53 protein-coding genes, 3 tRNA genes and 1 pseudogene (2 of these 57 cut by a window edge) are annotated in these 55,619 nt (G+C 68.7%); 31 read left to right on the top strand and 26 right to left on the bottom strand.

Features of this window, described 5'->3' with window-relative positions; genetic code table 11:
* Positions 1-30, bottom strand: partial view of an EamA family transporter RarD gene (gene rarD, locus ACX80J_RS02115; RefSeq protein WP_459346669.1) — the start only. The gene continues 933 nt to the left of window position 1, outside the view; 30 of the gene's 963 nt are visible here — the first part of the coding sequence; the start codon lies at positions 28-30; the stop codon falls past the left edge of the window.
* A gap of 185 nt (positions 31-215) precedes the next feature.
* Between rarD and ACX80J_RS02110 the strand changes: the two genes are divergently transcribed.
* The 5 genes from ACX80J_RS02110 (at position 216) to ACX80J_RS02090 (ending at position 7,271) form a co-directional block, all read left to right on the top strand.
* A complete protein-coding gene (locus ACX80J_RS02110) occupies positions 216-1,637 on the top strand; it encodes an FAD-dependent oxidoreductase (protein WP_459346668.1) in 1,422 nt (473 codons plus the stop codon).
* Positions 1,638-1,696: 59 nt separating this feature from the next.
* Positions 1,697-3,019, top strand: coding sequence for a GAF domain-containing protein (locus ACX80J_RS02105; protein ID WP_459345494.1), 1,323 nt, complete (start codon positions 1,697-1,699; stop codon positions 3,017-3,019).
* Between the two features lie 81 nt (positions 3,020-3,100).
* On the top strand, positions 3,101-5,167 hold the full coding sequence (locus ACX80J_RS02100) for a M23 family metallopeptidase (RefSeq protein ID WP_459346667.1): 2,067 nt from the start codon (positions 3,101-3,103) through the stop codon (positions 5,165-5,167).
* A gap of 128 nt (positions 5,168-5,295) precedes the next feature.
* Positions 5,296-6,819, top strand: coding sequence for an acetaldehyde dehydrogenase ExaC (gene exaC / locus ACX80J_RS02095; RefSeq protein ID WP_459346666.1), 1,524 nt, complete (start codon positions 5,296-5,298; stop codon positions 6,817-6,819).
* An 8-nt stretch (positions 6,820-6,827) separates the two neighbouring features.
* Complete coding sequence (locus ACX80J_RS02090) at positions 6,828-7,271, top strand: DUF779 domain-containing protein (protein WP_459346665.1); 444 nt, start codon at positions 6,828-6,830, stop codon at positions 7,269-7,271.
* On the opposite strand, the gene ACX80J_RS02085 is transcribed toward ACX80J_RS02090, so the two are convergent.
* A complete protein-coding gene (locus ACX80J_RS02085) occupies positions 7,268-7,669 on the bottom strand; it encodes an ArsR/SmtB family transcription factor (protein ID WP_459346664.1) in 402 nt (133 codons plus the stop codon). The genes ACX80J_RS02090 and ACX80J_RS02085 overlap by 4 nt on opposite strands.
* Positions 7,669-8,586, bottom strand: a complete 918-nt coding sequence (locus ACX80J_RS02080) for a cation diffusion facilitator family transporter (protein WP_459346663.1) — start codon at positions 8,584-8,586, stop codon at positions 7,669-7,671. The genes ACX80J_RS02085 and ACX80J_RS02080 overlap by 1 nt, the downstream gene beginning before the upstream one ends.
* Before the next feature lie 122 nt (positions 8,587-8,708).
* Here ACX80J_RS02080 and ACX80J_RS02075 point away from each other — a divergent pair, with 122 nt between their 5' ends.
* Entirely contained in the window at positions 8,709-9,455 is a 747-nt protein-coding gene (locus tag ACX80J_RS02075; RefSeq protein ID WP_459346662.1) for a GAF and ANTAR domain-containing protein, read from the top strand.
* 69 nt (positions 9,456-9,524) lie between these two features.
* Here ACX80J_RS02075 and ACX80J_RS02070 read toward each other — a convergent pair.
* From ACX80J_RS02070 to ACX80J_RS02060, 3 genes and pseudogenes are all read right to left on the bottom strand, one after another.
* Positions 9,525-10,541, bottom strand: a pseudogene (locus ACX80J_RS02070) (asparagine synthase-related protein).
* 215 nt (positions 10,542-10,756) lie between these two features.
* On the bottom strand, positions 10,757-11,239 hold the full coding sequence (locus ACX80J_RS02065) for a hypothetical protein (RefSeq protein WP_459346661.1): 483 nt from the start codon (positions 11,237-11,239) through the stop codon (positions 10,757-10,759).
* A gap of 67 nt (positions 11,240-11,306) precedes the next feature.
* On the bottom strand, positions 11,307-12,281 hold the full coding sequence (locus ACX80J_RS02060) for an aldo/keto reductase (RefSeq protein WP_459346660.1): 975 nt from the start codon (positions 12,279-12,281) through the stop codon (positions 11,307-11,309).
* A 124-nt stretch (positions 12,282-12,405) separates the two neighbouring features.
* Here ACX80J_RS02060 and ACX80J_RS02055 point away from each other — a divergent pair, with 124 nt between their 5' ends.
* Together ACX80J_RS02055 and ACX80J_RS02050 are read left to right on the top strand one after the other, a co-directional pair.
* Positions 12,406-13,077 (top strand): TetR/AcrR family transcriptional regulator, encoded by a 672-nt coding sequence (locus ACX80J_RS02055; RefSeq protein ID WP_459345488.1) that lies wholly within the window; start codon positions 12,406-12,408, stop codon positions 13,075-13,077.
* 35 nt (positions 13,078-13,112) lie between these two features.
* The gene (locus ACX80J_RS02050) at positions 13,113-15,662 is read left to right on the top strand and encodes an MMPL family transporter (RefSeq protein WP_459346659.1); all 2,550 of its coding nucleotides are present in this window, start codon (positions 13,113-13,115) and stop codon (positions 15,660-15,662) included.
* A gap of 23 nt (positions 15,663-15,685) precedes the next feature.
* Here the strand turns inward: ACX80J_RS02050 and ACX80J_RS02045 are convergent, their stop codons facing one another.
* The 4 genes from ACX80J_RS02045 to ACX80J_RS02030 form a co-directional block, all read right to left on the bottom strand.
* Positions 15,686-16,324, bottom strand: coding sequence for a YitT family protein (locus tag ACX80J_RS02045; protein WP_459346658.1), 639 nt, complete (start codon positions 16,322-16,324; stop codon positions 15,686-15,688).
* 104 nt (positions 16,325-16,428) lie between these two features.
* Positions 16,429-17,436 carry an adenosine deaminase gene (locus ACX80J_RS02040; RefSeq protein WP_459345485.1) on the bottom strand — a complete coding sequence of 336 codons (1,008 nt, stop codon included), beginning with the start codon at positions 17,434-17,436 and terminating at the stop codon, positions 16,429-16,431.
* A gap of 149 nt (positions 17,437-17,585) precedes the next feature.
* Positions 17,586-19,073 (bottom strand): catalase, encoded by a 1,488-nt coding sequence (locus tag ACX80J_RS02035; RefSeq protein ID WP_459345484.1) that lies wholly within the window; start codon positions 19,071-19,073, stop codon positions 17,586-17,588.
* Positions 19,074-19,080: 7 nt separating this feature from the next.
* Positions 19,081-19,560, bottom strand: coding sequence for a Fur family transcriptional regulator (locus ACX80J_RS02030; protein WP_459346657.1), 480 nt, complete (start codon positions 19,558-19,560; stop codon positions 19,081-19,083).
* 92 nt (positions 19,561-19,652) lie between these two features.
* Here ACX80J_RS02030 and ACX80J_RS02025 point away from each other — a divergent pair, with 92 nt between their 5' ends.
* From ACX80J_RS02025 to htpX, 3 genes are all read left to right on the top strand, one after another.
* A complete protein-coding gene (locus tag ACX80J_RS02025) occupies positions 19,653-20,357 on the top strand; it encodes an esterase/lipase family protein (protein WP_459346656.1) in 705 nt (234 codons plus the stop codon).
* A 49-nt stretch (positions 20,358-20,406) separates the two neighbouring features.
* A complete protein-coding gene (locus tag ACX80J_RS02020) occupies positions 20,407-21,693 on the top strand; it encodes an MFS transporter (RefSeq protein ID WP_459345481.1) in 1,287 nt (428 codons plus the stop codon).
* Positions 21,694-21,822: 129 nt separating this feature from the next.
* The gene (gene htpX, locus ACX80J_RS02015) at positions 21,823-22,701 is read left to right on the top strand and encodes a zinc metalloprotease HtpX (RefSeq protein WP_459345480.1); all 879 of its coding nucleotides are present in this window, start codon (positions 21,823-21,825) and stop codon (positions 22,699-22,701) included.
* A gap of 42 nt (positions 22,702-22,743) precedes the next feature.
* Here the strand turns inward: htpX and ACX80J_RS02010 are convergent, their stop codons facing one another.
* The 3 genes from ACX80J_RS02010 to ACX80J_RS02000 all read right to left on the bottom strand — a co-directional run bounded on the left by ACX80J_RS02010 (position 22,744) and on the right by ACX80J_RS02000 (position 25,583).
* Positions 22,744-23,736: a glycosyltransferase family 2 protein gene (locus tag ACX80J_RS02010; RefSeq protein ID WP_459346655.1), complete on the bottom strand. Its 993-nt coding sequence runs from the start codon at positions 23,734-23,736 to the stop codon at positions 22,744-22,746.
* Positions 23,726-24,565: a glycosyltransferase family 2 protein gene (locus ACX80J_RS02005; RefSeq protein WP_459346654.1), complete on the bottom strand. Its 840-nt coding sequence runs from the start codon at positions 24,563-24,565 to the stop codon at positions 23,726-23,728. The genes ACX80J_RS02010 and ACX80J_RS02005 overlap by 11 nt, the downstream gene beginning before the upstream one ends.
* A gap of 529 nt (positions 24,566-25,094) precedes the next feature.
* Positions 25,095-25,583 (bottom strand): YajQ family cyclic di-GMP-binding protein, encoded by a 489-nt coding sequence (locus ACX80J_RS02000; RefSeq protein ID WP_301226008.1) that lies wholly within the window; start codon positions 25,581-25,583, stop codon positions 25,095-25,097.
* A gap of 160 nt (positions 25,584-25,743) precedes the next feature.
* On the opposite strand from ACX80J_RS02000, the gene ACX80J_RS01995 reads away from it, so the two are divergent.
* Both ACX80J_RS01995 and ACX80J_RS01990 read left to right on the top strand, forming a co-directional pair.
* On the top strand, positions 25,744-26,142 hold the full coding sequence (locus tag ACX80J_RS01995) for a hypothetical protein (protein ID WP_459346653.1): 399 nt from the start codon (positions 25,744-25,746) through the stop codon (positions 26,140-26,142).
* A gap of 88 nt (positions 26,143-26,230) precedes the next feature.
* Positions 26,231-26,312: transfer RNA gene (locus tag ACX80J_RS01990), tRNA-Tyr, on the top strand.
* Between the two features lie 57 nt (positions 26,313-26,369).
* Here the strand turns inward: ACX80J_RS01990 and ACX80J_RS01985 are convergent.
* Positions 26,370-27,425 carry an acyltransferase family protein gene (locus ACX80J_RS01985; protein ID WP_459346652.1) on the bottom strand — a complete coding sequence of 352 codons (1,056 nt, stop codon included), beginning with the start codon at positions 27,423-27,425 and terminating at the stop codon, positions 26,370-26,372.
* Between the two features lie 92 nt (positions 27,426-27,517).
* Positions 27,518-27,790 (bottom strand): hypothetical protein, encoded by a 273-nt coding sequence (locus ACX80J_RS01980; RefSeq protein WP_459346651.1) that lies wholly within the window; start codon positions 27,788-27,790, stop codon positions 27,518-27,520.
* A 432-nt stretch (positions 27,791-28,222) separates the two neighbouring features.
* Between ACX80J_RS01980 and ACX80J_RS01975 the strand changes: the two genes are divergently transcribed.
* The gene (locus tag ACX80J_RS01975) at positions 28,223-29,620 is read left to right on the top strand and encodes a glycoside hydrolase family 6 protein (RefSeq protein ID WP_459346650.1); all 1,398 of its coding nucleotides are present in this window, start codon (positions 28,223-28,225) and stop codon (positions 29,618-29,620) included.
* 244 nt (positions 29,621-29,864) lie between these two features.
* Positions 29,865-30,833, top strand: coding sequence for an acyltransferase family protein (locus tag ACX80J_RS01970; RefSeq protein WP_459346649.1), 969 nt, complete (start codon positions 29,865-29,867; stop codon positions 30,831-30,833).
* An 8-nt stretch (positions 30,834-30,841) separates the two neighbouring features.
* On the opposite strand, the gene ACX80J_RS01965 is transcribed toward ACX80J_RS01970, so the two are convergent.
* Positions 30,842-31,282 (bottom strand): DUF6314 family protein, encoded by a 441-nt coding sequence (locus ACX80J_RS01965; protein ID WP_459346648.1) that lies wholly within the window; start codon positions 31,280-31,282, stop codon positions 30,842-30,844.
* A gap of 158 nt (positions 31,283-31,440) precedes the next feature.
* Between ACX80J_RS01965 and ACX80J_RS01960 the strand changes: the two genes are divergently transcribed.
* Entirely contained in the window at positions 31,441-31,878 is a 438-nt protein-coding gene (locus ACX80J_RS01960; protein ID WP_459346647.1) for a MarR family winged helix-turn-helix transcriptional regulator, read from the top strand.
* Positions 31,879-31,888: 10 nt separating this feature from the next.
* The gene (locus ACX80J_RS01955; protein WP_459346646.1) at positions 31,889-33,100 is read left to right on the top strand and encodes an MFS transporter; all 1,212 of its coding nucleotides are present in this window, start codon (positions 31,889-31,891) and stop codon (positions 33,098-33,100) included.
* Positions 33,101-33,117: 17 nt separating this feature from the next.
* On the opposite strand, the gene ACX80J_RS01950 is transcribed toward ACX80J_RS01955, so the two are convergent.
* The gene (locus tag ACX80J_RS01950; RefSeq protein ID WP_459346645.1) at positions 33,118-33,549 is read right to left on the bottom strand and encodes a DUF1810 domain-containing protein; all 432 of its coding nucleotides are present in this window, start codon (positions 33,547-33,549) and stop codon (positions 33,118-33,120) included.
* A 92-nt stretch (positions 33,550-33,641) separates the two neighbouring features.
* Between ACX80J_RS01950 and trxA the strand changes: the two genes are divergently transcribed.
* On the top strand, positions 33,642-34,034 hold the full coding sequence (gene trxA / locus ACX80J_RS01945) for a thioredoxin (protein ID WP_301226026.1): 393 nt from the start codon (positions 33,642-33,644) through the stop codon (positions 34,032-34,034).
* A 59-nt stretch (positions 34,035-34,093) separates the two neighbouring features.
* On the opposite strand, the gene ACX80J_RS01940 is transcribed toward trxA, so the two are convergent.
* Entirely contained in the window at positions 34,094-34,384 is a 291-nt protein-coding gene (locus ACX80J_RS01940) for a putative quinol monooxygenase (protein ID WP_459311751.1), read from the bottom strand.
* A 45-nt stretch (positions 34,385-34,429) separates the two neighbouring features.
* Positions 34,430-35,404 carry a DNA-3-methyladenine glycosylase family protein gene (locus ACX80J_RS01935; protein ID WP_459346644.1) on the bottom strand — a complete coding sequence of 325 codons (975 nt, stop codon included), beginning with the start codon at positions 35,402-35,404 and terminating at the stop codon, positions 34,430-34,432.
* A gap of 106 nt (positions 35,405-35,510) precedes the next feature.
* Between ACX80J_RS01935 and ACX80J_RS01930 the strand changes: the two genes are divergently transcribed.
* Entirely contained in the window at positions 35,511-36,785 is a 1,275-nt protein-coding gene (locus tag ACX80J_RS01930) for a CapA family protein (RefSeq protein WP_459346643.1), read from the top strand.
* Here ACX80J_RS01930 and ACX80J_RS01925 read toward each other — a convergent pair.
* Both ACX80J_RS01925 and ACX80J_RS01920 read right to left on the bottom strand, forming a co-directional pair.
* On the bottom strand, positions 36,782-37,864 hold the full coding sequence (locus tag ACX80J_RS01925; protein WP_459345457.1) for a tartrate dehydrogenase: 1,083 nt from the start codon (positions 37,862-37,864) through the stop codon (positions 36,782-36,784). The genes ACX80J_RS01930 and ACX80J_RS01925 overlap by 4 nt on opposite strands.
* 48 nt (positions 37,865-37,912) lie before the next feature.
* Entirely contained in the window at positions 37,913-39,064 is a 1,152-nt protein-coding gene (locus ACX80J_RS01920; RefSeq protein ID WP_459346642.1) for an SLC13 family permease, read from the bottom strand.
* 135 nt (positions 39,065-39,199) lie between these two features.
* Here ACX80J_RS01920 and ACX80J_RS01915 point away from each other — a divergent pair, with 135 nt between their 5' ends.
* Both ACX80J_RS01915 and ACX80J_RS01910 read left to right on the top strand, forming a co-directional pair.
* Positions 39,200-40,576: a cystathionine beta-synthase gene (locus ACX80J_RS01915; protein ID WP_459346641.1), complete on the top strand. Its 1,377-nt coding sequence runs from the start codon at positions 39,200-39,202 to the stop codon at positions 40,574-40,576.
* Positions 40,577-40,603: 27 nt separating this feature from the next.
* On the top strand, positions 40,604-41,767 hold the full coding sequence (locus tag ACX80J_RS01910) for a cystathionine gamma-synthase (protein WP_459346640.1): 1,164 nt from the start codon (positions 40,604-40,606) through the stop codon (positions 41,765-41,767).
* Between the two features lie 155 nt (positions 41,768-41,922).
* Here ACX80J_RS01910 and ACX80J_RS01905 read toward each other — a convergent pair whose 3' ends face one another.
* Entirely contained in the window at positions 41,923-42,348 is a 426-nt protein-coding gene (locus tag ACX80J_RS01905; protein ID WP_459346639.1) for a hypothetical protein, read from the bottom strand.
* Positions 42,349-42,360: 12 nt separating this feature from the next.
* On the bottom strand, positions 42,361-43,566 hold the full coding sequence (locus ACX80J_RS01900; protein WP_459346638.1) for an amidohydrolase: 1,206 nt from the start codon (positions 43,564-43,566) through the stop codon (positions 42,361-42,363).
* A 141-nt stretch (positions 43,567-43,707) separates the two neighbouring features.
* Here ACX80J_RS01900 and ACX80J_RS01895 point away from each other — a divergent pair, with 141 nt between their 5' ends.
* The 7 genes from ACX80J_RS01895 (at position 43,708) to ACX80J_RS01865 (ending at position 50,651) form a co-directional block, all read left to right on the top strand.
* A complete protein-coding gene (locus tag ACX80J_RS01895; RefSeq protein WP_459346637.1) occupies positions 43,708-45,087 on the top strand; it encodes a glycosyltransferase 87 family protein in 1,380 nt (459 codons plus the stop codon).
* Positions 45,087-46,700, top strand: coding sequence for a sensor histidine kinase (locus ACX80J_RS01890; protein ID WP_459346636.1), 1,614 nt, complete (start codon positions 45,087-45,089; stop codon positions 46,698-46,700). Before ACX80J_RS01895 ends, ACX80J_RS01890 begins: the two co-directional genes overlap by 1 nt.
* Positions 46,697-47,371, top strand: a complete 675-nt coding sequence (locus ACX80J_RS01885; protein ID WP_459346635.1) for a response regulator — start codon at positions 46,697-46,699, stop codon at positions 47,369-47,371. The genes ACX80J_RS01890 and ACX80J_RS01885 overlap by 4 nt, the downstream gene beginning before the upstream one ends.
* A 37-nt stretch (positions 47,372-47,408) precedes the next feature.
* The gene (locus ACX80J_RS01880; RefSeq protein ID WP_459346634.1) at positions 47,409-48,065 is read left to right on the top strand and encodes an MOSC domain-containing protein; all 657 of its coding nucleotides are present in this window, start codon (positions 47,409-47,411) and stop codon (positions 48,063-48,065) included.
* Between the two features lie 335 nt (positions 48,066-48,400).
* Entirely contained in the window at positions 48,401-50,320 is a 1,920-nt protein-coding gene (locus tag ACX80J_RS01875) for a DEAD/DEAH box helicase (protein WP_459346633.1), read from the top strand.
* A gap of 131 nt (positions 50,321-50,451) precedes the next feature.
* A tRNA-Thr gene (locus ACX80J_RS01870) sits at positions 50,452-50,523 on the top strand.
* A 54-nt stretch (positions 50,524-50,577) separates the two neighbouring features.
* Positions 50,578-50,651, top strand: a tRNA-Met gene (locus tag ACX80J_RS01865).
* Between the two features lie 323 nt (positions 50,652-50,974).
* On the opposite strand, the gene ACX80J_RS01860 is transcribed toward ACX80J_RS01865, so the two are convergent.
* The 3 genes from ACX80J_RS01860 to ACX80J_RS01850 form a co-directional block, all read right to left on the bottom strand.
* Positions 50,975-52,144, bottom strand: a complete 1,170-nt coding sequence (locus ACX80J_RS01860; protein WP_459346632.1) for an RtcB family protein — start codon at positions 52,142-52,144, stop codon at positions 50,975-50,977.
* 71 nt (positions 52,145-52,215) lie between these two features.
* On the bottom strand, positions 52,216-52,845 hold the full coding sequence (locus ACX80J_RS01855) for a class I SAM-dependent methyltransferase (protein WP_459346631.1): 630 nt from the start codon (positions 52,843-52,845) through the stop codon (positions 52,216-52,218).
* Entirely contained in the window at positions 52,835-53,968 is a 1,134-nt protein-coding gene (locus tag ACX80J_RS01850) for an NAD(P)/FAD-dependent oxidoreductase (RefSeq protein WP_459346630.1), read from the bottom strand. The genes ACX80J_RS01855 and ACX80J_RS01850 overlap by 11 nt, the downstream gene beginning before the upstream one ends.
* Positions 53,969-54,060: 92 nt before the next feature.
* Between ACX80J_RS01850 and ACX80J_RS01845 the strand changes: the two genes are divergently transcribed.
* From ACX80J_RS01845 to ACX80J_RS01835, 3 genes are all read left to right on the top strand, one after another.
* Positions 54,061-54,645 carry a helix-turn-helix domain-containing protein gene (locus tag ACX80J_RS01845; protein ID WP_459345443.1) on the top strand — a complete coding sequence of 195 codons (585 nt, stop codon included), beginning with the start codon at positions 54,061-54,063 and terminating at the stop codon, positions 54,643-54,645.
* Positions 54,646-54,781: 136 nt separating this feature from the next.
* Positions 54,782-55,348, top strand: a complete 567-nt coding sequence (locus tag ACX80J_RS01840) for a type 1 glutamine amidotransferase domain-containing protein (RefSeq protein ID WP_459346629.1) — start codon at positions 54,782-54,784, stop codon at positions 55,346-55,348.
* Between the two features lie 121 nt (positions 55,349-55,469).
* Positions 55,470-55,619, top strand: partial view of an ATP-dependent DNA ligase gene (locus tag ACX80J_RS01835; protein WP_459346628.1) — the start only. The gene runs 900 nt beyond the window's last position; 150 of the gene's 1,050 nt are visible here — the first part of the coding sequence; the start codon lies at positions 55,470-55,472; its stop codon lies beyond the right edge, outside the window.

Genomic DNA, 55,619 nt, shown 5'->3' with positions numbered 1-55,619 from the left:
CCGCTGAGTCTTGTCGCCTGTTCCAGTCACGAGGGCGGGAACCCGCCCCGATCGGGCTTTATTCCCTCCCGACCTGCGCACGGGAGGCGCGTGCGCCGACGAGATCCCTGCCACTGATTTCGGCGGTGCTGCGTGCAGGCATTTAGAATAGGGAAGCGTGCGCTTATTCTGCGCCGCGCTATCCACCAGGAGCATCCCGGGAAGAAGGCTAATCAGTGTCTACCTCAGCTGCGGCACGACCGCTGCGGGTCGCGATCATCGGCGCCGGTCCGGCAGGCGTCTACGCTGCCGACATCCTGACGAAGTCGAACGAGGTCCAGGGCGGCGATTTCGCCGTCAGCATCGATCTCTTCGACCAGTACCCGGCACCCTATGGCCTGATCCGTTACGGCGTGGCTCCTGACCACCCCCGCATCAAGGGCATCGTGAACGCCCTGCACAAGGTGCTGGACCGCGGGGACATCCGCTTCCTCGGCAACGTCAACTACGGCCGGGACCTCACGCTCTCCGATTTCCGCCGCTTCTACGACGCCGTGATCTTCGCGACGGGCGCCATCCGGGACGCCGACCTGAACATCCCGGGCATCGACCTCGATGGCTCCTTCGGAGGTGCCGACTTCGTCTCCTGGTACGACGGCCACCCCGATGTCAGCCGCGACTGGCCCCTCGAGGCGAAGGAGGTCGCGGTGATCGGCAATGGCAATGTCGCACTCGACGTCGCGCGCATCCTGTCGAAGCACGCCGACGACCTCCTCTCCACCGAGATCCCGGACAACGTCTACCAGGGCCTGAAGTCCTCGCCGGTGACCGACGTCCACGTGTTCGGCCGGCGCGGGCCGGCCCAGGTGAAGTTCACCCCGCTCGAACTCCGCGAACTCTCCCACACCCGCGACGTCGACATCGTCCTCTACCCCGAGGATTTCGACTTCGACGCGGGCTCGGAGGAGCAGATCGCGACGAACAACCAGACCAAGACAATGGTCAAGACCCTCACCAACTGGCTGGTGGAGGATGAGCCGACGGGTGCCTCCCGGCGCCTGCACCTCCACTTCCTGCACTCGCCCGTGGAGATCCACGACTCACCCGAGACGCCCGGCAAGGTCGCAGGCATGAAGTTCGAGCGCACGGAGCTGACCGGGGACGGCAACGTCCGCGGGACGGGCGAGTTCATCGACTACCCCGTCCAGGCCGTCTACCGGGCCATCGGGTACTTCGGCTCGGAACTGCCCGAGGTGGGGTTCGACGACAAGCGCGGCGTCATCCCGAACGAGGGCGGACGCGTCATCGACGAGGACGGCAGGCCCGTCCCGGGGATCTACGCCACGGGATGGATCAAGCGTGGGCCGGTGGGACTCATCGGTCACACGAAGGGTGACGCCCTGGAGACGATCGGCTTCCTCCTCGAGGACCGGCTCAACCTGCCACCCGCCGAGGACCCGTCCGAGGACGCGATCATCAACCTCCTCTCGGAGCGCGGCGTGCGGTACACGACGTGGGAAGGCTGGCTCAAGCTGGACGCCCACGAGCTGAAGCTGGGAGCGAACTTCGTGAACACGTCGGGCAACGCGGAGCTCGTACGCGAGCGCGTGAAGCTCGTGCCGCGTGAGGACATGGTGGCCATTTCTCGCGGCGAGTAGTCCCGCTACACTGTGGCCTGTCCCATCAAGTCACGGGACGATCACGAAGCGGAGTGCCGATGTCGCCGTCCCGTTCCATCCCCGTAGCGGAGCTGTCCTCCGACGTCCTGCAGCGGAAGGCCCTCGCGGCCCATGAGGCACTGGGCCAGGGAGAGGGCGTGGACGGGGACCTGCGCGGCATCGTGCACGACTCCTGGCTGCGGTCACTGGCCCTCCTGCCGGATCCCGGCACGGCGCGCGCCCGGATGTTCTGCTCCGAGGAGGACCTCGAGGCGTACCGCCAGGGGCACCCACTCGCCGCGATCATGCCCGTCATCGACCGCCTGCTCGTGCAGCCGAGCCTCGAGTCGGGGATGCTCGTCGCGGTGGGGGACGAGAACGGCCGGCTGCTCTGGGTCGACGGGGATCGTGACCTGAGGCGCCGTGCCGAAGGCATGCTGTTCATGGCCGGCACGGACTGGTCCGAGGCGAGCGTCGGCACGAGTGCGCCGGGCACCGCACTGGCCCTGCAGCGCAGTGTCCAGATAGCGGGAGCCGAGCACTTCAGCCCCCTGGCCCACCCGTGGAGCTGTACAGCCGTACCCCTCCGTGACCCCGACTCGGGCACGGTGCTCGGCGTCATCGACATCACGGGAACGGCCGACGCCGTCGCCACCTCCACGCTGTCGCTCGTCGAGGCCGCAGTGGCCGCAGCCGAGGCGCACCTGAGCATCCACCGGCTCAGGAGCCGGCTGCCGGGGGCGAAGCGGCGCCGCTCGGCCTGTACCCCGGCGGCCCTCTATCGGAACAGCCTCCAGATCCTCGGCACGGATCACGGCATGGTGCATGCCGGAGGGGCGGCGCTGGAACTCAGTCCCCGCCACGCGGAACTGCTGACACTCCTGGCCCTGCACCCGGAGGGCCTGACCGCGGACCAGCTCGCCATCATGGTCTACCCCGAGGACGCATCGGTCACTACGGTCCGTGCCGAGATGCTGCGGCTGCGCAAGGTCCTGGCGGGGCACGGCGGTGGGATCGTTCCCCAGTCCCGGCCGTACCGCGTACCCACCGAACTGGTCGTGGACGCCGTCCAGGTCCTGAACTACCTCCACCGCGGCGCACACCGCATGGCGCTCGAGATCTACCGCGGGCCGGTGCTACCCCGCTCGCAGGCGCCGTCCATCGTGCGCCTGCGCGGCGAGGTCTCGGCGTTGCTACGGGACGCTGTCCTCAACGACGGGGCGCCGGACACGGTGCTGCAGTACCTTGCCCTTGCCGAGGCGGAGTACGACGCCGAGGCATGGCAGGTCGCGCTGCGGGTCCTGCCCGGGCGGTCCCCGAAGCGGGCTGCGGTCGTCGCGCACGTGGAGTGGCTCGAGGCGGAACTCTCAGCCGCACCGTAGTCCGGCTCAAGTTCTCCGAAATTTTGGTAGCGGATCCCGGTAATTCGTCGCGACCTGGCGGTGATCGGGCTACCGTTGTCCATGGTGACCTTCGATCCGGCGGGCAGAGCAGCCCTGCGGATGGACCACCAGACGCACCACTACAAGGGGAAATTCGTGACGCAGGCTGGCCAGCACCCGGGAACACCCGGGGTGCGTATCGTCCGTACCTCCCGCACGAGAATGAATGCAAGCCTGGCCATGGTGGTCTGCTTCGTCGGATTCCAGGGCATCGTCCCGCAGTCATGGGAAGCGGCGTCGGCCGTGACGACCGACGCACCGCGCCATTCCGCTGTCTCCCAGGGTGATGACGTTCCGACAGGGGTCGTGGGCTCGTCCCTGCTCGCACCGCTCGACAGTCTTGATGCGCTCGACGCGGCAGGTCCGCACAGGACGGCGGCCCCGAAACCCGCAGGAAGCGGAGCCGGCACGAACCCTGGTGCGACGGCCGCAGTCTCTCCGCAGCGACCGCCCGCGGGCAAGCTGTTCGCACCCCTCGACGAGCTCGCCCCGAGTTCCTCCTTCGGGTTCCGCATCAGCCCCATCACCGGGGAGGCGGGGGAATTCCACACGGGCCAGGACTACTCCGCCCCCTGCGGCACGCCGGTCTACGCGGCCGACGCCGGCACGGTGCGTGCCGTCGGGTGGCACCAGTGGGGAGGCGGCAACCGGGTCGAGGTCGATCACGGCAACGGCCTGATCACGAGCTACAACCACCTCCAGGGGATCTCGGTCGTGGAGGGGGACACCGTCAACAGCGGCGATCCCATCGCCGAAGTGGGCTCGACGGGTTCCTCGACCGGCTGCCACCTGCACTTCGAGACCATCCTCGACGGAGAACATGTCGACCCCGCGCGGTGGAAGCTGGTGTCCGCCCGGCATGGGGAGCGTAAGGGCGAGCTGAAGGACTACTCGCCGGTCGGCAGCAGTGCCGCGAACATCCCGGCCTGGGCGCAGTCCTCCACCCGCTCGGACCAGCAGGCACCCCTCACGGAACCCGGTGCGCTCCCCGTGGCATCCGGTCCTTCGGGAATCGTCGGAGCCGGGGGACAGCAGCCCTCCAGGCCCGCGACGCCGAACGTGCCCGGCTCGGCACCCCGAGATCCGAAACCGCCTGCTGTCGCTGGGAGTGGCGCCGCCAAGACCACCCCGAGCGCGCCCACGAAGCCCGGCAAGCCGGCCTCGACCGTTCCACGGGCCTCCAGCCCGTCCGTCCCGGCGACGACGACGAAGCCGACGACCCCGGCGACGACGACCCCGGTGAAGCCGACGACCCCGGTGAAGCCGACGACCCCCGTGAAGCCGACGACCCCCGTGAAGCCGACGACCCCGGTGAAGCCGACGACCCCGGTGAAGCCGACGACCCCGCCGGTCCCGACCAAGTCGGCCCCGCCGAAGTCCAGCCCTTCGACGCCGCCCAAGTCGGACCCTTCCGGCCCGGACGCTACGAAGCCGGTGGATTCGACGCCGGCTCCCACCCCGAAACCGGCTCCCACCCCGGAATCGACGTCCAACCCGTCTCCCACCCCGACGCAGGATCCAAAGCCGGCTCCCACGCCGACCCCGGCTCCCACCCCGACGCCGGATCCGAAACCGGCTCCCACCCCGACGCAGGATCCGAAGCCGGCTCCCACCCCGGATCCCACCCCGACACCGGATCCCACTCCGGATCCGGCCCCGACGACGGACCCCGCACCGGTTCCATCGTGCGATACCGATCCGTCGACTCCGGATCCATCGGCAGATGGTTCGACGACAACGGATCCCGTATCATCGAAGACCCCGACGCCCGCAGCGCCTGAACCCGTATCGGTTCCTTCCGCACCCGGCACGGACCCGACCACGGGAACTCCGGTGCCGGGCACAGATCCAGTACCGGGCACACCTCCGGCCGGGGAGACTGAAACGGTTCCGGGCGAGGAGACCGACCCTGCCGACCCGCCGTGCGGCGACCCCGAGGCCCCCGCTGATCCCTCGACCGGCTCCGGTACCGAACCCGGCACCGAGCCTGGCACCGAATCCGGCACCGAGCCTGAGACAATCTCCCCGGGGACGGACCCGTCCCAGCCGGTCGAGGGCGCGGCAGGCGCCACGCCCGGGCAGGGCTAGGCGCCGCTCGGGGCGCACCGGCCTGCACGACCGGTCCGGGCATGCAACGTGGCTGCAACCATCCGGCTCCTACGCTGTGGATCAGGGACGACGACGTCCCGCATTCACGGAGTTCAAGGAGTTCGACAATGCCTGTTTACGCCCAGCCCGGCCAGGACGGTTCGAAGGTCAGTTTCAAACCGAGGTACGAGAACTGGATCGGCGGTGAATGGGTCGCCCCGATCAAGGGCCAGTATTTCGAGAACATCTCTCCCGTGACGGGCAAGAGCTTCTGCGAGGTTGCGCGCGGCACTGCGGAAGACATCGAGCTCGCACTCGATGCGGCACACAAGGCCGCTCCCGCCTGGGGCAAGACCTCGGTCGCCGAGAGGGCCTCGGTCCTGAACCGCATCGCGGACCGTATCGAGGCGAACCTCGAAATGCTCGCGGTCGCGGAGACCTGGGACAACGGCAAGCCGGTGCGTGAAACCCTCGCCGCCGACATACCGCTCGCGGCCGACCACTTCCGGTATTTCGCCAGCGCCATCCGCGCGCAGGAAGGGCGCCTGTCACAGCTCGACGACGACATGACGGCCTACCACTACCACGAGCCGCTCGGCGTCGTCGGACAGATCATCCCCTGGAACTTCCCGATCCTCATGGCCACCTGGAAGCTGGCCCCCGCCATTGCCGCGGGGAACGCCGTCGTGCTGAAGCCGGCCGAGCAGACGCCGTCGTCCATCCTCGTCCTCATGGAGCTCCTCAGCGACATCCTGCCCGCGGGCGTCGTGAACGTCGTCAACGGGTTCGGTGTCGAGGCGGGCAAGCCGCTGGCCTCGAGCAAGCGCATCCGCAAGATTGCGTTCACCGGTGAGACGACCACGGGCCGCCTGATCAGTCAGTACGCGAGCCAGAACCTGATTCCTGTCACGCTGGAGCTCGGCGGCAAGAGCCCCAACATCTTCTTCTCGGACGTCGCGGACAGCAACGACTCGTTCTACGACAAGGCTCTCGAGGGCTTCGCGCTGTTCGCTTTCAACCAGGGCGAGGTCTGCACGTGCCCGTCCAGAGCCCTCGTGCAGGGCTCCATCTACGACTCGTTCATGTCCGACGCGATCGCCCGCGTGGGGAAGATGGTGCAGGGCAACCCGCTGGACACGGAGACGCAGGTGGGAGCCCAGGCGTCCAACGACCAGCTCGAGAAGATCCTGTCCTACATGGACATCGGCGCACAGGAGGGTGCGAAGGTCCTCATCGGAGGCGAGCGGAACGTGCTCGACGGCGACCTCGCCGAGGGCTACTACGTGAAACCCACGGTCTTCGAGGGCACCAACAGCATGCGGGTGTTCCAGGAGGAGATCTTCGGACCGGTCGTGTCCGTGACGCGCTTCGACGACTACGCCGAGGCCATGGAGATCGCCAATGACACGCTGTACGGCCTCGGTGCCGGAGTCTGGTCGAGGAACGGGAACGTGGCCTATCGTGCCGGCCGGGAGATCCAGGCGGGCAGGGTCTGGGTGAACAACTACCACGCCTACCCCGCCGGAGCAGCGTTCGGCGGCTACAAGTCCTCCGGCATCGGCCGGGAGAACCACTCCATGATGCTCGACCACTACCAGCAGACCAAGAACCTGCTGGTCAGCTACTCGGAATCCAAGCTCGGGTTCTTCTAGGAGATGCGATGACCGTCGAGGCCTCGGTGACCATCCCGGGGGAGGTCAGCTCCCGGGTGGCGCTGACGATGAGCGCCGTCGAACTGCTGGACAAACTGTGGCTCGTCCACGGGCCGCTGATGTTCCACCAGTCCGGCGGGTGTTGCGACGGCTCGTCGCCCATGTGCTATCCGGCGGGAGAGTTCCTCACCGCCGAGGCGGACATCCTCCTCGGCGTCTTCGACCTCACCGCCGAATCGGGGCCTGCGGACGGGGGCGGCGGCGGAGACGCCGCCGGCCCGGCGGACGGCGACGCACCCCGGCTCATCGAGTTCTGGATGTCGCGGGAGCAGTTCGAGTACTGGCGCCACACCCACCTCACCGTCGACGTGGTGCAGGGCCGGGGGAGCGGGTTCTCCGTCGAAGCTCCGGAGGGCAAGCGGTTCCTCATCCGCTCGAGGCTGATGGGCTAGGGACGGGGCCCGGGACCGTTTCCCGGGCCCCTTGCTCCGTCAGGAGTCATCCGGTGCCCGTGATCCTGGTGCTCCGGATCGACCGCCAGCACGATCCCGAGGAGATCGGTGAGGGCGTGGCCGAGCTTCGGATCCACGAGTTCGTAGCGCGAGCGTCTCCCCTCGGGAACGGACACGACGAGACCGCACCCGCGCAGGCACGAGAGGTGGTTGGACAGGCTCTGGCGGCTCACGCCCATGGCCTCGGCCAGTTCACTGGGATACGCCGGTGCGTCCCGCAGGGCCACCAGGACCCGCACGCGGGTCGGGTCCGACAGAGCCGTTCCCACACGCTCCAGCACCGAGGTCGAGGTCACGGTCGTCGAGGGCACGGTCGTCTGGGTCAGGATCGCCGGCATCAGTGGCTCAGCTCCGTCTCGTGGGGCACGTGGCCCAGCGGCTCGATCTGGAACGTGGAATGGTCGATGCTCACGTCGAAGTGCTGGCCGACGCATTCCTGGAGTTGGTCGAGGACGGCGTGGGCCGAGCCGTCCCGGTAGCAGCCGTCGTCGACGACGATGTGCGCCGTGAGGACGGGCAGGCCGGTGGCGATCTGGGTGATGTGCAGGTCATGGACGTCCCGGACCTGAGGGAGGCGGACGATGTGGGCGCGCACCTCCTCGAGGTCGATCCCGACGGGCGTGGACTCGAGGAGGACGTCGATCGTCTCGCGCAGCAGCGTCAGGGTGCGCGGGATGATGAGCGCACCGATGAGGAGGGCGACGACGGCGTCCGCGCGCATCCATCCGGTCAGGGTGATGACGACGGCGGCGGCGATGACGGCCACCGAACCCAGTGCGTCGTTGAGCACCTCGAGGAACGCGGCCCTCAGGTTGAAACTGGCGGCGCGGTGGCGTGCAAGCAGGACGAGGGCGGCGAGATTCCCGGCCAGGCCGACAGCGCCGAAGACGATCATCTCCGGTGCGGCCACGTCCTCGGGCGAGATCAGGCGGCGTACTCCCTCGATGACCACGTAGGTCCCCACCGCCAGCAGGAACGCTGCCTGGAGCAGTGCCGCGATGACCTCCGCGCGACGGAACCCCCACGAACGCCGAGGCGTGGCGGCGCGGACCGAGAGCGAGACGGCCCCGAGAGCCATCGCCAGGCCGGCCGCGTCGGTCAGGACGTGCACCGAATCGAAGAGCAGCGCCAGGCTGCCGGTCCACAGCGCCCCGATGACCTGCAGGACGAAGACGCAGAGCGTGATCACGAGCGCGCCGACCAACGGCCTGCGGCCGGCTGCCGCGCCGGGGGCGTGGTGGTGGTGCGAACCCATGAGGAGATAGTACAGCGGTGGATGAACACCGGCCCCCGCAGTGGACGTCGCTGGTACCGTGATGTTTGCGGCCACCGGGGGCTTCCGCCCCGAGGACGGTGCCGATGGAGCAGGGGGTTGCCATGGCCACGGATGATGCACCTCCGGTCCGCGACGATGCCTGGAGTATGCCGCCGGACGACGTCGCCGGGAAGCTGAGCGAACTCGCCCGGTCCCTCCAGCGGGAGGACAGCGAGGACGCTGTCCTGGAGCACCTGGTGCGGGCCGCGATTACCCTGGTTCCCGGCGCCGACGAGGGTTCGATCACCCTGGTGCTCGGGCGTCGCCGGGTCGAATCCCGTGCTGCGTCAGGGGCCCTCGCACGGACGATCGACGAACTGCAGGAACGCACCGGCGAAGGGCCCTGCATGAGCGCTGTCTATGAGGAACAGACCGTCCGCGTACCCGACATGCGCAACGAGGACCGGTGGCCCGAGTTCTCCGCCGGGGCGGCCGCAGCGGGCGCGGGCAGCATGCTCTCCTTCCAGCTCTTCGTCGAGGGGGACAACCTCGGCGCGCTGAACCTCATCGGCCGCTCGGCGCATGCCTTCAGCGAGGAGTCCGATTACGTGGGGCTGCTCGTCGCCTCCCACGCCGCCGTCGCCTTCGCCGACGCTCAGAAACTCCACCAGTTCAGGGATGCCGTCGCCACCCGGGATCTGATCGGCCAGGCGAAGGGCATCCTGATGGAGCGGTACGGCGTCACGGCAGGACAGGCGTTCATCATGCTCGTGCAGGTGTCCACGGAGACGAACGCCAAACTCCTGGCGGTGGCGGAGGAACTGGCCAGCACGGGCAGCCTTCCCCTGCGCCGCACCGGCCGGCGCTGACCGGATCGGTCGGTACCGGAGCCGGTCACCGACAGGATTCGATGCTGACCGGATCCTGTGGCCGCCGCGTCATCCTGGAATGCCGTGGCGCTGCAGCCAGAGCTCCAGCACGCCCAGCTGCCACAGCATGTTGTTTCCGCCGGGGCTGTAGTGCCCGTTCGGTTCATCCAGCAGGAGGTCCACGTAGTCCGTGCGGAAGAGCCCGCGGTCCTTCGCCTCGGGGGCCCGCAGGGCGTCGCGGACTGTCGAGAGGAGCGGCTCGGCGAGGTACTTGACCGGTGGGACCGGAAAGTAGCCCTTGGGCCGGTCGATCACCTCGGCCGGGATGACCCGGCGCGCGATGTCCTTGAGGATGCCCTTCCCGCCCTGTGTGGCCTTGAGCTCGGGAGGGCACTGTGCCGCGAGGTTGACGAGGTCCTGGTCGAGGAAGGGGACGCGGGCCTCGAGTCCCTACGCCATGGTCATGCTGTCCACGCGCTTCACGGGGTCATCGACCAGCAGCAGGTGCGTGTCGAGCCGCAGGACGGCATCGAGGGCGGTCTCCGCGCCGGGTGCGCCGAGGTGGGCCTCCAGCAGCGCCCTGCTGACCTCGGTGTCGATGTACCACTCCGGTTCGACGACGTCGGCGATCTCTTCGTGCGTGCGATCCAGGAACGCGCCCCGGAACGCATCGAGCGCCGCATCACGCGGGGCGGTGCCCGCGGGCTGGTGGTAGGCGTAGCCCGCGAAGACCTCGTCCGCCCCCTGGCCCGACTGCACCACCTTGATGTGCTCCGAGACGGTCTTGGACAGCAGGTAGAACCCCGTCACATCCTGTGTGCCCATCGGCTCGGTCATGGCGGCGATGACGTCCTCGATGGCCGGCACCAGCTCCCCGCTGTCGATGGAGATCCGGTGGTGCCGGATCCCGTACTTGTCGGCGATCAGGTCGGAGTAGCGGAACTCATCCCCTTCCTCACCGCCCGCACCGTCGAAGCCGATGCTGAAGGTGCTGAGTCCCTCCTGGCCGAGTTCCGCGAGGAGTGCGACGATCAGGCTCGAGTCGACGCCGCCCGAGAGGAGTACGCCGACGGGTACGTCCGACACGAGGCGGCGGCGGACGGCGGTGGTCAGGGACTCCCGGAGCGCATCCTGCCAGTCGGCCGTGCTCCAGTCCGCCTTGTCCGGGTCCCGGACGTAGTCGGGCTTCCAGTACACGCGATCGCGCCGGCTGCCGTCGGCGCGATGACCCGCACCGTCGCGGGGGACCTTCCGCACTCCGCGCAGAATGGTCCGAGGTGCAGGGACGATCGAGTGCCAGCTCAGTAGTGGTGGAGTCCCACCTCGTCGATCGAGGTGTCGATTCCTCCACCGGCCACGAGGGCGGGAAGGGTTGACGCGAAGCGCAGCCGTCCCGGCAGGTCCGCCACGTAGAGGGGTTTGATGCCGAGCCGGTCCCGGGCCATCACCACGCGCTCGCGGCGCTCGTCCACGATGGCGATGGCGAACATGCCCCCGAGGTGGTCCACGAAGTCCTCACCCCAGCGCTCGTAGGCACGCAGGACGACCTCCGTGTCACTCGTGGAGGAGAAGACTCGATCCCCGCCGAGCTCGGCCCTGAGCTCGGGGTAGTTGTAGATGCAGCCGTTGAACACGAGGGAGAGGCCGGAGGCGTCGTCGTACATCGGCTGTGCGCCGGCGTCGGAAAGATCGATGATGGTGAGCCTCCGGTGTCCCAGTGCGACCCACCCGTTGGTCCAGGTCCCATGGCCGTCCGGTCCCCGCGATTCCATCGCGGCGGTCATCTATCACCGGGAAGGACGGTCCTGGGCGGAAAGTTCCCTCTTGCGAACCGCCGGTACTGCCCTCCGGCTAGCGGTTGACGGCCGACATGTCCTCGTAGCGGTCCCCGACGGGAGCCGCGACGGCACCGAGCTGGGCGAGCTGGTCCTCCGTGAGGACCAGGGCGTCGGCCGCGACGTTCTCCTCGAGGTAGCGCACCTGCTTGGTGCCGGGGATCGGGGCGATATCGTCTCCCTGCGCCAGGAGCCAGGCCAGGGCGACCTGCCCGGGGGTGGCGTCGAGTTGGCGTGCGACGTCGTCCACCTGTTCAACGATCCGGATGTTCGCCTGCAGGTTCTCTCCGGCGAAACGGGGATTGTTGCGGCGGAAGTCCGTCTCGTCGAGCTGGTCGACCGAGCGGATGGTCCCGGTCAGGAATCCCCTGCCGAGCGGGGAGTAGGGCACGAAGCCGATACCGAGTTCGCGCACCAGCGGGAGGATCTCGGCTTCGGGATCCCTGCTCCACAGCGAGTACTCCGTCTGCAGTGCTGTCACCGGGTGGACCGCGTGCGCCCTGCGGATGGTCTCCGGCGCTGCCTCGGAGAGGCCGATGTGCCGGATCTTGCCCTCCTGGACCAGTCCGGCCAGGGCGCCCATGGTGTCCTCCACCGGCACGGATGGGTCCATGCGGTGCTGGTAGTAGAGGTCGATGGAATCGACCGCCAGGCGCTTGAGGGATCCTTCGACCGAGAGCCGCACGTTCTCCGGGCTGCCGTCCAGGCCCCGGGCATCGCCGGCCGTGTGGCGGATCGTCCCGAACTTCGTGGCGATCACGGCCTCGTCCCGCCTGCCCCGGAGGGCACGGCCCAACAGTTCCTCGTTCGTGTAGGGGCCGTAGATCTCCGCGGTGTCGAAGAAGGTGACCCCGAGATCGAGGGCCCGGTGGATGGTCCTCGTGGCGCCGGCGTCGTCCTTGCCGCTGCCCGTGTAGAACGCGGACATTCCCATGCAGCCCAGGCCGAGCCGGGAGACGTCGAGGCCGGAGCCGAGGGTGATGGTCTTCATGGGATGCCTCCGGAGTCGAGGGTAGGGTGCCTGGGCAAGAGTACGCCCGGCGGGAACGGAGCACGAGGGAATCCCGCCATCGCATTTGTTGCACGGTGTGCAACTTCGCATCTAGGCTTGGTCCGTGCTGAGTACCACCGACAATGCGGAGCCGCTGGGGCGCCGCGAGCAGAACAAGGCCGACACGCGCCGCGCGATCGCCGACGCGGCCTTCGACCTCGCACGGTCCGTCGGCCCGGGGGCCTTCACCGTCGACCAGATCGCAGGACGCGCCGGGGTCTCGCGCCGGACGTTCTTCAACTACTTCCACAGTGCGGAGGATGCGCTGACCGTCCGCACCGACACGTTCCTCGAGCTGGCGCTCGAGGTCTTCGGGCAGATGCCCTCCGATGAACCGCTGTTCGACTCCATCGTGCGCTCCTTCAGCGAGACGACGCGGATGGAGGGCCTGTCGCTGCACGGCGAACTCTTCCGCATGGCGGACACGAATCCCGACCTCCTGCGCGCCCAGCTCCATTCGTGGGAGCGGGCCGAGACCCGGATCGTCGGGGCACTGCGCCGCCGGCTCGGGGCCGCCGCGCCGGATCTCTACCTCTCGGCCCTCGTAGGGTGCGTGCTGTCCTGCACGAAGGCCGCGATGCGGGACTGGGCGGCGAGTACGCCGGAGTCGGGCGACGACTCCGGCAAGCAGCTCGAGGCGCGTATCCTCGCTTCCCTGGCCATGCTGCGGGACGGCTTCGCTGATCCCGTCGCCGATTCCGTCGCCGTCCCCGGCGGCCCTCCTGCCGGTTCCTGACCCTTCCGCTTCCCGACTCCCCGCAAGGATTCCTCATGGCTTTTCTGCTCTACCGGCTCGGCTCGTTCGCCTTCCGCAGGCGATGGTGGGTCATTTCCGCCTGGCTCGCGATCATGCTCGCGGTGGGGGGCGCCGCCGTCGCCTTCTCCGGCACCCTGACGAACAACTTCACGATTCCCGGCACCGAGTCGCAGCGCATCTCCGACCGGTTGCGTGAGGAACTGCCCGAGGCCGTGGGCGGCACGGGTACGGTCGTCTTCACCACCGACGACGGGACCGCGTTCTCGCCGGAGCAGCGCGAGGGAGTCCAGGCCGCGCTGACAGCCATCTCGGGGCTCGACGGGGTCCGGGGCGTCATCGATCCGTTCGACGTGGCGGACCAGATGGCGGCCGGGGCCAAGGACCTCGAGTCAGGACGCGCCGAGCTGGAGGCGGGCGAGCAGCAGCTGAGCGCGGGCGAGGAGCAGCTCGAGCAGGGGCAGGCCAAGCTCGACCAGCAGCGCGCCCAGTTCGAGCAGGCCCGCCGCCTGCTTCGCCCGGCGCGGGTCGCGGCCATCGAGCAGCAGCTCGAGCAGGGGCAGGCCCAGCTCGACGCCAGCCGGACGGAACTCGACGCCGGACGTGAGCGGCTCGAGGCGAGCAGGACCCAGCTCGACCTCGGGCAGCGGCAGGTGGACGCCACCTCCGGTGTGCGCCTCCTGTCCGAGGACGGCTCCACCGCCGTCGCCAGCGTCCAGTTCGACCAGCAGATCAACAGCGTCTCGCCCGAACTGCGGGAGAGCGTGCAGGAGCAGGCCGCAGAGGCCGAGTCCGCAGGAGTGACCGTCGACTACAGCAAGGAGATCGTCGAGGACGTTTCCGGCATCGTCGGCGCCACGGAGGCCCTCGGCCTGGCCGTCGCCGCCGCCGTCCTCATCGTCATGCTCGGTACGCTGATCGCTGCCGGCCTGCCGCTCCTCATGGCCGTGGTGGGCGTCGGAGTGGGCGTAGGTATCACGTTCGCACTCTCGGGCGTCGTCGAGCTGAATAGCATCTCGCCGGTCCTCGCCCTGATGCTCGGCCTCGCCGTCGGCATCGACTACTCACTGTTCATCGTGAACCGCCACCGGACGCAGCTGCTGCACGGCATGGAGATGCAGGAGTCGATCGCCCGCGCGACCGGAACGGCAGGCAACGCCGTCCTCTTCGCGGGCATCACGGTGATCGTTGCGCTGGCGGCGCTCGCGGTCCCCGGGCTGCCGTTCCTGACCGTGATGGGCCTGTCGGCTGCCGGTACGGTCGCCGTCTCGGTGCTCGTGGCGCTGACCCTGACGCCGGCACTCCTCGCCCTGATGGGGCGGCGGATCATCTCGAAGCGCCGCTGGGACAAGGCACGCGGCCACAAGCATTCGGCGGCGGTGCCCGTGGACAGCGACAGTGGGACGTCCCTCGCGGACCAGCGGGCGGCGAACGGCTCCGGCTGGGGCGGACTCGTGACCCGGAAGCCCGTTCTGACGGTCCTCGCCGGTGTGGTCCTGCTGGGGGTCATCGCGATCCCGGCTGCGCAACTGCGCGTAGGGCTGCCCGACGGCGGCACGGAGCCCGCCGACTCGACGGCGTTCCAGGCCTACAGCACCATCGGTGAGAAGTTCGGAGCAGGAACCAACGGGCCGCTGATCGTCGTCGGGTCCCTGCCCGAGACGGCCGACGAGGCGGAGCTGACGGCCCTGCAGCTGGACGTCAACGACCTGCTGCGCAAGGTCCCCGGCGTGGCCGCCTCCGTGCCCGCGACGGTGAGCGAGGACGGCCGCACGGCGATCTTCCAGGTCATCCCGGAGGAGGGTCCGGCCAGCGAGCCCACGGAGAACCTCGTCCGCGACCTGCGGAACTCGACCGACGAATTCGAGGACCAGACCGGCGTCCACATCGCCGTCACCGGCCAGACCGCCGCCAACATCGACGTCTCGGCCAAACTCATGGAGGCGCTGCCGGTCTACCTCGGCATCGTCGTCGGGCTGTCGCTGATCCTGCTGCTGCTGGTCTTCCGCTCGATCCTCGTGCCCGTCATCGCGACCGCCGGCTTCCTGCTCTCGCTCCTCGCGAGCTTCGGCGCCACGGTCGCCATCTACCAGTGGGGCTGGCTGGGCGACTTCTTCGGCATCACCAATCCGGGGCCGATCCTGAGCTTCCTCCCGATCATCCTGATCGGTGTGCTCTTCGGGCTCGCCATGGACTACCAGATGTTCCTGGTGTCCGGCATGCGCGAGGCGTACGTCCATGGCGGCGACTCCAAGGCGGCGGTGCGCGTCGGCTTCAGCCACGGGGCGCGCGTGGTCACGGCCGCGGCCATCATCATGGTCTCCGTCTTCGCGGGCTTCGTCTTCTCGCACCTCGCCATGGTGCGTCCCATTGGCTTCGGACTCGCCTTCGGGGTGCTGCTGGACGCGTTCGTGGTCCGTATGACGCTGGTCCCGGCCGCGATGTACCTCCTGGGCAGGCATGCATGGTGGCTGCCCGCATGGCTCGGACGGATCCTCCCCGACGTCGACGTCGAGGGCGCGAGGCTCCTGCGCGAGGAGAAGGAGCGGGAGCCGGTCCCGGTGTAGGGCGGTTACGGGGCCCGGGTGGGCTACGCGCCGAGGTAGCGCCCGGGCCGGTGGTTGAGGGCCAGCACGAGGTTGAGCAGCACGGCGCCGATCGCGGACAGCAGGACGGTCGCCGGCTCGACGACGGTGAAGGCGGCGAGGATGATGCCCGTGTCCAGTGCCATCTGCACGTACCCGGCTCGCCAGTTCAGTCGTTCCTGCAGGATCAGCGCGAGGATGTTGAAACCGCCGAGGCTCGCCTTGTGCCGGAAGAGGATGAGGAGTCCGACCCCGGCCAGCAGGTTGCCGCCGAGGGCGGCGTAGAGCGGGTCGAGGGTCAGCCCGCCGAGCGCCAGCGGGTGCAGGTAGGACAGGCCCGAGACGAGGGCGACCGCCGCCATGGTGCGAAGGGTGAAGTCCCAGCCCTTCTTCCACACCGCCAGGGCGAAGAAGGGCACGTTCACGGCGAAGAACAGGACGCTGAAGGGGAGTCCTCCCGCGTAGCTCAGCAGCAGGGCGAGGCCGGCCGTACCGCCGGTGACCGCGCCGCTCGTCTTGAGCAGGAACAGGCCGAGGGACACCGTGAACGTGCCCGTGACCATCCCGAGGACGTCCTCCAGCACGGAGTGCCGGACGATCAGGTCTGCGTCGTCGAGTTCGGGGCGGTGCGTGGTGGTGTCCATGGCCGCAAGGTATCACCGGCCCTTTCCGCGGGACCAATGCATCCCCCCGGATGTGAAGGAAAGCACAGCCGGCGCCTTCCGGCGCAGGACGGTGTCGTCCGGAGTCAGGCGGTACCGGACTGCTCCGCAGCCCGCCAGGCCTCCACCTCGGCCAGCAGTGCCGCACGGCGTCCGTCATCGAGGAACGCGGACCGGAACGAGTTCCCGGCAAGCGTGGCGAGCTGGTCCGCGTCCAGCCCGAAGGCCTTCCCCAGCGCTGTGAAGTTGTCGTCCACGTAGCCGCCGAAGTAGGCAGGATCGTCCGAGTTCACGGACACGTTCAGGCCGCGGGCCAGCATCTCCGGCAGAGGATGGTCCGGCAGGGTGTCGATGGCGCGGAGCCGGACGTTCGAGAGCGGACAGACGGTCAGCGGTACGCGGTCGAGGACGAGCCGCTCCACGAGGGTGTCGTCCTCCATGCAGCGGATGCCGTGGTCCAGCCGGTCCACCCGCAGGACGTCGAGCGCCTCCCAGATGTAGGCGGGAGGGCCCTCCTCGCCAGCGTGCGCGATGCATTTCAGGCCGGCGCTGCGGGCACTCTCGTACACCTCGGAGAAGAGCGACGGCGGGTATCCCACCTCCGCCGAATCGAGACCGATACCGATGATGGGGGCGTCCATGGCGAGAAGGTCCTGCAGCACTCCGAGCGCCTCCGCGGCCGGACGGTCGCGGAGGAACGCGGCGATGAGCGCCGTGCTGACGCCGAACTCGGTCTCGCTCGTGGCGAGGGCCCCCGCCACTCCGTTCACGCACGTCTCGAGGGCGACGCCGCGGGCGAGGTGCGCCTGCGGGTCCATCATGATCTCGGCGTGGCGCACGCCGGCGGCGGATGCGCGGCGGAGGTACGCCCGCGTCATGTCCGCGAAGTCCTCTTCCGTGCGCAGCACGTCCATGTTCGCGTAGTAGAGATCGAGGAAGGACTGAAGGTCCGTGAAGGCGTAGCGGGCCGCGAGGTCCGCGGTGTCGGCGTAGGGGAGGTCGATCCCGTTGCGGGCGGCGAGCGCGAAGATGAGATCGGGCTCGAGGGTCCCCTCGATGTGCAGGTGGAGTTCGGCGCAGGGCAATGACGGCATCGCCCCAGCCTAGGAGAGCGCACCGCCACGTGGCGAACCGCCGGGCCCGGCGGGCGGACGCGGAAGGGCGGACCCGTGCGGGTCCGCCCTTCGTTCGTGCGGTGTTCGTGCAGTTCCTGCAGTGGTTCCTGCCGGCCGGTGCGGTTCCCCTAGTAGAGGGCTGCTTCCGACTCGGTGGCCGGCGTGACGCCGCGCCCGAGGTTTGCGGCAAGCTTCGCGCCGAGTTCGGCATCCACGTTGGCCCAGTACTGGACGGCCCGGGCACGGATTTCGTCGCTCTTCACGCCGCCGACCGCGCCGGTGATCGTCTCGAGGAAGCGGGCACGCTGGGCGTCGTCGAACACCTCGCGGTACAGCGTTCCGGCCTGGCCGAAGTCGTCATCCTCCGGGTGGAGGGAGTGCGCCGCCCGGACGAGGTCGCCGTCGTTCTCCCAGCCGCCGTGCGCACCGTACTGTGCGGGATCCGCGGCGGGTCCGCCCACCGAGTTCGGGGCGTACACCGGGGTGGAAGCGGAGTTGAAGTGGTAGCGGCCGGAGCCGTCCTTCGAGTAGTTCCGCACCTCGTTCTTCGGCATGTTCACCGGCAGCTGCGCGTGGTTGGTACCCACGCGGTAGCGGTGGGCGTCCGCGTAGGAGAAGATGCGGGCCTGCAGCATGCGGTCGGGGCTCGCGGCGATGCCGGGCACGAAGTTCGACGGCGCGAAGGTGGCCTGCTCGATCTGCGCGAAGTAGTTCTCCGGGTTGCGGTTGAGCGTGAGCCGGCCGACCGGGATCAGGGGGTAGTCGGCCTGCGGCCAGACCTTCGTGAGGTCGAACGGGTTGAAGCGGTACGTCTTCGCATCGTCGTAGGGCATGATCTGGACCTTGAGGTCCCAGCTCGGGTGGTTGCCCCTGGCGATGTTCTCGGACAGGTCGCGCAGGTGGTGATCGGCGTCCGAACCGGCCAGGGACTCGGCCTCGTCGACGGTGAGGACCTCGTGGCCCTGGTTGGACTTGAAGTGGTACTTTACCCAGAACTTCTCGTTGGACTCGTTGATCCACATGTACGTGTGCGAGCCGTAACCGTTCATGGTGCGCCAGGAGTTGGGCAGGCCGCGGTCGCCCATCAGCCAGGTCACCTGGTGCGCCGATTCGGGGCTCAGGGTCCAGAAGTCCCACTGCATGTCGGCGTCGCGCAGGTTGGTGCCGGGGAGGCGCTTCTGCGAGTGGATGAAGTCGGGGAACTTGATGCCGTCGCGGATGAAGAACACCGGGGTGTTGTTGCCCACGAGGTCGTAGTTGCCTTCGGAGGTGTAGAACTTGAGCGCGAAGCCGCGGGGGTCGCGCCACGTGTCGGGCGAACCCTGCTCGCCGGCCACGGAGGAGAAGCGGAGGAGGGTCTCCGTCGTCGTACCCTGCTGGAAGAGCGCCGCGCGGGTGTACATGCTGACGTCCTCGGTGGTCTCGAAAACACCGAAGGCTCCGCCGCCCTTGGCGTGGACCACGCGCTCGGGGACGCGCTCGCGGTTGAACTGGGCGAGCTTCTCGACGAGGTAGTGGTCGGTCAGCGGGATCGCGCCGTCGCGCCCGAGGACGGACGAGTTGCTGTCATCGATGACGGGGGCGCCGGACTGCGTGGTGCTGAAGTTCGCGGACATAGTGCTCCTATTCGTGGGATTCGGATGGGTGGGGGCTGGGAGCTGCCGAGCGGCAGTCGTCGCAGAGGCCCTGGTAGAGGACCTCGGCGATCTGGATGGTCATGCGGTGCGCGCCGGGCGACCACTCGGGAGTCAGGCAGGGGGCGTGTCCCACGGCGCAGTCGACGTCCTCGATCCGGCCGCAGCCGGTGCAGACGGCGTGGTGGTGGTTGTCGCCCACACGGGTCTCGTACCGGGCGGGGGAGTGCGGCGTGTCGATGCGGCGCAGGAGGCCGAGGTCGGTGAGGTCGGCCAGGATCACGTAGACCGACTGCACGGTGATGTGCGGCAGGGCGGCGCGGACCGCGGCCGCGGCGTCGTCGGCGGTGGCATGGGGCGACTGCTCGACGGCGGCGAGGACGGCGAGGCGCTGGCGCGTCACCCTCCGATGGGAGGAGTGCAGTGCCGCCGACCACCGGGCCTCCGGGGCGCTGGCTGTCTTCGTCATGCCCCGAGTCAATCAGTAAATCTGAGTAAGTCATAATAAGGCGCGACTAACTTGCGCACCACGCGGCCCATCCGGTCGGTACCGTGGAGAGTGTGAATCTCCTCGAGCGGGGCTGGGCCTGGATGCTGGACTACGCCTATGTCGGTTTCTGGCAGGTGCACGGCTTCGTCCTTCGGGAGGACCCGGCACGGTATCTGACGCCGGCGCCGGGAGCGCCCGAGGGCAAGGCCCCCGTGCTGCTGATCCCTGGCATCTACGAGACATGGCAGTTCATGCGGCCGATCGCCGACCACCTGCATCGGGCCGGCCATCCGGTCCACGTGGTGCAGAAGCTGGGCTACAACCGCGGCACCGTAGAAGCCATGGCCCTGCTGGCCGCCGGCTACATCGAGGAGCACGACCTCACCGATGTCGTCGTAGTCGCGCACAGCAAGGGCGGACTGATCGGCAAGTTCCTCATGACCATGTCCAGCATTGCTCCACGCATCACCCGCCTGGTGGCGATCAATACGCCGTTCTCCGGCTCCATCTACGCCAACTTCTTCCTCCTGCCGAGCATCCGTGCCTTCTCCCCCCGGGACCGGACCCTGCGGGCGCTGCTCGCCAACCTCGACATCAATGCGCACATCACCTCGATCTACGGCCGGTTCGATCCGCATATCCCGGGCGGCAGTTTCGTGGAGGGTGCACGCAACATCCAGCTCGACACGATGGGCCACTTCCGCCCCATCGCCGACACGCGTGTGCTGCAGGAAGTCGACCGCGCCATCGAGGCGGGGGAGCGCGACGCCGCCTGAGCCGCCGTTTGGTTGCTGGTGCGAACCAATGCCCGGCTAGACTCTTCCCGTGCCCAGACTCCTCGCCGACATCACCCCGCTGAGGGAGTCCCCGGCATTCCGCCGGCTCTACATCGGTACGGCACTCTCCGCCATCGGTACGCAGCTCACCATCGTTGCCGTGAGCCTGCAGATCTACGCGCTCACGCAGTCGACCTTCAGCGTCGGGCTGCTCAGTCTCTTCGCCCTGGTGCCGCTCGTCGTCGCGGGCCTATACGGTGGTGCGGTCGCGGATGCGCAGGATCGCCGCAGGGTGGCGCTCTTCTCGGGCCTGGCGCTGTGGGGCACCACCATGGCCATCGCGGCCCAGGCCTGGATCGGCGCAGACAGCGTCTGGCTGCTGTACATCCTGATCGCCATCCAGTCGGGAGCCGCCGGCATCAACCAGCCCACGCGCAGCTCGATCATCCCGCGCCTCGTCCGCCCGGCACTGCTGCCCGCGGCGAATGCGCTGAGCATGATCACCTTCGGGCTCGCATTCACCGTCGGCCCGCTGCTCGCCGGTGTCCTCGTGGCACAGGTGGGCTACGCCTGGACGTACACGGTCGACGTCGTCACCTTCACGTTCGCGCTGTGGGCCGTCTTCCGCCTCCCGCCCCTGCCACCCGAGGGCCCGACCCGGCGGGCGGGCCTCGCCACGGTACTCGAGGGCTTCCGCTTCCTCGGCACGCGGCCGAACATCCGCATGACCTTCATCCTCGACCTCATCGCCATGATCACCTCCCAGCCGCGTGCACTGCTGCCCGCCGTCGGCGCAGTGCTCATCGGCGGGGGCGAGCGGACCGTGGGCATCCTGCTCGCCTCGGCCGCCTTCGGGTCGGTGCTGGCCGGCCTGTTCTCGGGACCGCTGGGCCGCGTGCACAAGCAGGGCCAGGCCGTCATCTGGTCCATCGTCGGGTGGGGTGCCTCCGTGGCCGGCTTCGGGCTGGTCGTCGTCCTTGCGACCTCGTCCGCCCTGCCGGCACCCGGCGAGGGGGAACTGTCCGCCTGGGTGCTGCCCGCATCCGCATGCCTCGTCCTCGCGGGCGTCGCAGACTCCATCAGCAGCGTCTTCCGCAACACCATCCTGCAGTCGGCGACGCCGGACGCGATGCGCGGACGCCTCCAGGGCGTCTTCATCGTCGTCGTCGCGGGTGGTCCCCGGCTCGGGGACATGGTGGCCGGCGGGCAGGCGGCGTGGCTGGGGGAGGGCTGGACCGCCGTCGTCGGCGGCCTCTGCTGCGTGGTGCTGGTGCTCGCTCTGGCCCGCTGGCAGCCGCGCTTCGCCCGGTACGACTCCCGCCGGCCGGAGCCCTGACCGCCGCTTTTCCCAGCCGCCCTTTTCCCAGCCGCCGTGCAGCGCGCCGCCGTACGATGATCGGAACACCCCGCTCCGACCCGCCGTTGTACCGATGGGCCACCGGGCCGCTACAGCCAAGGAGTGACAGTGCACAACCATTTCAACGGGGCCAAGACGGCGTTGTTGTTCGGCGCCCTCATGGGCATCTTCCTCGTCTTCGGCGCAGTGATCGCCGGCGCCACGGGCAGTTCGTCCTTCATCTGGATCTTCGCCCTCTTCGGCGTCGGGTCGATCGCCTACAGCTACTGGAACAGCGACAAGATCGCCATCCGCAGCATGGGTGCCGTCGAGGTCACCGAGCAGCAGGCGCCCGCCATGTACCGGATCGTCAGGGAGCTGAGCGCGCGCGCCGGCAAGCCGATGCCGAGGCTCTACATCTCACCGACTCTGGCGCCGAACGCCTTCGCAACCGGCCGTAATCCGGAGAACTCAGCGGTGTGCTGCACGCAGGGCATCCTGCAGCTGCTCGACGAGCGCGAACTGCGTGGCGTCCTCGGACACGAGCTCATGCACGTGTACAACCGTGACATCCTCACCGGGTCCATCGCGGCCGCCGTCGCAGGTGTCATCACCTCGGTCGCGCAGATGTTCGCCTTCACCGGCATGATGGGCGGCAACCGGAACCAGGGCGGCAACGCCATCGGTGCGCTGCTCCTCGCCATCCTCGCCCCGCTCGCCGCGGGCCTCGTCCAGACGGCCATCGGCCGCACCCGCGAGTACGACGCCGACGAGGACGGCGCGGTCCTGACCGACGATCCCCTGGCGCTCGCCTCGGCCCTCCGGAAGCTGGAGACCGGCACCCAGCGTGCTCCGCTCCCGCAGGACCAGCGCCTCGTGAACACCTCGCACCTCATGATCGCCAACCCGTTCAGGGGCGGGGGGATGGGCCGGCTGTTCGCCACCCACCCGCCGATGGGCGAGCGCATCGCGCGCCTCGAGGGCATGGCGGGCCGTCCGCTGCGCTGACGGCGTCCCCCGGCAGCCGGATGCCTGGGATCGTGCCTCCGCTCAGGTGACGGTTCTCCACGGCTCGTTCGGGGACGGTGCAACTCCGGTCCGGAAGGTCGCCGCATGGGCCAGCTGTCGTCCCCGGAGATACCCGCCGGTCGTGCACGCCAGAACCGCGAGGACGGCGCCCGCCCGGCTGAGTCCGGCCGTGTCGTTCCCCGACCCCCAGTCCCGGATCCCGGACAGCACCGCCCGAGGAAGGATCCTCCGCACGTACGAGCGCTCCGATCGGAGAGCCCGCTTGTGCCCCACGAGGTGGCTCACCTGCGCCTTGGACAACCCTTCTGACCAGGCGCGCGCCAGCATGTAGTTCAGGGTCCCCCTGGTCGCGGGTACATGGTGGTTCACCACCGCCGCAGGGTCATAGACGATCCGGGCCCCGGGCAGGGCCAGGCTCGCACGGATACAGATCTCCGTCTCCTCGCAGCCGAGCGGCTTGACTGCCTGCCGGCCGAGCTCGTGATTGAAGCCGCCGACGTGCTCCAGCACCTCGCGGCGGAAGGACATGTTCGCACCGATCAGGTTCCGGACCTCGGTGGCCACGCGGGGCATACCCCGGTGGCTGCATCCGACGATCCAGTCGAGTTCCTCGCCGAAATGGGCGGGGCGGGCCGTCTCCCATACGGGGTCGACGCGCCCTCCGACGGCGAGTACGTCAGGATCGTCGTAGAAGGCGGACAGGCGCTCCAGCCAGTCCGGTGCTGCTTCGGCGTCGTCGTCGAGGAAGGCGATGATCTCCGCGGTTGCGACGCTTGATCCGGTGTTACGAGCACCGGCGAGTCCCGGTTGGCCACTGCTCTCGACCAGCACCACGTCCTGGAAGTCCATGATGAGGCGCTTGTACAGGTCCTCGTTGTGGTCGACGACGACGATGATCTGTTCCGGGGCGAGCGACTGGACCCGGACGGAATCGACGACCTTGGCCAGAAGGCTCAGACGCTTCTCCGTGTATGTGCAGATGACAACTGAAACGGTGGGTAATTCACTGGCCATGGAGCTCTCCTACCTCATGTGGCACTGCAAGAACTGGCACTGCAAGGACGCTGTGCGGATCGGTTGGTGTGCGGGGGAAACGGACACTCGGGTAGCTGTACTTGACGCGTCGGAGGGCTTCCGGGCGGGCTCCTGCTGTCGGAGCATCCCAAAAGCTGCACTCACGGGCGAGGGTGCGGAGTACGCGCCATCCGTCGCGGAAGGTCTGGAGGTTCGAGTTCCCGGATATCCGGTTGAGTTCCAGGCTCGGCACCTCCGCGATACGGAGGCCCGCGCGAGCGGCCCTGACGATCAATTCGGTCTCGATCTCGAATCCATCCGATTCGAGTTCGAGGACAGCGAGGCACTCTTTGCGCAGTGCGATATAGCCGTAGCAGAGGTCCGAGTAATTGCCGCCCAGAACTACGTCGGCCAATTCGGTGAGCGCACAATTGCCGGCGTCGCGCAGCGGGGTGAGGTCCTCGGAACCGCCCCCGGTGATGTATCGCGAGCCCTTGACGAAATCGAAGTCGTGCTGGAGCGGGGAGATGAACCAGCCGATCTCCTGTGGGTCCATGCTTCCATCAGCATCGAGCATGACGATGATGTCCCCGGAGCTTGCCGCCAATCCGGCCCGGACAGCGGTCCCCTTCCCCGCGCGGGGTTCGGCCACCACGACGACGTCGGCCCGGAGCGCCCGGGCGATCTCTCCAGTGAAATCGACCGAACGGCCGTCGACTATGACGACCTCGTCCACGTAGGCGGGCATCCGACGAAGCACCCACGGAAGATTCTTCGCTTCGTTGAGCGTGGGGATGACGACGCTGACCGACGCTCGCGGAGCCTGCATGTCCCCGCTCCGGAGCGTGCGGGAATCAGGAACGCTGACTGACAAGGTTTTCACCGTCTTACGGATGGGATGGGCGTGGCGGCCCGCGGCAGCTGATTAGAGCCAGGAGGGGTCCCCAACAGACCTGGTCGACGGCGGTTCCTCCGCCCCCGATGCGACCGAAGCCGTCCCGAGAGCCCGTCCTCCGAGCCGAACCTTCGAATTCCCGGTGAACAGAATGGAAATTCGAAGATACTGCTTGGTGAAATTCAGCTTAAACCCCCATGGTGGAGGTGTCGCGGGCCGGCCATACCCGAATTACCCGGAATCTGATACCCGCGCTATTCGACCGATACTTGGGTTGCTGGCCCAGCGACTAGGTGGCGGGCCCCGCGGTACTCGTGTGCCGCGGGTCACTACTTGCCGTGGCGGAGCGGGCGACGTGCCGATGGCGTCGATCGTCGCTCCCCGACCTGTTCACCCCGGCGAGGGCGGTGGCCAGTCGCACCGCCCTCGAACACCCGATGTGAGTCTTGCCGGCTGCCGGAACCTAGCGCATGTTGACGAACTGCAGATCGGCTTCGTCGAAGTTCTTCAGCAGGGCCATCGTGGCCTGCAGGTCGTCACGGGACTTGGAGCTGACGCGCAGCTCGTCACCCTGGATCTGGGACTTGACGCCCTTCGGGCCCTCGTCGCGGATGAGCTTGTTGATCTTCTTGGCGATGTCCTGGGCGATGCCCTCCTTGATGGAGGTCTCCAGGCGGAATTCCTTGCCGGACGGGTAGGGCTCGCCGGTGTCGAGGGACTTCAGGGAGATGCCGCGCTTGATCATCTTGGACTGCAGGACGTCGAGCACGGCCAGGACGCGCTCCTCCGAGTTGGCCTTCATGAGGATCTTCTCGCCGCTGAAGTCCACTTCGGCGCCGACTCCCTTGAAGTCGTACCGCTGGGCGATCTCCTTCTGCGCCTGGTTGAGCGCGTTGGCGACCTCCTGCTTGTCCACTTTGCTTACGACGTCGAACGTGGATTCGCTCGCCACGGTGCCTCCTCGGGATGGTTGGATGTCTTGCATCAAGACTATCCGCAACCCCTGTGCCGGGCGCCGGACGGTTTACAGCTCCGTGCCAGTTCCCACCGGGGGTGCGCACACGCTCGGGTGGCACGCTGGGAGCCACCTACCGCATCAGAGGAGCCGAACGATGTCCACGACGCCACGCCGCCGCTACCGGGTCCGTCTCCGCAGGGCGGTGGCAGGATCCTTCCTCGCCGCGGCAGCGGCGGCATCTGTGGCCGGCCTTGCCGCAGCGCCCGCGCTCGCAGTCCCGCCGGCGGTGGCCGCCGGCGTGGACTCCGCGGACTCCGCGGACTCCTTGGACTCCTCCGGTTACGAGGCCCGTGACCTGATCCTCGAACTCCGCCCGGGGTCGTCACCGAACGCCGCATCGACGGTCACCGCGGGCGGAGCAACCTCCTCGGCGGACCGGCTCGCCGGCGTCCGCGCGGACCTCGACCGGGCGGTGCTGCTGCGGATGGTCACGCCCGAACAGGCCGACGGATTCTATGCCCAGATCGAGCGCAGGGTGGCCGCGGGGCTGTGATGCTCCGCCCGATTCGTCTCTTGAGCGGTTTGTCTGTAAAGTTGTCTTGCCCGCGCTTGCTGCGGGCGGTCTTCCTACGAAGACGTTCGGCAGATTACCCGAGCGGCCAAAGGGGGCTGACTGTAAATCAGCTGGCAACGCCTACGGGGGTTCGAATCCCTCATCTGCCACAGCAAGGAGAGGCCGGTACCTCCGCTCGAAAGAGCGGGAGTACCGGCCTCTCGTGGTTAAGCGGTGGTCAGGTTCCGGGAAAGTCCCGCAGGCAGCGTGAACAGAGGGTTCCCTGGGATCGCCCGCAGGAGCTCATGGATCGCCAGGGACACGACGATGACGGCTACCGTCAGGCCCAACGGGTACAGGGCGTCACCGGGGACAGTGCTCACGAGGCGTTCAACTGCCGGCACACCGGGAAGAAACGAGACACCGCAGAGCACAAGCGGGTGCAGCAGATAGATCGGCAAGGTCCGCGCGCCGACATAGGCGCCCAGGCGGGCAACTGACGCGATCCTGCAGGCCTCGGACGTAACCGCGATGGCTGCCGGAACCGCGACCAGGCTCGACAGCAGAACCACGGGAATCACAAGTCCCTGCGGCACGACGGTGGCGAGACCCACGAGAGCCAGGAACACCACGACGTAGCCGACCTTGCTGCGCAGTGCTGATCGAGCGACGGCGTGGAGCGCCGCGGAGCCGTAGACGCCGACGCAGAAGAAGAGGAAGTTCGCCATCATCTTTCCGGTGAACCCCGGCATGTCGAGGTACGTGCCGGCACCCCAGGAAGCGACGGCTACCGTGAGGACGGCTGCTGCCGGCAGGTGCATGGCCCGGGGCACGGTGACGAGCACGGGGTAGATCGCCAGCGCGAGGATGAACCACAGCGTGGTATCCGGCAGGAACAACTGCGTCGCCCACGCTCGCACCGTCCTGAACGAGTGGGGGAAGCCTTTTTCCCGGGCGGCGAGGAAGAACACGAGGTAGAGCGTGAGCCACACCGCGTAGATGTAGTAGTTGCCGGCTGCTCTGAGTCGCGCCGATCCTGATCGCCAGCCTCCTGCCAGGCCTCTGGCTGCAAGGATTCCTGAGAGGGCGAACAGCACGGGCATCCTCAATCGTCCGACGGCCACATCGGTCGTGTCCCAGAAACCTGACAGCGCCGTGGGGCCGCCCCCGATGGCATCGTGATGCCATATCAGGACGTGGAAGAGCACAACGGCGACCACACCGAGCCCGCGGGTGGCATCGGGCCATGCCAGACGGACCGCAGGCGCAGCGGATGTCGTCATTCGAGCGGCCACGCTTCCCCCATTGTTCGGGCCCCAGCCCTTCATCGTTCCGGCTTCCCCGCCGCGCCCGACGGGAACCGGCACGTCCTCCCTCACGGGCGGATCTCGTCGAACCTCTGGTAGATCCTCCAGGTGTGGCCGGAGGCAGGGTCGGTGACCGTGTTCGTCTGGGCGAACCCGAACTCCTCAGGCGCCAGCTGCCGGCCGATGCCAGTGCTGTCATCCAGGATGACGAGCTGGAAGTAGTTGTCCTCCAGCGCGTGCTCGTAGGCCTCCAATCCCTGGATGTACTCCTGTCCCTTCTCGTCGGGGGCTCCTGTGCCAAGAATTGGTATGCGCCTGTGCGCGGGAGGGAAGCACTGCATGCCGGCCAGGTCGACAGCCGAAAGGTGGCAGTCAGACCTGGGGCTTGCGGCCCATGCTCCGTACTGTACGGACGACTTCCGGGCGTGAAAACGAGTATCCGTACCCAACCTTTTTCGGGCATCACTCGCTTTGCCGCTCCTTTCCACGGGTCGGCGGACACGACCCGCCGGTAGGAGAACCGGATTCCGGTCCCGCCGCCGCAGGAGGATCACGGCCCGCACCCGGTCCTGGAACGCGGGGCCAGGAGGATGCCGATCCCCATGACGCCCGCAGGTTTTGCCCAAGAATCCTCTTTCACACCGGGATCATCCGTAACAGGGGTCACACAATCGGTAGTCTTCTCGGAATTCATCCGGCTGGCTCAGGTCCGGATTCTGCTGGATTCCAAGCAATCACGAGCGCCGAACCCGCGGCTCACGTAAGGAAGCACGATGCGTCTCAGATCCACGAAGGTTCTTGCTCTCGCAGTGGTCGGGGTGATGCTCAGCGCCTCCGGTGCTGCGGCGGGCACCGACTTCACTGCCCCTTGTACAACTGCAGAGGCGGCCTGTCTTGCTCAGCGGCTCACGGCCGTCGAAGCGTGGATCGAGGCGAACGACACGGATGCGCCCGCGCCCAGCCCGAGCCCCAGCCCCTCCGCATCACCCACCACGGCCGCCGCCACGTGGGACGGTTCGATCCGCTTCGGATCTGCGGCTGGCGGGAAGGCGACCCCTCTCGCCGTGACCATCACCTCGCCGTCGGGGACACAGGGGAACAAGGTCGTCTACGTCGAAGCGTGGCAGAACAACGTCAGGAAAGCGGACGTGTTCGTGGAGGGCCGGGACCTCACCGGGACGACGACCCAGAGCCTCAGCCTCCCGGCACTCCCGGCGGGCGTCTACGAACTTCGATTGATGGTGTTCGATGGGCCTCCCGCGGGTTCCTACGCCTGGGGGGCCCTGCGCCTCAGCTCGGTCGAACAGAACCTCACTGTTCCTGCTACAGCAACAACTCCGGTTTCCACGACCACGGGGGTCCTGTACGACGGCCCCGGACAGGTGGACCAGTTCGCCGGTTTCGAGATCCTGAAAACCACTCCGACGGCCCATTGGTTCGCAGGCGGAACACCGGCCCAGGTCCAGGCCGAAGCCCGGCAGCGGGTAACTGCGGCGAACGGGAAGGTCGTGAGCATGCTGGCCTACAACGTCCCGATCTGGGACGTCGGCAGCTACTCCTCCGGCGGTGCGGGAAACCTCGCGGCATACCGGGCATGGATCGACGGCCTCGCCGCAGGGATCGGCACCGCTCCCGTCATCGTCGCCGTGGAGCCCGATGCGCTCGGCCACCTCGGAGACCTGTCGGCCGCCCAGCAGACGGAGCGTATCGAGTCCCTCAAGTACGCGGTGCAGAAGCTCAAGGCGAACCCGAAGGCGAAGGTCTACGTCGACGCCTCGAACTGGGTCGACGCGTCGGAGATGGCGAACCGCATCAAGCGGGTCCTCCCGGCAGGAGTCACCATCGACGGCATCAGCGTGAACGTGTCCGCCTACAACTCGAACGCCTCCATCATCGACTACGGAAACAGGGTCATCGCGGCGTCCAAGCTCCCGTGGAAGATGATCGTGGACACGAGCCGGAACGGTGTCGCCACAGCCACCACATGGTGCAACCCGACCGGGCAGGGACTCGGGAAACGGCCGACCCTCAGCTCCGGAGTCCCGAACGTCGATGCCTTCCTCTGGCTCAAGGCTCCGGGCGAGTCGGACGGCACCTGCAATGGAGGACCCGGCGCCGGCGTGTTCTTCCCCGAACGCGCCCAGGAACTCATCAATAAGGCCAGGTTCTAGCCGACAGGCACCTGCGCCCCGGTCCACGACAGTGGTCCGGGCGGGAGTGCTTTCCCGACCCCGCAACAGAAGAGTCCGCTCCCGTGGAGCGGGTTCTTCTGTTGCCGTCATCGATCTCGTCCACTCATCCTGGCCGCGGGGCCATCCGCGCAGGCGTCGTCCACGAAGCTTCAGTACGCATGCTCAGGACGTCTCGAGTGGGGAGGCCGCCATCAGCACTACGCCCGGGCCGCGGATCGGCTGGTTGGACAGCCTGCGCGGCGTCGCCATCCTCTTCGTCGTCGTGCTGCACGCGGGGGAGTCCCTCCGGATCGCCGGAGGATTCACCGCCGGTATCGACGGGTTCAATCTCTTCCTCGAGCCCTTCCGGATGCCCGTCCTGATGTTCCTCTCGGGGATCCTGCTGCCGCGGTCGGTCGCGAAACCATGGCGCGAGTACCTCGCCGGCAAGGTCTCCCTGGTCGCATGGCCGTATGTCCTGTGGTCGCTGATCATCCTGACGGCGACCGGTGATCTCAGTCCCGGTGGCGTGGCGCAGATCTTCTACCTCGCACCGACCTACCTCTGGTACCTCTGGTTCATCCTCGCCTTCTACGCGCTCGCCTACCCGCTGCGGCGCATCTCGCCGATCGTCGCGTCAGGTGTCGGCCTGGTGGCCTCGCTGGTGCTGCCCGACGGCAGCAGGCCCGAGACGATGGCCTTCCTCGCTGCGTTCTTCTTCCTGGGAGCCTGGTGCGCCGTGCATCCCCGGCTCCTGGAACGGGCTCGAGCGAATCCCTGGCTGCTCGGTGCGGGAGCGGTCTCCGCAGCCGCCGTGGGTGTGTTCAACGTGGTCGACCGGAACGTCCTGTATCGCACGGAGTACGCCTGGGGAGTCCTGGGTGGACTGGTCGTCGTCTGCTGGCTCTTCCCTCGGCTGGGACCCACCTGGGCGACGGGCGCCCTCGAGTTCGTCGGCCGCTACTCGATCGTCTTCTACGTCGCGCACCTGGGACCGATCATGATCATGCTCGCGCTCGCCGACGGCCTCGGACTGACGGGGGAGTGGTTCGTGTTCCCCCTGCTGCTCCTCGGGGGCGTCGGGGTGCCGCTCGGCCTCGCCTGGATGTACTCGACGAGGGAGCACGCCTCGGTCAACCTGCTGTTCGAACTGCCGGCGCTGAAAGCCAGGCCGCGCGAGCACGCCGAAGGCTTCCGCCGGGCGAGGGCTTGAGCGAGGTTTCAGTCCTGGCGCGTGAGCGTCGTCGTCAGCAGATGGTCCTTCGCCGGTCCGGTGACGTCCCAGGAGTACTCGACGGTGCTGAACGAGGGGATCCGGAAGTCTACGAGGTAGGTGTCGGGAGAACACCAGTGCTCGTCATGTGCCCTGCCGCTGCGGAGGTCGAGGCGGCAGAGCAACCGGCCGTCCGGGAAGTGGATCGCCATCGTCGTGCCCTGGGCCGTGACCCGGTAGGAGCGGGAGGCCGGCCCCTCGAAGGAGGGCCAGGACACGGTGCCCTCCTCGTCCCACCGCAGTCCGTCGTCGTCGGGCGTGAAGGTCGTGATGCCCACGAAGAGCCCTTCCGTGCCGCTCGAACGGTCCAGCAGGTGGCGGCGGGTCGACCAGCTGCCGGCGAGGAAGGCGAGCGGGTCGACGACGGGGAGAACTGCGCTCGATGTCACCCCGCTGCCTCCCCTCGGTCCTCCGCGCCACGTCGGCGCTTTCTGGCACTCTACGTCCTGTCCCGGCTACGTCCTGTCCCGGCTACATCTTGTCCCGACACCGTCCTGCCCTGACGTCGGCTTGCCGCGCCCTCGGTGGAATGTTAGGCTACCTAACTATGAGTCCCTCCAGCGACGTGCCCCTGCTGGCCCTCGCGCAGTCCTTCCGCACCACCCTGCGCCACGCCGTGTACCTCAGCCGCTCGATGGACAGCGACGGGGAGCTGACCACCATGCAGATGAGCACACTCAGCATGGCGGCGGAGGAACCGTTGCGGGTGAGCCGCGTCGCCGCCAACCTCGGCATCCGCGTCCCCTCGGCCACCGAGCAGATCATCAAGCTCGAACAGGCCGGCCTCGTCCTCCGGCAGCCGGATCCGACCGACTCGCGGGGTGTCCTCGTCCAGCTCACGGACAAGGGCCGGGCGGCCTGGGAGGCCGCCAGCCGGCGCCGTAACGAGCGCGTCGCCGCACTGCTGGACCAGCTCGACGAGGAGGACCGCACCACGCTCGCGGCCGCCCTGCCGATCATCGAGAAACTGAACCACACCGCCTAGGAGTACCCGAGTGACCACCCACGCGCAGCCCGCATCGGTCCTTGCCGAGGAGAAGCAGTCCTTCTTCCGGCAGCCCAGAGCCGTGTGGGCCACGGCCCTGGCGGCCGTCTTCGCCTTCATGGGCATCGGTCTCGTCGACCCGATCCTCCCCGCCATCGCCGAGAACCTCGACGCTTCACCGAGCCAGGTGTCGCTGCTGTTCACGAGCTACTTCCTCGTGACGGCCGTGGCGATGCTCGTGACCGGTTTCATCTCCTCGCGCATCGGCGGAAAGAGGACGCTGCTGCTCGGACTGGGACTGATCGTGGTGTTCGCCTCGCTCTCGGGCCTGTCCGGTGACGTGGCCACCCTGGTCGGCTTCCGGGCCGGCTGGGGCCTTGGCAACGCGCTCTTCGTGGCCACCGCGCTCGCCGTCATCGTCGGCGTGGCCAGCGGGGGTACCGCCACAGCGATCATCCTCTACGAGGCGGCCCTCGGCCTCGGGATCTCACTCGGCCCGCTGCTCGGTGCGCTCCTCGGCGGCTGGCAGTGGCGTGCGCCGTTCTTCGGCACCGCCGTGCTCATGGCCGCGGCGTTCCTCGCCCTCACCATCCTGCTGCCCGCCACGCCCCGTCCCGCCACCACGACATCGCTCAAGGACCCGCTCGTCGCACTCGGGCACAGGGGCCTGCGCACCACGGCGTCGAGCGCCCTCTTCTACAACTACGGGTTCTTCACCATCCTCGCCTTCACACCCTTCGTGCTGGGGATGGATGCGTACGGTATCGGTGCCGTGTTCTTCGGCTGGGGCCTCATGGTCGCGGTCTTCTCGGTCCTCGTGGCACCCGCGCTGCAGCGCATGCTCGGCACCACCCGCGTGCTGCTCCTGACCCTCGCGGCCCTGGTTCTCGTGCTCGTGGGCCTCGCCTTGGCCGCAGAGCGCTCGGTGACAGCCGTCGTCGTGCTGGTGATCATCTCCGGCGCCCTGCTGGGCATCAACAACACCCTGTACACGGAGCTCGCGATGGGTGTCTCGGATTCGCCACGGCCCGTCGCATCCGCCGGCTACAACTTCGTCCGGTGGATGGGAGGGGCGCTCGCACCCTTCGCCGCGACGAAGCTCGCGGAGGTCTTCAACCCGCAGGCCACCTACGCCGTCGCCGCGGTTATGGTGCTCGTCGCAGGAGCCGTGATCCTCGCAGGCCGCGCCTCGCTCACGCACGCAGCCGAGGTCGGCGGGTAGGAGCGGGACCGATGGCGTCAGCCGTCGAGGATCGACGTCGTCGCCCGGTCCTCCTGGCCCGCGTAGTACCGGTCGAGCACGGCCTTGAACCACGGTTCCTGCGGGCCGGCCCGGTGGAAGAGCGTCATCGAGGATTGCAGCTTGCGGGCGTCGATCCCGCCGAGTACCGCGACCGGATCGCTTCCCTCGAGGTTGAGGAGCGCGTGGACGCTCTCCAACAGGCGGGGTCCGAGCAGGGTGTGCGCCAGATAGGCGCGGGCCTCGTCGATCGAGCCGATGGCGTACCGGACCGACGTCGGGCTGCTGCCGAGTCCTGCCACCTGCGGGAAGACGAACCACATCCAGTGCCCCACCTTCCGGCCGTTCTGCAGCTCGGCGAGGGCATGCTCATAGGTGCCGGAGGCCTCCTGCGCGTGGACGAATCGTGCGAGGTCGTAGGTGTCGGTCATGCGGGCCTCCGGTGGGAGCGTGAGAACGGGCGGTCACTTCATCGGTAGCGAACAGGACTGACAGGTCCGGCGGCGGTCGCTAGCGTTAAGGCATGTCGACAATCAATATCACTGAGGCAAGCTTCCCGGAAACCATCGAGGGCAACGACATCGTGTTCGTCGATTTCTGGGCCGACTGGTGCGGGCCGTGCAAGCAGTTCGCGCCGGTGTACGACGCCGTCTCGCAGCAGCACGAGGACGTCACCTTCGCGAAGGTCGACACCGAGGCGGAGCAGTCGCTCGCCGCGGCCGCAGGGATCACCTCCATCCCGACGCTCATGGCGTTCCGCGAGAAGGTCCTGGTGTTCTCCCAGCCCGGTGCCCTCAACGCGACGCAGTTCGGCGAACTCGTCGACGCCGTCAAGGGACTCGACATGAAGGCAGTGCACGAGCAGATCGCGCAGCAGCAGGCCCAGGGCGGAAGCCCGGCCGGGGACGCGCAGTAGCCGTCCCGAGACCCGAAGAGCCCCGCACTCGATGAGTGCGGGGCTCTTGTGTGGAGGGATCAGGCCGCCTGGTCCGAACGCACCACATCGACGGGCTTGGCCAGCAGTGCGCTCAGCGATTCGTTGAGGTCCTGCACGGCAGGTCCGCGCAGGTGCGTGTCCAGGAGTTCGGTGGATTCCCACTGCTCCGTGAGGACGATGCGGTCCTCCTGCGCGTCCGTGATCTCGTACCGGATGCAGCCGGGCTCCTGCACCACCTGTTCGATGGCGATGTCGAGGGCGAGCTTCACGCGGAAGAACTCGCCGTCGAGGGGGGTGAATACTGCGGTGACGTCTACGGGTTGGGTCATCCCTCAACCCTAGCGGTGCTCGTTCGTCCGCCGCATTCCTGCGTCCTAGCGCCGCCGGTGGTCCTCGGGGGACAGCCGGGGACCGAAGGTCGGCTTGCGGAAGCCGCTCGAGTAGAGCGACCGGACGACGCGCTGGCGCTGCCCCCTCCAGGGTTCGAGCAGTTCGATCATCCCGGCGTCGTCGGTCCGCCGGCCGGTGAGGGCCGCGCCCACGTAGGCCGCGAGGTGGTAGTCGCCCACGGAGATGGAGTCGGGGCAGCCGTGCGTGCGCTGCACCACTTCCGCCACCGTCCACACGCCGATGCCGGGAACCGACCTCAGGCCGGCGCGGACGGCCTCCCCGCCCGGCAGCGACGCGAGGCGCTCCAGTCCGCTCGCCACGAGGGCCGCCCTGAGGATGGTCGCCGAGCGCTTCGAATCCACTCCGGCCTTGTGCCAGTCCCAGGAGGGGACGCGACGCCACTGTTCCGCGGTCGGGGGTAGGCGGAGCTCCGCGGGGGCGAACTCTCCCGCACCAGGAGCGGCGTCCCCGTACCGGGTGAGCAGGTAGCGCCAGGCGCGCTTGGCCTCGATGCCCGTGACCTTCTGTTCGAGGATCGCCCGGGCCACCGTGTCGAGCATGCGGCGCGACGCCGGCAGCCGTAGCCCCGGGTCGAGGTAGCGGCCCTTGCGGGCGAGCTCGGGCAGGCCGGCGCGGAACCGGGGGCTGTCGAAGGCGCTCCAGTCGTCCTCCGCGCCGAGCAGGCGCGGAAGGGACTCGAGCGCCCGGGCGGCACCCGGCCCCCACGCCATGGCCCGGATGCGGCTGTCGTTCAACGAGCCGCGCTGCCGCAGAACGAGCGTGACCGGCCCGTCACTCGTCCGGAAGGCGAGCCAGCGATCAGGCCCCTGGACGATGAACGAGGGGTCGTGCGGGCCGCACTGCAGGGTACCCACCGTCCCTGCCAGGTTGTACGGGCCGTCGGGAATCCATTCCGTGGCTTCCGCGCCGGAGGAAACGGCGGCGGGGGCGATGCTCATGCATTCATCGTCCCACGAGGCCCCCGCGGTCCCGGGATGTGTCATGCTCGGGGGTCCGCAGGGGTACCATCGGGCAGTCCGGTGGAAGAGGTGGAAGGAACAGCAGATGGCAGAGGTGCGGAGTGCTCGGGCGGGGAAGATCCCGCGCGCGGCGGCCACGGGCAGGCGTCCGCGTCCTGCGCCGAGCACGGGCCGGCGTCTCGGCGTCCTCCTGGGGCTGGCTCTGCTGTGCGGCGGGTGCACGGCGGACGGGGCCGGCGGTGCCGCGGCGACTTCGGCGCCGGCCGCTCCAGCGACGCCGTCGCCGTCGCCGTCCCCGACACAGTCCTCCCAGGCATGCGAGGACTGTGTCGGGATCGTGCTCACGGGCGACCTCCTGGTGCATCCGCAACTGTGGGAGCAGGCCGCGGAGGATGCGGCGGTGACGGGGAAGTCTCCGCTCGACTTCGAGCCGCTGCTTGCAGGCCAGCGCCCCTACCTCGCGGCCGGGACGCTGGGGATCTGCCACCTGGAGACCCCGGTGGCCGACCCGGAAGGGCCCTTCTCGGGATACCCGCAGTTCAACGTGCCCCCGCAGATCGTCCTCGCCGCGAAGGAGGTCGGGTACGACGCCTGCACCACCGCCAGCAACCATTCGATGGACTGGGGCCCGGAGGGCGTGGAGCGTTCACTCGCGGCCCTGGACGCGGCGGGCCTCCGGCACACGGGGTCCTATGCAAGCGCCGCTGATGCCGGGAAGGCCCTGATCCTCGAGCAGCCGGAGGCGAAGGTGGCCGTCATCGAAGCGACCTACGGCCTCAACGGGCTGGTGCCCGACCAGCCCTGGCGGGTGGACCTGCTCGACACGGCCACGATGATCGCCAAGGCCAGGGCCGCCAGGGAGCAGGGAGCGGACATCGTGATCGCAGCCCTGCACGCCGGCGACGAATACGCCTCCGTCCCGAACGCCCAGCAGACCGAGGTGGCGCACGCGCTCGCCGACAGCGGCGAGGTGGACTTCATCTACGGACACCACACCCACTCGGTCCTGCCCATCGAGCAGTACAACGGCACCTGGATCGTCTACGGCCTGGGGAACGGGGTGACCGAACTGTCGCCCACGTACGAGGTCAACAACGAGGGACTGATGGTCCGGGCCCGCCTCAGCCGGGATGACGCGGGCGCCTGGTCGGTTTCCGGGCTGGACTGGCTGCCGTCGCTGATCGTCGCCGGGCCGTACCGCTGGTGTTCGCTGGCGCCCGACCAGCCGGCCGGCGCCTGCTCGTCGCCCGAGCAGGAGGCCGCCGTCCGGGAGCGCACCCGGAGCGTGGTCGAATCCCTCGGCGCGGCCGAGGCGGGAGCCCGCCAGTGGGAGCTGTCCACGGAGGGCCCGGGACGCTAGCGCGTCCCTGCGATGACCGACGCGATGGTTCCGCCGAGCGACGCCGTCGTCCCCGTGCCGCCCAGGTCCCGCGTCAGCGCATCGCCGCCGGTAGCCAGCACCGACTCGATGGCGCCCAGGATCCCGGCGGCCGCCTCCGTCTCGCCGAGGTGGTCCAGCATCATCGACGCACTCCAGATCTGGCCCACGGGGTTCGCGATGCCCTTGCCGGCGATGTCCGGCGCGGAGCCGTGGACCGGTTCGAAGAGGCTGGGGAAGGTGCGGTCCGGATTGATGTTCCCGCTGGGCGCCACGCCGATGGTGCCGGTGCAGGCCGGTCCCAGGTCGGAGAGGATGTCACCGAAGAGGTTGCTCGCCACGACGACGTCGAACCAGTCGGGGTGGAGCACGAAGTTCGCACAGAGGATGTCGATGTGGAACTTGTCCACGCGTACGTCGTCGTACCTGCCCGCCATCGCCTCCACCCGCTCGTCCCAGTACGGCATGGTGATCGAGATGCCGTTGCTCTTCGTCGCGGACGTGAGGTGCTTCTTCCCACGCTTCTGCGCCAGATTGAAGGCGTACCGCAGGATGCGATCCACGCCCGTGCGGGTCATGACCGTGTCCTGGATGACCGTCTCGCGGTCGGTGCCCTCGAACATCCTGCCCCCGACGCTCGAGTACTCGCCCTCGGTGTTCTCTCGGACCACGTAGAAATCCACGTCACCCGGCTTCCTGCCGGCGAGGGGGCTGGTGATCCCGGGCAGCAGCCTCACCGGGCGGAGGTTGACGTACTGGTCGAAGTGGCGCCGGAACTGCAGCAGGCTGCCCCACAGGGACACATGGTCCGGCACGACGTCGGGCCAGCCCACGGCCCCGAAAAAGATCGCGTCGAAGCGGCGCAGTTCCTCGAACCAGCCGTCGGGCAGCATCTGGCCGTGCTCCAGATAGTAGTCGGCGCTGGCGTAGTCGAACTCGACCGCGTCCACCTCGAAGCCGTACGCGTCCGCGGCCGCCCGGAGCGCCCGAAGGCCCTCCGGCATGACCTCCTTGCCGATGCCGTCGCCGGCTATGACCGCGATGCGGTAGCTGTTCGTCATGGGAGTTCTCCTCATCGGCAGGCGGCTTACCGTTCCAGCCTAGGCTCATCAGCCCCAGGAGAGCACGAGGACGGCGGACGGCAGCGCCAGTGCCGTCACCAGCAACCCGGCGAGGCCGAAGGGCACCCAGCGGATGGACAGACCCAGGGATCGCAGCCGCTCGGCCCACAGGAGTGTCGCGAGCGAGCCCCAGGGAGTGACGAGGGGGCCGAGGTTCACGCCGACGAGCAGGGCGGCGAGGCGTAGCGGGGACGCGGCGGAGGGCTCGAGGGCGAGATATGCGGGCAGGTTGTTGACGGCGTTCGCTCCGGCCGCTCCTACGGCGGCCAGCCGCAGCAGGTCCGGGAAGTCCTCGCCGGTACCTGCCGCGGGGGCGAGAAAGGTGTCGAGGCCCTGTGCGTGCGCGGCGGTGACGAGAACGAAGAGGCTGAGCGCGAGGACGAGCGGAGCGACGGGGAGCATCTTCACCGTCAACGTGCCGGGCCGACGGACCGCGAAGAGCACGGCCAGGACCACCGCGGCGAGGGTCGCGCTCAGTGCGACCGGCAGCCCGCTGACCAGTGCCGGCAGGAGGAGTGCGAGGACCGCGTACCCGCAGCGCAGCAGCACGCGGTCCTCGGCGGGGCGCGCAGGGGCGGGGGAGAACCGTCCCGAGAGCTGCCGCCGGAAGATCAGCAGCAGGACAGTGCAGGGCACGACGACGCCGACCAGCGCAGGGCCGGCCACGAGGCCCGCGAACTGCACCGGACTGAGCTGCAGCCCTTCCTGGACCAGCAGGTTGGTCAGGTTGGACACCGGCAGGAGCAGCGACGCGGTATTGGCGAGCCAGACGATCGTCACGGCGAACGGCAGTGGCGGCAGGCCGGCCCTGCGGGCGAGGAGCACCACGAGCGGAGTGAGCAGCACGGCCGTCGTGTCCAGCGAGAAGAACACCGTGCAGGCCACGGAGAGGAGGACCGTCACGAGCCACAGGACCAGGGTCCGGCCTCGGGCCGCGCGGGCCGAGGCCGCGATGATCTTCTCGAAGACCCCGGCAGCGAAGAGGAGGTCGGTGGCCACCGTCATGGCGGCCACGAAGAGCAGGATCGGCCAGATGCGCGCCCACAGCTCCGCCAGGTCGGAACCGGGCAGCGCACCGGTTCCGACGCAGAGTGCCGCGAGGACCGGCAGGATCGCGCGGGAGGCACTGCGAAGGTTCAAGGGTGGTCTCCGTTCCGCCGGACAGTATGGCACGGACGCCCGGGAGTGCTCCGCGGCGACTCCCGTCCGGGCGAGGACGTCCCGCGGCGTAACGGCGGCATGGAGGTCGGCGCGCCAGCCGGTAGCGTTGTAGGCATGAAGTACGCCAATTCCATTGTTGACCTGATCGGCAACACCCCGCTCGTCAAGCTCAACTCCGTCACCGACGGCATCGCAGCCACCGTCCTCGCGAAGGTCGAATACCTCAACCCCGGCGGGTCGGTGAAGGACCGCATCGCGGCGAAGATCATCGACGCCGCGGAGGCCGAGGGCAAGATCAAGCCCGGCGGCACCATCGTCGAACCGACCTCCGGCAACACCGGCGTCGGTCTCGCCCTCGTCGCCCAGCAGCGCGGCTACAAGTGCGTCTTCGTGGTGCCCGACAAGGTGGGCGAGGACAAGCGCAACGTCCTCAAGGCCTACGGCGCGGAGGTCGTCGTCACGCCGACCGCCGTCGCCCCCGACAGCCCGCAGTCCTACTACGGCGTCTCCGACCGCCTGGTCCGCGAGATCCCCGGCGCGTACAAGCCGGACCAGTTCTCGAACCAGAACGGGCCCCTGAGCCACTACGAGACCACCGGCCCCGAGATCTGGAACGACACCGACGGCAAGCTCACGCACTTCGTCACGGGCGTCGGCACGGGCGGCACCATCACCGGCACGGGACGGTACCTCAAGGAGATCTCCGCGGACCGGGAGGGCGGCCCCGTGCGCATCATCGGCGCCGACCCCGAGGGCTCCATCTACTCGGGCGGCACCGGGCGTCCCTACTTCGTGGAGGGCGTCGGCGAGGACATGTGGCCGGACTCCTACGATCCGTCCATCCCGGACGAGATCCAGGCCGTCACGGATGCCGAGAGCTTCGAGATGACGCGGCGCCTCGCCCGCGAGGAGGGCCTGCTGGTCGGCGGCTCCTGCGGCATGGCCGTCGTCGCGGCCCTCCGTGTCGCGAAGGACCTGACGGCCGACGACGTCGTCGTGGTCCTCCTGCCCGACGGCGGCCGGGGCTACCTCGGCAAGATCTTCAACGACGACTGGATGAGGTCCTACGGGTTCCTGGACAGCGGTGAGGACGCGAGCGTCGGCGACGTGCTGCGCGCCAAGAACGGTTCGATGCCGGACCTCGTCCACACGCACCCCTCCGAGACGGTCCGGGACGTCATCTCGATCATGGACGAGTACGGGGTCTCCAGCATCCCGGTGTTGTCCCAGGAGCCACCCGTCAAGATGGGCGAGGTGCTGGGCTCGGTCGACGAGCGCTCCCTGACGGCGAAGATCTTCCACGGCGAGGCTCGCCTCACCGACAAGATCTCCCAGCACATGGACGCGAAGCTGCCCCTGATCGGGTCGCTCGAATCCATCGGGACGGCGCGCGAACGGCTCCAGGACAGCGACACGCTGATGGTGACGTTCGTCGGGTCACCCGTGGGAATTCTTACGCGCCATGACTTGCTGACATATGTGAGCAAGTAACACCCCGATCCGAATTCCAGGAGCATCGTGACGCACTCGAACGACCAGGGCTTCAACACCCGAGCCGTCCACGCGGGCCAGACCCCCGACCCCACCACCGGAGCGGTGATCCCGCCCCTCTACCAGACCACCACCTTCGCGCAGGACGGCATCGGCAAGCTGCGCAACGGGTACGAGTACGGGCGCGGCACTAACCCCACCCGGGATGCGCTGCAGACCCAGATCGCGGCGCTCGAGGGCGGCAAGCGCGCCTTCAGCTTCTCGTCCGGCCTCGCCGCCGAGGACGCGCTCATCCGGGCCGCGCTCCGCCCCGGCGACCACATCGTCCTCGGGAACGACGCCTACGGTGGAACCTACCGACTGATCGACCGCGTCCTGTCCCAGTGGGGCATCACCAACACCGCCGTGGACATGGCGGACACCGCTGCGGTCCAGGCGGCCATCGCGGCGAACAACACGAAGATGGTGTGGGTGGAGACGCCGTCGAACCCCATGATGAAGATCACCGACATCGCCGCGACCGCCCAGCTCGCGCATGACGCCGGCGCCCTGCTCGTCGTGGACAACACGTTCGCGTCGCCGTACCTGCAGCAGCCGCTCACGTTCGGAGCGGACGTGGTGGTGCACTCGACCACCAAGTACATCGGCGGGCACTCGGATGCCAGCGGCGGGGCCGTCGTCGTGAACGACCACGAGCTCGCCGAGAAGATCGGCTTCGTGCAGTTCGCCGTCGGCGCCGTGTCCGCACCCATGGAGGCCTGGCTCACCACGCGCGGACTCAAGACCCTCGGGGTCCGCATGGACCGCCACTCCTCGAACGCCACCGCGATCGCGCGCTGGCTGCAGGAGCAGGACGAGGTGGAGCGTGTGTACTACCCAGGGCTGCCCGAGCATCCGGGCCACGACCTCGCCGCAGCACAGATGAAGGACTTCGGCGGCATGATCTCCGTGACATTCAAGGGCGGGGCGGAGGCCGCGAAGAAGGTGGCGGAGTCCACCCACGTCTTTATCCTCGCGGAGTCCCTCGGCGGCATCGAGTCGCTGATGAACTACCCCTCCGACATGACGCACGCGTCGGTCAAGGGCACGGAGCTCGCGGTACCCGAGAACCTGATTCGGCTGTCCGTCGGCATCGAGGACGTCGAGGACCTGATCGGTGACCTCGAGCAGGCCATCTCCTCCCTGCGCTAGTCCCCGCTGTCCTCCATGAAAGGCCCCTCCGGTGGGAGGGGCCTTTCGTGTGTCCGGAGCTGTTCGCGGCGTCGCCGCCGCGCCGGGTGCCCAGAGCCGGGGGTGCGCCGCCCCGGGTCTGGTCCGCCGCGCCGGGTGCCCGGGCGGATGTGGGGCTATCGTGACCCCGGCAGCCGGAAGCGCTTCCTCGCCTTCGGCTGGGTCTGCTGGAAGAAGGCGCTGCTCTGCGGCAGCCACAGGAGCAGCACGGCAACCAGCATCCCGACGGCGATCAGGGACAGGCCCGGCGTCCCGCGGACGACGACGGGCACTCCCGCGATGATGCCGATGGTGCTCAGCAGCTCGCGGGCGCTCCTCCTGCCCCGGCGCAGCGGGAGCAGGAGGATCAACTGCAGGACGGCGAGCGCCCCGAGGAGCGTGCCGAGCCCGATGAACCCAGCACGGTCGAGGTCCCGCACCGCAGCCGATGCGATGAACGTGCCTGCCGCGACGAGCAGCAGCACCGCGACCACGAGCCACAGGGCGATCGCTGCCCGCAGCGGGAACGGCCGGGGCGGCAGGGGATCCTTGCGCGGACTCACCGGAGGGACGGCCTAGCCCCGGGGAGCGACGGTGCCGCTGCGCGTCTCGGTGTCGTAGGAGTAGACCTCGGTGCCGCCGATCCACACCTGCAGGGCGCGCTGCATCACATCGAGCGGATCGCCGCTCCAGAGCACCAGGTCCGCGTCCTTCCCGACGGCGAGCGAGCCGAGGCGGTCCGCCAGGCCGAGGACCTTCGCGGGGTTGATGGTGATGGAGCGCAGGGCGGTCTCCCGGTCGAGGCCCTCCTTGATCGCCAGGGTGGCCTGGTGCACCAGGAAGTTGATCGGGATGACGGGGTGGTCCGTGATGATCGAGATCTCGACGCCGGCCCGTGCGAGCTTGCCGGGGTTGGCGATGGAGCGGCCGCGCAGCTCCACCTTGGACTTCGTGGTGAACAGGGGGCCGATCAGGACGGGGGTTCCGCGTTCTGCGAGGACGTCGCCGAGCAGGTGCGCCTCGGTGCCGTGGTCGAGGACGAGGTCGTACCCGAACTCGTCGGCGATGCGGAGAGCTGTCGCGATGTCGTCGGCACGGTGCGCGTGCTGGCGCCAGGGGATCTCGCGTCGCAGCACCATGGCCAGGGCCTCGAGGTGCGGGTCCCGCGCGTTCTCGTCGTCCTTGCCCATGTAGTTCTGGGCCTTCATGAACGCCTCGCGGATGACGAGCGCCGTGCCGAGGCGGGTCGACGGCATCTTGCCCTTGCCGCCGTAGACGCGCTTCGGGTTCTCGCCGAGTGCCGACTTCAGTCCGCTGGGGGAGCGCAGCACCATCTCCTCGAGGTACCGCCCGTGCGTGTGGATGGCGACAGCGAGCCCGCCGATGGGGTTGCCGGAGCCGGGGTTCACGTTCACGGTGGTGACCCCGCCCGCGAGTGCGTCGTCGAACCCGGGGTCGTACGGGTTGATGGCGTCGATCGCCCGGACGCCGGCCGTGTTCGGCTCGGTCATCTCATTGGTGTCGTCCCCGGCTGTTCCCTCGCCCTCCTCGTGCGTGCCCAGGTGCACATGGGCGTCCACGAACCCGGGGAGCAGCCACTTTCCTGCCGCGTCGAGGACGGTGGCGCCGTCGGGCACGGGAACGGAGGGACCGAGCGCCGAGATCCGCCCGTGCTCGACGACGACCGTGCCGTCGAAGGGCTCGCCGTCGATCGGGACGACGTGGGCGTTGGTGATGGCTGTGGCGGGAGCGGGCGGGGTCGTGCCGCTGGGGGAGGACATGGTCGGCCTTTCGCAGGGGGGCGGGGTGATTTCCACCATATCCGCACGCGGGTGGGAGCCCGGGAGCCGTGCCTACACTGGATGAGCCGTTCTCCGGCCCATCGGGACCGGTGACCGCACCCTGTCCATCGGAAGGAAAGCATGAGCCAGCGCAGTACGGCGGCAGGAGTCCGGGCGCTGGGCCTTGTCGCCGCAGGAGTGGTGGCCTGGGCCCTGATGGCCTGGGCGTTCGCCTGGGCCGACGTCATCGGCCTCGATTTCCGGGTGTACCGCATGGGCGGGCAGTCCGTGGTCGACGGCGACGGCTCGCTGTACACGCGGTCCTTCGGGGAGGGCGAGGGGTCCCTTCTCTTCACGTATCCGCCGTTCGCGGCGCTCGCCTTCACGGTGCTCACGCTCGTCAGCGCCGAGACCGGCGCAATGCTTTTCGTGTGGCTGTCGATCCTCATCGCGGCCGCGACGTCCCTGCTGGCCACCCGGTACCTCGGCGGGTTCCGCACCGTTCGGGACGTGGTGAGGCACCCCACGGCGCTGCCGCTGGCGATCGCCGGAACCGGGCTCGTCTCCCTACTGGGCCCGTGGCGCGAGACCATGGCCTTCTCGCAGGTCAACATCCTGCTCTTCGCGATGATCGCCGCCGACCTCCTCTCGGGGCCGCACCGCCGGATGCCCACCGGACTGCTCACGGGCATCGCGGCCGGCATCAAGCTGACGCCGCTGGTCTTCGGCCTGTACTTCCTCGTGCGCGGCGAGTGGAAGCAGCTGTTCACCATGGCGGCCGGCTTCTTCGGGACCATCGCGCTCGGTTTCCTCCTGCTGCCGGCCGAATCGTCGATGTACTGGCTGCAGATGCTGCGGGACACCGGCCGGATCGGCGGCGAGGGCTACGTGGACAACCTGTCCCTCCGCGGTGCCATCCTCCACTTCCTGGGACCGGACTTCCCCTCCACCGTTCCGTGGCTGCTCATCTCACTGCTGCTCGTGGCGGCGACGGCCTACATCATCCGCGAGGCCCGACGCCGTGCGGACCGGTTCCTGCCGATCGCCATGACCTCGCTGCTCATGCTCCTCATCTCACCGATCTCGTGGTCACACCACTGGGTCTGGATCGTCGTCGTCCTGGCGGTCCTCGCAGGCCAGGCTGCCGGGCATCCCGGGGAACTGCGCGCGTACCGCACGACGGCGGCCGCACTCTTCGTGCTCACCCTCCTGGTCTTCATCTACTCGCCCAAGACGATCGGTGTGCTGCTGGGTGCGGACGACCTCGATTCCCAGCTGGTGACCGGCTGGCTCATGGCGTCCAGCGCCGGCGTGTTCTGCGCGCTCGCAGTCACCGTGTTCTGGGTCCTCCTGTCGCGGACGCTGCGAGCGGTGCGCCCGGAGCAAGGGCTGCACCCGCAAGGGGCGGTGCGTCCACGGAACGAGGAGCAGGCCACGGCGGGCGGCGGCACCGGCAGGGACCGCGTGTCCGGCGCCCTGCACGGCCGGTCCGACGACGGCGCCTTCCGCGGCACCCGCTGATGGTCACCGCAGTGCGGCGCACCCTCGCGGCTCCGGTCGGCCGCCTGCGGGTCGCCGCGGGCTGCGCCGTCGCGCTGGTCCTGCCGCCACTGCTCGAGGCGGCCGTCTTCCTGGCGGGGCACTCGCTGCTCGCGGTCGATGTCCTCTTCCAGCTCGCCGGGGTCATCGCCGTCGCCCTGATCGGGGGCCTCTGGCCCGCGCTGCTCGGCGCCCTGTGGAGCAGCATCATCCTGAACTACACCTCGACGGAGCCCTTCGGGTCCCTCGAGATCTCGGATGCCGAGAACGTCATCACAGTGCTGATCTTCATCGCCGTCGCGGTGACGGTGTCGCTCGTCGTCGGGCTGTCGGCACGCCGGTCCCGGGAAGCGGCCCTGGCGCAGCAGGAGGCCGCCCTGCTCGGCGAACTCGCGCGTGGCGCACTGGCGGAGGAGGACACGCTCCAGGGCTTCCTGCGCCACGTCCAGACCCAGTTCGACGTCGATGCCGTGGCGCTGTTCGGGCTCGTGGGCCCCTCGGAACAGGACGCCGATGACGGGTCCGACGCCTCGGGCGCCGGCACGATGGAGCGCAAGGCCCTGGCCGTGCGCCCACCGGTGCCCGGTCCTGCCCTCCCGGGAGCCGTTCACGGAGGGGCGGTGGCAGCCGCCGCGGCACCCGCTGCGGGAGCCAGGACGGACGCCGGGCTGCGCGCTACCCCGCAGGCAGGTGACATGGACCGCTGGACGATGGACGCCGCGACCACGGTCGAAGCGGTCGACGGCGACGTCCTCCTCGCGCTCTACGGGCACCACCTCTCCTCGCGCGAGCGCGGACTGCTGACGGCATTCGCCGGCCAGCTCCGCTCGATGCTGCAGCGGCAGGAACTCCTCGCGAGCACGCGCACCAACCAGAGGCTCGTCGAGGGCAACGTCATGCGTACGGCGATCCTGCGCTCGGTGTCCCACGACCTGCGGACCCCCCTCGCCGGGATCAAGCTCGCCGTCAGCAGCCTCCGGCAGTCCGATGTGACGTTCTCCCAGGAGGACGAGGACGAACTGCTGGAGACCATCGAGGACTACTCGGACCGGCTGGACGCGCTCGTCAACAACCTGCTGGACATGTCGCGCATCACCGGAGACGCGGTGAACGCGCACGTACGCCCACTGCGGTGGATCGACGTCGTCGGGCCCGCCCTCGCCAACGTGCCCGAGGACCGCGTCCGCGTACACATCCCGCCGAACCTGCCTGCCATCGAGGGAGACCCCGGGCTGCTGGAGCGCGTGATCGCGAACGTCGTCGAGAACGCGGTGAAGTATGCGCCGGGTTCCCCGATCGAGGTCACCGCATCCGTCGGCGGTACCGGGAGGGCCCTGATCAACGGCTTCCCGGCCAGCGAGCTGCGCGTCATCGACCACGGACACGGTGTGTCCCGCGACGACGTCGACGCCATGTTCCGCCCGTTCCAGCGGCTCGACGACGCACCGTCGGGGGCCGGCGTCGGGCTCGGGCTCGCGGTGGCCAAGGGATTCACGGAGGTCATGGGCGGCGTGCTCGACGCCGAGCAGACTCCCGGCGGCGGTCTGACGTTCGTCATCCGCCTGCCCATCTCGACGGGGGTGGTGGAGCTGTGACGCGCGTGCTCGTCGTCGACGACGAACCGCAGCTCCTCCGTGCCCTGGAGATCAACGTCCGCGCCTACGGCTACCAGTGCGTGACGGCGGTCGACGGCGAGACGGCACTCGCAGCCGCGTCCGAACACCACCCCGACATCATCGTGCTGGACCTCGGGCTGCCGGACATCGACGGGGTGGACGTCATCCGCCGGATCCGTGGCTGGTCGCAGGTGCACATCATCGTGCTGTCCGCCCGGCACGGCTCGCAGGACAAGGTCGATGCCCTCGATGCGGGTGCGGACGATTACGTGACGAAGCCGTTCGGCCTCGACGAACTGCTCGCACGCCTCCGCGCGGCCAGCCGGCGTGCGGCGGCCGAGGCCGGCGCGCCGGTCATCGAGACACCCGACTTCACGCTCGACGCCGGAGCCCGCCGGGTGCTGAAGGACGGCCGGGACATCCGGCTCACGCCCACCGAGTGGAAGATCGTCGACCGCCTGATCGCGCATCCGGGCCGGCTCGTCTCGCAGCAGCAGCTGCTGCTCGATGTGTGGGGCCCGGCGTATGCGAAGGACGTCCAGTACCTCCGTGTGTACATGGCGCAACTGCGGAAGAAGCTCGAACCCGATCCGGGCGCTCCCCGCTACTTCGTCACCGAGAGTGGCATGGGCTACCGGTTCGAGCCGTGACGCGGGAGGCCGGCGAGGTGCCCCTAGGATGGTCGCCATGACCACCGGCACCCTCCTCGCCATCTGTCGCGTGCACGAGCTCCTTCCCACGCGGGACTCGACCGGCGTCACCGCGATCGACAAACGGGCGGTCGACGGGCCCGTGAACGTGCACCCGCTGGGCCTGACCGGCGACGTCCAGGCGAGCCGCAAGCACCACGGCGGCCCCACCAAGGCCCTCTACGCCTACGCGCAGGACGACGCCGACTACTGGTCGCGGCAGCTGGGACGCGAGGTGACGCCGGGCCTGTTCGGTGAGAACCTCCGCGTGGCGGGCATCGACGCCTCCTCCGCCGTCATCGGCGAGCGCTGGCGCGTGGGGGAGCAGGTGGTCCTCGAAGTGACCATGCCGCGCACGCCCTGCGTGAACTTCGCCCGGTACCTCGGCGAGAAGTCCTGGGTGAAGCGATTCGCGGAGGCGAACCGTGTGGGCACTTATCTGAGCGTCGTCACGAAGGGCAGCATCATCGCGGGCGACACCATCCACCTGGACAGCGTCCCCGACCACGGCGTCACCGCAGCACAGGTCCACGCGGGTCTCGCCGAGTCGCAGGCGCAGAGGCTGCTCGACACCGCGGCCGAAGGGCATCTCACGCTCACCCCGCAGGTCCGCAAGGCTGCGCTGAAGGCACTGAGAGTCGCCCCGTCGGCCTGACGTGCCGAAGGTCACCTCCCGGAGGACACCGGATGGAACGGGTCGGTCCCGTCGTGCAGTAGACTGGATATATCCCCCACACCGGTATTCCCTTTATTTCCGCCCCTCAGGGCCGGATAGGTTGTGTTGGGGCTCGGAGCACAGACTCGCGAGCAGATTCATCAGGGAGCGCCGGCTAGAAGAAAAGTCACACATCACTGCTGAGAGAGCAGAGACCACGGTGTGACGAGGAAGTTCGGCCTCGGGATTGAAACAGTGCCGGATTTCCATGTTCATTCGGCACTGCAGGCTCCTTCCTGTCAGGCCGTCCGGCACCTACCTGAAGGAATTCTTCCGTGCCTGAAAACCTGTCCGAGCAGATCACCGAAACCACCCTCGTCACCGAGACCACCGCAGCGGTTCCCGCAGCAGAGTCCGACGACGACGGCGTGGACATCCGCTTCACCGAGCTGAACCTCGACGGCCGCATCCTCGCGGCGCTGACCGACCTCGGCTACGAGAAGCCCTCACCCATCCAGGCAGCGACCATCCCCGCGCTGCTCGAAGGCCGCGACGTCGTCGGGCTGGCGCAGACGGGCACCGGCAAGACCGCCGCGTTCGCCGTGCCCGCGCTGTCCAAGATGGCGGAACTGGCCGACGTCAACGGCGGGCCCAGCAAGAACACGCAGGTCCTGGTGCTCGCACCGACCCGCGAGCTCGCGCTGCAGGTAGCCGATGCCTTCACCTCCTACGCCAAGCACATGGAGGGCTTCACCGTCCTCCCCGTCTACGGTGGATCGCCCTACGGCCCCCAGCTCAACGGGCTCCGCCGCGGAGCGCAGGTCGTCGTCGGTACCCCCGGCCGCGTCATCGACCATATCGAGAAGGGTTCCCTGGACCTCTCGAACCTCGAGTACGTCGTGCTCGACGAGGCCGACGAGATGCTGCGCATGGGCTTCGCCGAGGACGTGGAGAAGATCCTCGCCTCCACGCCGGCGGAGAAGCAGGTTGCTCTGTTCTCCGCGACCATGCCCCCGGCCATCCGCCGTATCGCCAAGAAGTACCTGAACGATCCGGCCGAGATCTCCGTCAAGGGCAAGACGACGACGGGCACCAACACGCGCCAGCGCTACCTGCAGGTCATGGGCCCGCACAAGCTCGACGCGATGACCCGCATCCTTGAGGTCGAGGACTACGACGGCATCATCGCCTTCGTCCGTACCAAGGCGGCTACCGAAGACCTGGCGGACAAGTTGCGTTCACGGGGCTTCACGGCAGCAGCCATCAACGGAGACATCCCCCAGCAGCAGCGCGAGCGCACCGTCGAGGCGCTGCGCGAAGGCAAGATCGACATCCTCGTCGCCACGGACGTAGCAGCCCGCGGTCTCGACGTGGAGCGCATCTCGCTCGTCGTGAACTACGACATCCCGAACGACACCGAGTCCTACGTGCACCGTATCGGCCGCACCGGCCGTGCAGGCCGTTCCGGTGACGCGATCCTCTTCATCACCCCGCGTGAGAAGTACCTGCTCCGTTCGATCGAGAAGGCTACGCGCCAGCCCGTCGAGCAGATGCAGCTGCCCTCCACCGAGAAGATCAACGAGCTGCGCCTCAGCAAGTTCGCGGACAAGATCACGCAGACGCTGGCCGGCAAGGACGTCGCGCTGTTCCGCGACCTGATCGCCACCTACGAGCGCGAGCACGACGTGCCCGCCAGCGAGATCGCTGCAGCCCTTGCCGTCATGGCGCAGGGCGGCCAGCCGATCCTCGTGCAGGACATCCCCGTCGCTCCCGCAGGACAGCGCGAGCGCGCCGAGGGACGCAAGGATGCCTTCGGGTCCCGCGGCCCGACGCGCACGCTCACCGAGGGCAACGCCACCTACCGCATCGCGGTGGGCCGTCGCCAGCGCGTGATGCCGGGCTCGATCGTCGGTGCCATTGCCAACGAGGGTGGCCTGTCCTCCTCGCAGATCGGCGGCATCGACATCCGTGCGGACCACAGCCTGGTGGAGCTGCCCGCGGACCTGACGACCGACCAGCTGCGCGCGCTCTCCAAGACGCGCATCGGCGGCGAGCTCATCCACCTCGAGCTCGACAAGGGACGCAAGCCCGCAGGCAACCGCGGCGCAGGCGAGTTCAAGAAGCCCTTCAAGAAGGACTTCCCGAAGCGTGACAGCGACACCCGGTTTTCGGGCGACGCCAACCGCAAGCCCCGCCACGCCAAGGGCGCCGGAGCCGGAGCAGGACGTTCCACCGCGCAGTCCGAGCAGTGGTAGGAACTAGCTAGGCGAAACCCCGTCGGACCCGTGCAGTGCACGGGTCCGATGCGGAATCCGGGGTCCGTCCCTCGAGGGGCGGCTGTCGATTTCGCACCAGCGGCTCGGAACTGGTAAAGTTTCTTGCTGTTGCCCCCCTAGCTCAGTGGTAGAGCGCGTTCTTGGTAAGAACGAGGTCACCGGATCGATTCCGGTGGGGGGCTCGTAAATGAGGGGCCCGTGACGATCATCCGATCGGTGCGGGCAGCCTCATTTAGGGCGGTGTAGCTCAGCTGGTTAGAGCGCACGACTCATAATCGTGAGGTCGTGGGATCGAGTCCCACCACCGCTACGGACAAGGCCCCGGAACTTCGGTTCCGGGGCTTTTTCGTTCTTCGGATGCCGAAACGACGAAGCCCGACAGGCGTGCCTGCCGGGCTTCGATCGGATACTCTGCCCCGGAGGTCTGGAGGAGGGCTATCGCTTGCCTTCTGCGACATCCTTCACGGATTGCGGGGTCTTGCGGCCCAGTTGCTGGTCGAGAGCCACCCGAAGACCCGACCTCCACGAGGATCGGGGCCGGTGTCGGCGGGACGGCCGGGATGGACACGGCGCCAGCCTAACCGCCGCCACTCCCGTTCCCGGCGCTCCGGCGGGAAGCCGTCCGGCGGCCGATCAGTCGCCCTTCACATTGATGATCTGGCGCAGCGTATGGCGGATGTCCACCAGGTCCTTCGCATCCTGCATGACGACGTCGATGTCCTTGTAGGCCGCGGGGATCTCGTCGAGGAACGCCGGGGTGTCACGGAATTCGATGCCTCGCATGGCGGCACGGAGCTGGTCCTGGGTGAACGTCCTGCGGGCAGCATTGCGGGAGTACTCGCGTCCGGCCCCGTGCGGGGCCGAATCCATGGCCTCCCGGTTGCCCCTGCCCGTGACCACGTAGGACCGCGTGCCCATCGAACCGGGGATCAGCCCGGGACGCCCGGGGTCGGCCGCGATGGCGCCCTTGCGGGACAGCCACACGTCCTTGCCGTAGTGCGTCTCCCGCTGGGTGTAGTTGTGGTGGCAGTTGATGCGTTCGCGCTCCTGCACCGGTCTGCCTACCCAGGCGGTGAACTGGCGGACCACGCGGTCCATCATCTCCTCACGGTTGAGCAGAGCGAATCTCTGCGCCCACATCAGTTCGCTGATGTACCGGTCGAATTCGGGGGTGCCCTCCTCGAGGTGCGCGAGGTCCCGGTGCGGCAGGGTGATGGCCCGGCGTGCGCAGTAGTCCTGTGCTGCCGTGATGTGCCGCTGCGCGATGCGGTTCCCGATGCCCCGGGACCCGGAGTGCAGGAAGAGCCACACGTCGTCCACTTCGTCGAGGGACACCTCGATGAAGTGGTTGCCCGAACCGAGCGTGCCGAGTTGCAGGCGCCAGGCCTTCACGTAGGTCGACGGGTCGAAGCCGGCCGAGCGCGCGTCCCGTTCGAGCGCGTCGATGCGGGGCTCGGCGGAGGCGCTCACCCGCTTGTTGTTGTTGCCGGCGGAGAGGGGGACGGCCCGTTCGATCGCCTCGCGCAGGACACGGCGATCGAGTCGGGCGATGTCCCGGGCGGTGTAGTCGGTGCGCACGGCGACCATCCCGCAGCCGATATCGACGCCGACGGCCGCGGGGATGATCGCCCCGAGGGTCGGCAGGACCGAGCCGACCGCGCAGCCCAGGCCGAGGTGGGCGTCCGGCATGGACGCGAAGTGCGGGTACACGAACGGCATCGAGCTCGTCATCCGATTCTGCGCCAGCGTCGCGTCATCGATGATGCTGGCGAAATTGACGTACTTCTCGTTGATCCACTCCATCCGTCGAGGCTACCGAGGAGCCCGGCGGGACGGCAGGCCAGACGTCCTCCCGCCGGACCCTTGCGGATGGCTCAGCGGATCCGTACCGCCTGGAGCACCGCATCGTGGACGGTGATGTCCCGGCCGTCCCCCGTGTGCTCGGTCCGCGGGCGCGACTCGCAGACCCGGATGTCCCAGGCGTCGTCGAGGAGGGCCGCGATCTCCTGCGGCGTGTAGAACAGCTCGGGCTGCGGCGGCCGCCGGATCTCGGTCTTCAGGTCCGAGGGGTCATGGGCAACGATCAGCAGCGTCCCGCCGGCACCGACGAGGGCCGCCAGCGCTCCGAAAACGCGCGAGCGTTCCGGTTCGGGCAGGTGCAGAAAGTGGGCGGAGACGAGGTCCAGGCCGCCGGGCAGCTCCGGCGAGGCCAGCAGGTCCACCTGCCGGAACTCCAGGCGTTCGGCGACGGAGGCGTCGAGGTCCTCCGCATGGGCGCGTGCCCGGGAGAGAGCGACCTCGGAGATGTCGATCCCCAGGACCTCCCAGCCGCGGGAGGCGAGCCAGACGGCGTCCGCTCCCTCCCCGCAGCCGACGTCGAGCGCCCTTCCCGGCGGCAGGTCCTCCACTCCCGTCACGAGCTGCCGGTTCGGCCTACCGCTCCAGATCCTCGCGTGCTGCCGGTAGCGGTCGTCCCAGAATTCCTGCGTGTACTCAACCCGCACGGCGCATCCCTTCTTCCGTTCCTGCCCCGGTGACTCCCGCTGCTGCCTGGAGCGGAGCGCCGGTGGACGCTGCGGCGCCCGTTCCTGCCCCATCATCGAGCCCATGGCGGCGTGTGCCAAGGACCCGCACCGAGACTCCCGCCTCCGACGACGCCGAGAAGGGGCCGCTGTAGCCCTCGACGGCCCACGCCGTTTCCTCCTCCACAAGGTCGGCGTTGATCGCCGCGCCGGCCATGGTCCCCTCGGCCGCGGCGACGACGACCTGCGCAGCGGGATTCGAGACATTGCCCGCGACGTAGACGCCCCGAACGGACGTCATCCCCCGCTGTCCCGGTGCCACGAAGGAGCCCATCCCTGAGGGATGGTCCTCCGGCCGAAGCCCCAGGGCTTCCAGGAGCCCGCTGTTCGACTCCATCCGCGTGCCGACGGCGACGGCGTGCAGCGGGAAGCGGCGGGCCCCCTGGACCGTCACGCCCGTGAGCACGTGGTCCTCCTCGTCGATGGAGGCGACCGGCCCGTCGACGACGCGCACGGAGCGCGCGGCGAGCCTGTCCCACTCGTCGTCCGTGGGAGTGACGGTGTCGTTCAGGAACAGGGTGATGTCGTCGGACCACTGCCGGAACAGCAGGGCCTGGTGCACGGACAGGGGGCCGGTGCCGAGGATACCGATGCTCCGGCCCCGCACCTCGTACCCGTGGCAGTACGGGCAGTGGATGACGCCGCGGCCCCACTGCGTCCGCAGGCCCGGGATGTCGGGGAGGCCGTCGGTCAGACCCGTGGTGACGAGCAGGCGCCGTCCGCTGAAGCGCCTCCCATCAGCCGTCCCCGCGATGAACCCTTCCGCATCCCGCTGCACTGATGTGACCTCCGCTGCAATGACGGTTGCACCGTATGCTTCGGCCTCGGCCCGGCCGATTTCCAGCAGGCCGCGAGGGCTCATGCCCTCGCGGGACAGGAATCCGTGGACTCCTGAGGCGGCGGCGTTGCGGGGTCGTCCGGAGTCGAGGACGAGGACGGAGCGGAGCGCGCGGCCCAGGGTGACGGCGGCGCTGAGCCCGGCGGCCCCGCCTCCGACGACGACGACGTCGTACCTGTCCTGCGCGGGCTGGGTGATGACTGCCATGGTGGTTCTCCTTCTGGTCCACTGATACGTCCAGCATCGGCTGCTCGGTGAAGAATGCGCAAACATGTTTGCCGGTATGGCAAGATGACTCCATGCCAGCAGATCTCACTCCAGTGCTCGACGCCGTCGGCCCACGACTCCGTGCCCTGCGCACCGAACGGAACCTGACCCTCGGCGAGGTGTCCTCGGCGTGCGGGGTATCCGTCAGCACCCTGTCCAGGCTCGAGTCCGGCCAGAGGCGGCCCAATCTCGAGCTCCTGCTGCCCATCGCGCAGCTCTACGGCGTGCCGCTCGACGACCTCGTCGGCGCGCCTCCCTCCGGCGATCCCCGGGTCCACCTGCGCCCCATCCAGCACCACGGCATGACGGCCATCCCCCTGACCCGGCGGCCGGGCGGCGTGCAGGCGTACAAGCTGGTGCTCGCGGGGAACGCACGCGGCACGGAGCCCGACCTGCGGGTCCATGAGGGCTACGAATGGCTCTACATCCTCAACGGCTCCCTGCGGCTCGTCCTCGCCGACAACGACTTCGTGCTCGGACCCGGCGAGGCGGCAGAGTTCGACACCCACACGCCCCACTGGTTCGCCAGCGCCAACGGGGAGGCGGTCGAGCTCATCAGCCTCTTCGGGCAGCAGGGCGAGCGGATGCACGTGCGCGCCCGGCCGAAGCGGCCGTAGCGGACCGGGCGCGGATCGCGCCCGCAGCGTCATGCCCGGCGGCCCCTCCGCGGGAATTGCTCAGCTTGCTTATCACTTGGGTGCTTCCTAGGGTGGAAGCGGTATGACAGCCACGCTCTACGCAAGGGAGAACAGCATGTCCGAACACAACATCTCAGGCAAGAAAGTCGCATTCCTGCTGACGGACGGGGTGGAGCAGATCGAGCTCACGAGCCCGTGGAACGCGGTCAAGGAAGCGGGCGGTGTCCCCACGCTGGTCTCACCCAAGACCGGGACGCTGCAGGGCTTCGACGGCGTGGACAAGGGTGAGACGTTCGACGTGGATCTCGCGGTGGCCGACGCCACGGCGGACGACTTCGACGCCCTGGTCCTGCCGGGCGGCGTGGTCAACGCGGACTTCCTGCGTGTGGACAAGGACGCCCAGGCCTTCACCCGGGCATTCTTCGAACAGCACAAGCCGGTGGCGTCCATCTGCCACGGGCCCTGGCTGCTGATCGAGGCCGGAGTGGTCAGCGGGCGCGACCTGACGTCCTACCACACGCTCGCCACCGACCTGAAGAACGCCGGCGGCAACTGGAGCGACGAGGAAGTGGTGGTGGACCAGGGCCTCGTGACCAGCCGCAACCCCGGGGACCTCGACGCCTTCAACGACAAGCTCCTCGAGGAGATCGAGGAAGGGCCGCACGAGGGCCAGACCCCCTAGTCCGCCCGTCATCTCCCGTGGATCGCGCCCGCAGCTCCGTGCTGCCTCCCGGTGCCCGGACGGGTGCGATGCCCAGCTCCCCGCATAGCCAAGCAGGCTCTCCATGGGACAGGATCAGGGCATGACGAACCTGCCGTTTCCCGTCCAGCCGATGCTCGCGAAGGCCGTGGACGCCGTCCCCGAGCCGGACGGCGTCCCGGGCGGCCTGCTCTACGAGCCGAAATGGGACGGCTTCCGGGCGATCGTGAGGATCGAGGACGGCACCTGCGAG

The sequence above is a fragment of the Arthrobacter rhamnosi genome (assembly GCF_054510975.1).
The sequence above is the reverse complement of the archived record's forward strand: the minus strand, read 5'-3'. Positions and strand labels throughout refer to the sequence as shown.

Excerpts from the sequence above, each read along its gene's own strand:
- ACX80J_RS01890 (WP_459346636.1), top strand. The coding sequence starts at position 45,087 with ATGGTCACCGCAGTGCGGCGCACCCTCGCGGCTCCGGTCGGCCGCCTG.
- ACX80J_RS01925 (WP_459345457.1), bottom strand. The coding sequence starts at position 37,864 with ATGACGAACAGCTACCGCATCGCGGTCATAGCCGGCGACGGCATCGGC.
- ACX80J_RS01975 (WP_459346650.1), top strand. The coding sequence starts at position 28,223 with ATGCGTCTCAGATCCACGAAGGTTCTTGCTCTCGCAGTGGTCGGGGTG.
- ACX80J_RS01845 (WP_459345443.1), top strand. The coding sequence starts at position 54,061 with ATGCCAGCAGATCTCACTCCAGTGCTCGACGCCGTCGGCCCACGACTC.
- trxA (WP_301226026.1), top strand. The coding sequence starts at position 33,642 with ATGTCGACAATCAATATCACTGAGGCAAGCTTCCCGGAAACCATCGAG.
- ACX80J_RS01895 (WP_459346637.1), top strand. The coding sequence starts at position 43,708 with ATGAGCCAGCGCAGTACGGCGGCAGGAGTCCGGGCGCTGGGCCTTGTC.
- ACX80J_RS01980 (WP_459346651.1), bottom strand. The coding sequence starts at position 27,790 with ATGCAGTGCTTCCCTCCCGCGCACAGGCGCATACCAATTCTTGGCACA.
- ACX80J_RS02085 (WP_459346664.1), bottom strand. The coding sequence starts at position 7,669 with ATGCCGGCGATCCTGACCCAGACGACCGTGCCCTCGACGACCGTGACC.
- ACX80J_RS01985 (WP_459346652.1), bottom strand. The coding sequence starts at position 27,425 with ATGACGACATCCGCTGCGCCTGCGGTCCGTCTGGCATGGCCCGATGCC.
- ACX80J_RS01935 (WP_459346644.1), bottom strand. The coding sequence starts at position 35,404 with ATGAGCATCGCCCCCGCCGCCGTTTCCTCCGGCGCGGAAGCCACGGAA.
- ACX80J_RS01930 (WP_459346643.1), top strand. The coding sequence starts at position 35,511 with ATGGCAGAGGTGCGGAGTGCTCGGGCGGGGAAGATCCCGCGCGCGGCG.
- ACX80J_RS02050 (WP_459346659.1), top strand. The coding sequence starts at position 13,113 with ATGGCTTTTCTGCTCTACCGGCTCGGCTCGTTCGCCTTCCGCAGGCGA.
- exaC (WP_459346666.1), top strand. The coding sequence starts at position 5,296 with ATGCCTGTTTACGCCCAGCCCGGCCAGGACGGTTCGAAGGTCAGTTTC.
- ACX80J_RS02060 (WP_459346660.1), bottom strand. The coding sequence starts at position 12,281 with ATGAAGACCATCACCCTCGGCTCCGGCCTCGACGTCTCCCGGCTCGGC.
- ACX80J_RS01900 (WP_459346638.1), bottom strand. The coding sequence starts at position 43,566 with ATGTCCTCCCCCAGCGGCACGACCCCGCCCGCTCCCGCCACAGCCATC.
- ACX80J_RS01915 (WP_459346641.1), top strand. The coding sequence starts at position 39,200 with ATGAAGTACGCCAATTCCATTGTTGACCTGATCGGCAACACCCCGCTC.
- ACX80J_RS02035 (WP_459345484.1), bottom strand. The coding sequence starts at position 19,073 with ATGTCCGCGAACTTCAGCACCACGCAGTCCGGCGCCCCCGTCATCGAT.
- ACX80J_RS01940 (WP_459311751.1), bottom strand. The coding sequence starts at position 34,384 with ATGACCCAACCCGTAGACGTCACCGCAGTATTCACCCCCCTCGACGGC.
- ACX80J_RS02040 (WP_459345485.1), bottom strand. The coding sequence starts at position 17,436 with ATGCCGTCATTGCCCTGCGCCGAACTCCACCTGCACATCGAGGGGACC.
- ACX80J_RS01960 (WP_459346647.1), top strand. The coding sequence starts at position 31,441 with ATGAGTCCCTCCAGCGACGTGCCCCTGCTGGCCCTCGCGCAGTCCTTC.
- ACX80J_RS01880 (WP_459346634.1), top strand. The coding sequence starts at position 47,409 with ATGACCACCGGCACCCTCCTCGCCATCTGTCGCGTGCACGAGCTCCTT.
- ACX80J_RS02005 (WP_459346654.1), bottom strand. The coding sequence starts at position 24,565 with ATGCAGGCTCCGCGAGCGTCGGTCAGCGTCGTCATCCCCACGCTCAAC.
- ACX80J_RS02030 (WP_459346657.1), bottom strand. The coding sequence starts at position 19,560 with ATGACGAAGACAGCCAGCGCCCCGGAGGCCCGGTGGTCGGCGGCACTG.
- ACX80J_RS02105 (WP_459345494.1), top strand. The coding sequence starts at position 1,697 with ATGTCGCCGTCCCGTTCCATCCCCGTAGCGGAGCTGTCCTCCGACGTC.
- ACX80J_RS01950 (WP_459346645.1), bottom strand. The coding sequence starts at position 33,549 with ATGACCGACACCTACGACCTCGCACGATTCGTCCACGCGCAGGAGGCC.
- ACX80J_RS02100 (WP_459346667.1), top strand. The coding sequence starts at position 3,101 with ATGGTGACCTTCGATCCGGCGGGCAGAGCAGCCCTGCGGATGGACCAC.
- ACX80J_RS01850 (WP_459346630.1), bottom strand. The coding sequence starts at position 53,968 with ATGGCAGTCATCACCCAGCCCGCGCAGGACAGGTACGACGTCGTCGTC.
- ACX80J_RS01995 (WP_459346653.1), top strand. The coding sequence starts at position 25,744 with ATGTCCACGACGCCACGCCGCCGCTACCGGGTCCGTCTCCGCAGGGCG.
- ACX80J_RS02075 (WP_459346662.1), top strand. The coding sequence starts at position 8,709 with ATGGCCACGGATGATGCACCTCCGGTCCGCGACGATGCCTGGAGTATG.
- ACX80J_RS01840 (WP_459346629.1), top strand. The coding sequence starts at position 54,782 with ATGTCCGAACACAACATCTCAGGCAAGAAAGTCGCATTCCTGCTGACG.
- ACX80J_RS01860 (WP_459346632.1), bottom strand. The coding sequence starts at position 52,144 with ATGGAGTGGATCAACGAGAAGTACGTCAATTTCGCCAGCATCATCGAT.
- ACX80J_RS02010 (WP_459346655.1), bottom strand. The coding sequence starts at position 23,736 with ATGGCCAGTGAATTACCCACCGTTTCAGTTGTCATCTGCACATACACG.
- ACX80J_RS02090 (WP_459346665.1), top strand. The coding sequence starts at position 6,828 with ATGACCGTCGAGGCCTCGGTGACCATCCCGGGGGAGGTCAGCTCCCGG.
- ACX80J_RS02080 (WP_459346663.1), bottom strand. The coding sequence starts at position 8,586 with ATGGGTTCGCACCACCACCACGCCCCCGGCGCGGCAGCCGGCCGCAGG.
- ACX80J_RS02045 (WP_459346658.1), bottom strand. The coding sequence starts at position 16,324 with ATGGACACCACCACGCACCGCCCCGAACTCGACGACGCAGACCTGATC.
- ACX80J_RS02065 (WP_459346661.1), bottom strand. The coding sequence starts at position 11,239 with ATGACCGCCGCGATGGAATCGCGGGGACCGGACGGCCATGGGACCTGG.